The following is a 55286-nucleotide window of genomic DNA, read 5'->3' as shown; positions in this document are numbered from 1 at the left end:
TCGCAGCCTTGTTCGCGGTGCTGACGCTGCTCTTGTTCTACGCGCATCGCGAGAACATCAAGCGATTGCAAGCTGGCAAAGAAAGCCGGATCGGCGAGAAGGCGTAGTCGCTTCGAGGTCCGCGTCTAAAGCCGGGGCATCTACGGATACCGAAGCCCCCTCTCTGCATTATATGGCAAATCCTGTTCGCAACTGCCGGCGCTTTCGCGGCAGGCAGTAGCGAATGTGTTCCATGCCTGTCATCCTGACAGTCGAGATGGCGTTACGCGGTTGCTCAGAATGAGCGAGAAGATGGTCGGCGCGCATGACGGGGTTGGTTCGCGAGGTGCGTTGCGCACCGCGGCAAGCCGGCTGCTCTCGACCACCGACATCTGGTCCGATGCGCCCTCGCCGCCTCCCGCGCCTCCTCCCGTCTTGCCGCCAGCGCCGCAGCCTGATCCGATCGCGCAAGCGCCAGTGACGGCCGAGGTAGTGACCGCGACCGCGCCCGTTGCGCCCGCGCAGCTACCCCCCGGCCAATGGCCGCCGAGAAAGCTCTCGCTGGCGCTGCAGGGCGGTGGCACCTTTGCCGCCTTCACCTGGGGCGTGCTGGAGCGGCTGCTGGAAGAGCCGATCGAGATCGACACCATCAGCGGCGCCAGTGCCGGCGCCATCAATGCGCTCCTGCTCGCCTCCGGCCTTGCCGAGGGCGGCCGCGAAGCGGCACGTAGCCGGCTGAGCCGGTTCTGGATCCGCCTGATGCACGAGGCCTCGTTCCGCTCGCTGATGCTGGTCGGCGGCTTTTCGCCGGCGGGAAGCTCGGTCGCGTTCGGACCGACGCTGCGCTCCGGCCAGTTCGATCCGTTCGATCTCGATCCGCTGCGGCAGGCGCTATCGCGCGACATCGATTTCGCCGCGCTGCTCAATCCGGACTGCCCGAAGCTCCTGATCGCGGCGACACGGATCCGCGACGGGCAGCAGCAGATCTTCCGCAACGATGCCATCACCGCCGACGTCGCGCTGGCCTCGACTTGTCCGCCGTTGGTTCACTGCGCCGTCGAGATCGAGGGCGAAGCCTATTGGGACGGCGGCTTTGGCGGCAACCCGCCGCTGCTGCGGCTGACGCAGGACACGACGACGTCCGACGTCCTGCTCGTCCAGGTCACGCCGGCGCGCGACAGCTACGTGCCGATCACGCTCGCCGGGATTGATCGCCGGCTGGACCAGATCGCGGCCAACGCCGCCCTCAATGCCGAGATCGCGGCGATCGAATGGGCGCAGGCTCATGCCGCGCCGTCGCTGCGCCTCACCAGGATCGCGGCGGAAGATTCCGTTGACGGCCTGGCGCAACGTTCGTCCACCGATCTCGGCCGTGGCTTCATTCGCCTGCTGCACCGGAGTGGTCGCGCAGCCGCCGAGCGCTGGCTCGGGCAAGGCACCGCCGTCAGTGCAGCTTCACCTGCATCCGATCAGCACATCGCGAGCAACGAGCCCGCGCTAGCCTGATTTCGCCAGCGCATCCTCGAGGAACCACGCCGTTGCCAGCGCGCGCGCGTCGTTGCCGAAGCGTGCGATCACCTGCACGCCGATCGGCAGGCCACCCGCCTTCAGCACCGGCACGTTGACGCAAGGATTGCCCATCAGCGTCCAGAGCCGGTTGTAGCGGGGGTCGCCTGTCGTCGCGAGCTCCTTGGCCGGAGCCGTGCCGGGCGCCGAATAGGTCAGGAGCACGTCGACGCCCTCGAACAATTCGCCGAGCTCGCGGCGGCCGCGACGGCTGATCCGGCGCGCCTCGTCATAGTCCTTCGGCGTCAGATTGGCGGTGGCATCGAGGCTTGCCCGCAGCATCGGCGCGATCTCGTCGTGACGCTCCGAAAACTCCCAGGCCAGCGCGCGATGCGCTTCGAAGTCCTGGACGATGGGATGGATGCGCCAGGCCTCCTGCACCGCCTCGGGCAGATCGATCGTCTGCACGCTGGCACCGGCGCGCTCCGCCGCCTTCACCGCGGCCAACAGGCCCTCTTCGGCCGCCGGCTCCACGGCGCCGGCGAACTCCTGCCTGACCACGCCGATGCGCGGCGCCTTCGCCGGGACGATGCCGGAAAATTCGCTGCGGCCGGTCATCGCGAGCAATCCGCACGCGAGATCCTCGGCGCGGGCGCCGAACAGGCCGACCGTGTCGAGCGCCCATGAATAGCATTTCACGCCGACCGTCGGCAGCATCCGGAACGAGGGCTTGATCGCGGCAGTCCCGCAATAGGCCGCGGGCCGGATCACCGAGCCGCCGGTCTGGGTGCCGAGCGCAAGCGGGATCATGCCGGCGCCGACGGCCGCCGCCGAACCCGCCGACGAGCCGCCCGGCGAGTGGCCGAACTTATGCGGATTGAGCGTCGGGGTCGGATCGCGCGAGGCGAACGCGGTCGTGGTGGTCTTGCCGATGATGGTGGCGCCTGCCCGCTTCAGCATCATGACAACAGGCGCATCGGCGCGCGGCTGCCAGCCGCGATAGATTTCCGAGCCCATCTCGGTCGGCATGTTGGCGGTGTCGATGATGTCCTTGATGCCGACCGCGATGCCGCGCAGCGGACCGGAGGCTTGCGCCTTCGCGGATTTGTCGTGGCGGACGAAGGCGCGAACGTCCTTCTCCCTGGCCTCTATCGCCGCATGCGACTGGGCGATGGCGGCCTCGGGCGAAAGCTCCCCCGCTTCGATGCGGCGCTGGAGGTCGGCGAGTGAAATCATGGCAAAACCCTTCTTATTGGCATCGCTTTTAGCATCGGGGCGGGACCAGGCAAGCGCAGGTCGCTGTTGCGCAACGCCCTCAGGTTGTTCCATGCTGTGACTACAAGGAGACGCCGTGGACGCCATCAATCCGAGCGTGGAGCTGACCGAGGCTGACAGGATCGACCGCCTGCGGCTGATCCGCTCCGACAATGTCGGGCCGCGCACTTTTCGTTCGCTGGTGGATCATTTCGGCAGCCCGCGTGCTGCGCTGGAGCGGCTGCCTGATCTGGCGCGCCGCGGCGGCGCCCAGCGATCGGGGCGCATCTGCAGCGCCGACGAGGCCAAGGCCGAGCTCGCCGCGAGCCGCAAATTCGGCATCGCCTGGCGCGCACCCGGCGAGGACGGCTATCCGGCCCGGCTGGCGATGATCGACGATGCGCCGCCGCTGCTCGCGGTGCGCGGCGATACCCAAACCCTGATGCGGCCGATGATCGCCATCGTCGGCTCGCGCAACGCATCCGGCGCCGGGCTGAAATTCGCAGGCCTGCTGGCGCGCGAGCTTGGCGAAGCCGGTTTTATCGTCATCTCCGGGCTCGCCCGCGGCGTCGATCAGGCCGCGCATCGCGCCAGTGTCGCAAGCGGGACGATCGCGGTGCTCGCCGGCGGACATGATTGCATCTATCCGCCCGAGCATGGCGACCTGCTCGCAGGGATCCTCGACCACGCGGGGGCTGCGATCTCCGAGATGCCGCTCGGCCACGAGCCGCGCGCCCGCGACTTTCCTCGCCGCAACCGGCTGATCTCGGGCGCCTCGCTCGGCGTCGTCGTGGTGGAAGCGGCGCACCGCTCGGGCTCCCTGATCACCGCGCGGATGGCGGCCGAACAGGGCCGCGAGGTGTTCGCGGTCCCGGGCTCGCCGCTCGATCCGCGTGCCGCCGGCGCCAATGATCTGATCAAGCAGGGCGCGACCCTCGTCACCGAAGCTGCCGACATCATCAATGCTGTCGCACCAATCATGGAGCGGCCGCTGATGATTCCTGCGAGCGAGCCCGACAGCGAGCCGTTCGAGAGCGAGCCGCAAGGCCACGACCGCGACCAGATCACCGGCCTGCTCGGCCCCACCCCCATCTCGATCGACGATCTCGTGCGGATGTCCGGCGCCTCGCCCGCGATCGTCCGCACCGTGCTGCTGGAGCTCGAGCTTGCCGGAAAGCTCGAACGTCACGGCGGCGGCTTGGTGTCGCTGCTTTAGCCGTCGTTGCGCTGGTCGAACTGCGTGCGCGCCGCCTCGATCTGCATCAGATGGTCGATCGCCCACTGCCCGAGCGCTTTCACCGGCTGTTGCAGCCCGCGGCCGAGATCGGTCAGCTCGTAATCGACGCGTGGCGGAATGGTCGGAAAGATCGTGCGCGTGACCAGGCCATCGCGCTCCAGCCCGCGCAGCGTCAAGGTCAGCATGCGCTGCGAGATGCCGTTGATCATGCGCTTCAGCTCGTTGAAGCGCTTAGGCCCGTCGCTCAGCATCATGATGACGAACACGCTCCATTTGTCACCGACGCGAGACAGCACGGAGGCGACCCCACGGCAGTCCGCATGGTCGGGATGCGGCATTGGATCGGGCCTCGGCGTCGCAGGAAAACCAGTGTTCTCAAGTTTCAAAGATGTGCCCATGGCTCAAAAAAGTGCGTTCTTGCGGGGTTTTCGCTAGTCACTCATGTAGCTCTGGTTACAAACTTATACCAGGGTGACCCCAAATGAAACTCCTCCATCTCGACTCCAGCGTGCTCGGCCCCCACTCCGTGTCCCGGCAGGTCTCCGCCGCCATCGTCGACCGGCTCCGGCAGGCGACGCCCTCACTGGACATCATTTATCGCGATCTGACCCAGACCCCGCTGGCCCACCTCTCCGGCTCGCACCTTGCCGCCGCGCAAGGCGCGCCCGCACCGGCGGAACTCGGACCCGACCTTGCCGCAAGCGCAGCCGCGCTGGACGAGTTCCTGGCCGCCGACATCGTCGTGATCGGGGCGCCCATGTACAATTTCACGATTCCGAGCCAGCTCAAGGCCTGGATCGATCGCATCCTGGTGGTGGGGAAGACTTTCAAATACGGCGCAGCCGGGCCCGAGGGGCTCGCCGGCGGCAAGCGCGTGATCGTGGCGATCTCACGCGGCGGCTATTACGGCGTCGAAACGCCCTACGCAGCCGGCGAGCATCTCGAAACCTATCTGCGCTGGGTGTTCGGGTTCATCGGTATCACGAACGTCGAGTTCATCCCCGCCGACGGCATCCAGGTCGGACCGGATCACCGCGAGAAGGCGCTGGCGGGTGCGCTCCAGGCGGCAACAAGTCTTCGCGCGGCCTGAGATCATGCCGACATCATCAGTCGCCGGGGCCTTGCCTGCGGCGGCTGATGCACGGCGGCCGGTCTGCGAGGCTAGAACCAGGCGCCTTGCATGCCCAGGATGACGGCGACGAGCGAGACGAACAGGCCGATGCCGGCGAACAGAACCACTCCGATGAATTCGGACGTATCGGAGCGTTTGGCCGGAACCGCGGAATTCTCGGTGTAGATGCGCGGTGCTGAAATCGATGAAAAAATGCGGGCTGCTTTTGGCATATCGGGCTCCCTTGAAATGAGTCTTGTGACCCCCTGCCCGTAAAAATGTCTTGGCAGCTGGCGCGAAGGTTCAACGGGCCTCACGCAAGGTTCAGGAATATGCAGCTCGGCAGGTGCAGGAATCTGCCGGCGCAATCGCAATGATCGCGCCGACTGATTCAATTTTTACTTCACTTGATCAACCGCGATAGATCGGCGCGCCGCTCGGCGAGGCCACCGCGCCGCCGTCGACGAAGATCTCCTGGCCCTGCACATGCGCGGAATCATCGGAGGCAAGGAATAGCACCGTCTTCGCAACGTGATCGGTTTCGCCGATGCGCCCCAGAGGCGTCGACAGCGCGATCCGCTTCTCGAACGCCTTCTCGGCTTCCGGTGTTGCCGTCGCAGGTCCCCAGATCGGCGTGCGGGTCGCGCCGGGCGCGACCACGTTGACGCGGATGCCGCGCGGCGACAGCTCCGAGGCCATGATCCGCGCCATCGCGCGCACGCCGGCTTTCGCCGCGCCATAGGCCGAGTAGCCGGGAATGCCGAGCACGGAGATCACCGAGCCGTTGAGGATGATCGAGGCATTGTCGCTGAGATAAGGCAGTGCCGCCTGCACCGTGAAGAATACACTTGTCAGGTTCGTGCTGATGACCTTCTCGAAGACCTCGAGCGTGGCAGAGCCGAGCGGCGTGCCGCCGGCGATGCCGGCGTTGGCGAACACGATGTCGAACTTGCCGAACTTTTCGGCGCCCTGCTTGATCGCAGCTTCCGTCGCCGCGATGTCGGTGGCGTCGGCAGCGAGCGCGAGCGCGTTCGGCCCGAGCTCCTTGGCCGCCGCCTCCAGAGTCTGTTTGTTGCGTCCGGTGACCACCACCTTGGCGCCTTCGGCCACGAACAGCTTGGCCGTTGCCAGCCCGATGCCGCTGTTGCCGCCGGTGATCAGGGCCGTCTTGTTCTTCAGTCTCACGTTCGCCTCCAGTGGTTGCATCATAAAACTATGTTGCCATCTAGGGCATATGGTTTTATGATGCAACCACACAAGCGCGTGATCGGCACGCCGATCGTGCGAACGCGACAGGAATCGGAACGATGGTGAAACGAACCAGCTTCGAGGGCGATGCCTGCCCGATCGCGAGGTCGCTGGACGCGCTTGGCGATTGGTGGTCGCTGCTGATCATCCGCGAGGCGCTGTTCGGCCTGCGCCGCTTCGGCGAATTCCAGAGCAAGCTCGGCATGGCCAAGAATATCCTGGCGGCGCGGCTGCGCTCGCTGGTCGACCACGGCATCCTGTCAACCGCCCCCGCCTCCGACGGCAGCGCCTATCAGGAATATGTGCTGACCCCGAAGGGCCGCGGCACCTTCCCGATCCTGGTGGCGCTCAGACAATGGAGCGAGGAGTTCGACGATCACCCTAAGGAGATCGCGACCGTGTTGGTGGATCGCGCCAAGCACCGCCCGGTGAAGAAGCTCGAAATGCGTGCGGAGGACGGACGGCTGCTTACGCCCGCCGACACCATGTTGAAGCCGCGGCCGCCGCGGCGGCGGTCGGCGTGATGACGCACGGTTGCCACCGTCATTGAGCGCAGCGAAACAATCCAGATTGCCACTGCGGAAAGGCTCTGGATTGCTTCGCTGCGCTCGCAATGACGGGGATGGAGCAGCGCTCTCAACTCTTTGACCGTCAACCTGAGGGGCTCGTCCTGCAAAGCAGGACGAGCCTCAGGATGACGGGTTGGGCAGTGCCCTCACGACAGCTTGCGCTTGCTCCGCAGCCTCACATGCTCGTCGGCCTCGAGCTTGGTCATGCCTAGGAGATAATGCAGCACGTCGAGCTTGTGGCGCTCGGCGAGCTTGCGCAATGCCCCGACCTGCTCGGCGATGAAGGCGACGGCTTCGTCCACGCCGCCCTCCCCCGGTTCCTCGTGACGCGAGCCTCCCGGCGCGCCTGATGCGGCGCGCGCCCGTTTCTTTCCTGGCTTAGTCACCAGACCCCACCCGAATCCATGCCCCGCAGAAACATTACGCCGATAGCGATCGCAACTCCAAGGTGGTATTTTACAACTTTCTCGATATGAAACTTTTCCCTTCCGGGCGACCTTCAACAGCCCTCGATTTGACAGGACCCGCCTCACCACCCATGTTCGGGGCGAAACGGCCGACCCGAGTCCTTTCGTTTTCGGCCTCAGATTTTCCCGTAAGTTACTGGAACTACATGAATATCGTCATTGTGGAGTCGCCGGCGAAAGCCAAGACGATCAACAAATATTTGGGCTCGTCCTATGAGGTTCTGGCCTCGTTCGGCCATGTCCGCGACCTGCCCGCGAAGAACGGCTCCGTCGATCCCGACGCCAATTTCAAGATGATCTGGGAGGTCGACCCCAAGGCGGCCGGCCGGCTCAACGACATCGCCAAGTCCCTGAAGAACGCCGACCGCCTGATTCTCGCCACCGACCCTGATCGCGAGGGCGAGGCCATCTCCTGGCACGTGCTGGAGGTGCTGAAGGAAAAGCGCGCGCTGAAGGACCAGAAGATCGAGCGGGTGGTGTTCAACGCCATCACCAAGCAGGCGGTCTCGGACGCCATGAAGCATCCGCGCCAGATCGACGGCGCGCTGGTCGACGCCTATATGGCGCGCCGCGCGCTGGACTATCTGGTCGGCTTCACCCTCTCCCCGGTGCTGTGGCGCAAGCTGCCGGGCGCCCGCTCCGCCGGCCGCGTGCAGTCGGTGGCGCTGCGCCTCGTCTGCGACCGCGAGCTCGAGATCGAGAAATTCGTCGCGCGTGAATATTGGTCGCTGATCGCGACCCTGCTCACCCCGCGCGGCGATGCGTTCGAGGCCCGTCTCGTCGGCGCCGACGGCAAGAAGATCCAGCGCCTCGACATCGGAACCGGCGCGGAAGCCGAAGACTTCAAGAAGGCGCTGGAGACGGCCGCCTACGCCGTGACCTCGGTAGACGCGAAGCCCGCCCGGCGCAATCCGCAGGCGCCCTTCACCACCTCGACGCTGCAGCAGGAAGCCAGCCGCAAATACGGCTTTGCGCCGGCGCACACGATGCGCATCGCCCAGCGCCTCTATGAAGGCATCGACATCGGCGGCGAGACCACCGGACTCATTACTTATATGCGTACCGACGGCGTGCAGATCGCCCCCGAGGCGATCACCCAGGCGCGCAAGGTGATCGGCGAGGATTACGGCAACGCCTACGTGCCGGACGCGCCGCGCCAGTACCAGGCCAAGGCCAAGAACGCCCAGGAAGCGCACGAAGCGATCCGTCCGACCGACATGTCCCGCCGCCCCGACAGCATGAGCCGCAAGCTCGACGCCGATCAGGCGCGACTTTATGAGCTGATCTGGAAGCGCACCATCGCGAGCCAGATGGAATCGGCCGAGCTCGAGCGCACCACCGTCGACATCACGGCGAAGGCAGGCTCCCGCACGCTGGAGCTGCGCGCCACCGGCCAGGTGGTCAAGTTCGACGGCTTCCTCGCGCTCTACCAGGAAGGCCGCGACGACGAGGAGGACGAGGACTCCCGCCGCCTGCCCGCGATGAGCCCGAACGACGCGCTCAAGCGGCAGAGCCTGTCCGTCACCCAGCATTTTACCGAGCCGCCGCCGCGCTTCTCCGAGGCCTCGCTGGTCAAGCGCATGGAAGAGCTCGGCATCGGCCGGCCCTCGACCTATGCCTCGATCCTGCAGGTCCTGAAGGACCGCGGCTACGTCAAGCTGGAGAAGAAGCGCCTGCACGGCGAGGACAAGGGCCGCGTCGTGATCGCGTTCCTGGAAAGCTTCTTCAGCCGCTACGTCGAATACGATTTTACGGCGGGTCTCGAGGAGCAGCTCGACCGCATCTCCAACAACGAGATCTCCTGGCAGCAGGTGCTGAAGGATTTCTGGACCGGTTTCATCGGCGCCGTCGACGACATCAAGGATCTGCGCGTCGCGCAGGTGCTCGACGTGCTCGACGAGATGCTCGGGCCGCACATCTATCCGCCCCGTGCCGACGGCGGCGACGTCAGGCAGTGCCCGAACTGCGGCACCGGCCGGCTCAACCTGAAGGCCGGCAAGTTCGGCGCCTTCGTCGGCTGCTCAAATTATCCGGAGTGCCGCTACACCCGCCAGCTCGCCGCCGATGGCGAGGCCAGCGCCGACCGTTCGCTCGGCCAGGATCCCGACACCGGCTTCGATGTCTGGGTCAAGGCCGGCCGGTTTGGTCCCTATATCCAGCTCGGCGAGCAGAAGGATTATGCGGAAGGCGAGAAGCCGAAGCGCGCCGGCATTCCGAAGGGCACGTCGCCCGGCGATGTCGAGCTCGAGCTTGCGCTGAAGCTGCTGTCGCTGCCGCGCGAGATCGGCAAGCATCCGGAGACCGGTCAGCCGATCACCGCCGGGCTCGGCCGCTTCGGGCCGTTCGTCAAGCATGAGAAGACCTATGCCAGCCTGGAGGCCGGCGACGAGGTGTTCGACATCGGCCTCAACCGCGCGGTGACGCTGATCGCGGAAAAGGTCGCCAAGGGCCCGAGCCGCCGCTTCGGCGCCGATCCCGGCAAGGCGATCGGCGATCATCCCTCGCTCGGCACCGTCACCGTGAAGAGCGGCCGCTACGGCGCCTATGTCACCGCCGGCGGTGTCAACGCGACGATCCCCGCCGAGTTCGAAAAGGACACCGTCACGCTGGCACAGGCGATCGCGCTGATCGACGAGCGGGCTGCCAAGGGCGGCGGCAAGAAGCCGAAGAAGGCAGCGAAACCGGCCAAGGCCAAGAAGACTGCAGAGAAGGCTGCGGACGGCGATGACGCCGCGCCGAAGAAGAAACCGGCCGCGAAGAAGGCGGCCAAATCGAAAACTGAATCCACCAGCAAGGCGCGCGCAGCCGTGTCGTCGACCGCAAAAACGTCGCCGACCAAGGCAGCCGCCCCCAAGGCCCCGGCCAAGAAGAGTGCCGGCAAGACTTGAGATCAAGAATTAGAGGTTAAGTGAAACGCAAGAATGACCGTGGCTTTCCCGACAGGCAAGCCATCGTCGCCTTCATCAAGGCAAATCAAGGAAACGTCGGCACCCGCGAAATTGCGCGCGAGTTCGGCCTGAAGAACGCCGATCGCGTCGAGCTCAAGCGCATATTGCGCGAGCTCGCCGACGACGGAACCATCAAGAAGAAGCGCCACAAGGTGTCCGAGCCGGACGCGCTGCCGCCGACGCTGGTCGCCGACATTACCGGCCGCGACCAGGACGGCGAATTGATCGCCTCCCCCACCGAATGGGACGAGGTCGAGAGTGGCGAGCCCCCCAAAATTCGCATCCAGACGCCGCGCCGGCCAAAGCCAGGCACCGTCGCCGGCGTCCGCGATCGCGTGCTGCTACGCGTCGAGCCGACGTCCGAGACCGAAGGCCCCGCCTATCGCGGCCACATCATCAAGGTCTTCGACAAGGCCAAGAGCCGCATCCTCGGCGTGTTTCGCAGCCTGCCCGAAGGCGGCGGACGGCTCGTGCCCGTCGACAAGAAGTCCGCGGACCGCGAGCTGAACATCGCCGCGGCCGACACACACGGCGCGCAGGACGGCGATCTCGTCAGCGTCGACATCGTCCGCACGCGCAGCTTTGGGCTGGCGTCCGGCCGGGTGAAAGAGAAGCTCGGCTCGGTCAAGTCGGAGAAGGCGATCAGCCTGATCGCGATCTACGCCCACGACATCCCGCTGCAATTCTCGCCCGCCGCGATGCGCGATGCGGAAGCGGCGGAGCCGGCCAATTTGAAGGGCCGCGAGGATTGGCGCGACGTGCCGCTTCTCACCATCGATCCGCCCGACGCCAAGGATCACGACGACGCGGTGCACGCGCAGCCCGATGAAGATCCCAACAACAAGGGCGGCTTCATCGTCAACGTCGCCATTGCCGATGTCAGCTTCTACGTCCGGCCGGGCAGCGCGCTCGACCGCGACGCGCTCGACCGCGGCAATTCCGTCTATTTCCCCGACCGCGTCGTGCCGATGCTGCCCGAGCGCATCTCGAACGATCTCTGCTCGCTGGTGCCGGGCGAGCCGCGTGGCGCGCTCGCGGTGCGCATGGTGCTCGGCCCCGACGGCCGCAAGCGCTCGCACAGCTTCCACCGCATCCTGATGCGCTCGGCGGCCAAGCTGAGCTACGCGCAGGCGCAGGCCGCGATCGACGGCCGGCCTGATGACACCACCGGCCCCCTGCTCGATCCGATATTGAGGCCGCTCTATGCCGCCTATGCCTGCGCCAAGCGCGCCCGCGACGAGCGCGATCCGCTCAATCTCGATCTGCCCGAGCGCAAGATCCTCCTGAAGAGCGACGGCACGGTCGACCGGGTCGTCGTGCCCGAGCGCCTCGACGCGCACAAGCTGATCGAGGAGTTCATGATCCTCGCCAACGTCGCAGCCGCCGAGATGCTGGAGAAGAAGTCGCTCCCGCTGATCTACCGCGTGCATGACGAGCCGACCCTGGAAAAGGTCCACGCACTCGCGGAATTTCTGGAGACGCTCGACGTTCCCTTCGCCAAATCAGGCGCTCTGCGTCCCACCACATTCAACCGCGTGCTGGCCCAGCTCGAAGGCCATGATTATTACCCGCTGGTGAGCGAGGTCGTGCTGCGCGCCCAGGCGCAGGCCGAATACTCTTCGGAGAATTACGGGCACTTCGGCCTGAATTTGCGCCGCTACGCGCATTTCACTTCGCCGATCCGCCGCTATGCCGACCTCGTCGTGCACCGCGCGCTGGTCCGAGCGCTCGGTCTCGGCGAAGGCGCCCTGCCCGACAGCGAGACGCCGGAAAGCCTCGGCGAGGTCGCAGCCCACATCTCGGTGACCGAGCGCCGCGCGATGAAGGCGGAGCGCGAGACCGTCGACCGGCTGATTGCCCATCACCTGGCTAATCGCATCGGCGCGAGTTTCCAGGGCCGGGTCTCCGGCGTCACCCGCGCCGGCCTGTTCGTCAAGCTCGCCGAGACCGGCGCCGACGGCCTGATCCCGATCCGATCCCTCGGCACGGAATATTTCAACTATGACGAGAGCCGACACGCCCTCGTCGGCACGCGCAGCCGCACCATGTATCAGCTGGGGGACGTGGTCGACGTCCGCCTGATCGAGGCAGCGCCGATCGCGGGCGCGCTGCGCTTCGAGCTGCTGTCGTCTTCCGGTGAGACCGCGCCGCGCGAACGCAGACCATCCGGTCCGCAGCGCCGCCCCTCGTTCAAGGCGCAGCCCGGACGCAGCCCGGATAGAAAACGCAAGCCGGCGAAGCCAAAATCCGGCAAGGGGAAGAAGGGCCAGGGAAAGAATAAAGGAAAGAACAAGGGCAAAGGCGGCGGTAAAAAGGGCAAAGCATGGTGACGATGAGCACGGCCCCAAAAATCTGGACGCGCGAGACGGGCCTCGTCGAGAAGCGCGATCTCTGGGCGGCGATGAAGCGCGGCTTTCGCGGCCGCTGCCCGCGCTGTGGCGAGGGCAAACTGTTCCGCGCCTTCCTGAAGACCGCAGACGATTGCGCCAAATGCGGCCTCGATTTCACGCCGCACCGCGCCGACGATCTGCCCGCCTATCTCGTGATCGTCATCGTCGGTCACATCGTGGTGCCCACGATCCTCTGGATCGAGACCAATTACACGACGCCGGTCTGGCTCAGCTTCGCGGCCTATCTGCCCTTCACCTTCGTCGCCTCGCTCGCGCTGCTGCAGCCGGTGAAGGGAGCTGTGGTCGGCCTGCAATGGGCTCTGCGCATGCACGGGTTTGACGAGAACCCTCCGGATGGTATTCCGCCGGTGTAAGCAAGAAGTAAAAAGCGTTGGGTGAGGACATGACGGATATTGCGCAAGTCGCGGAGAAGGCCAAGGTCCACGAGGAGAAGGAAGCCGATCATCATCCCTATTTCCGTCCGAGGGATGCGGCAACGCTGATCCTGGTCGACCGCAGCGGCGCCATTCCGAAAGTGCTGGTCGGCAAGCGCCACGACAAGGTGGTGTTCATGCCCGGCAAGTTCGTCTTCCCCGGCGGACGCGTCGACAAGGCCGACTATCGCGTGCCCTGTGCTGCGCCCATCACCGCCGAACTGGAGGCCAATCTCGCCAAGGGCAGCCCAAAGACGCCGGCCTCGCGCGCGAAGTCGCTCGCCATTGCCGCGATCCGCGAGGCCTGCGAAGAAACCGGCCTCTGCCTCGGGCGGACGGCCGAGGGCAAAGTGTCAAAACTCGACGGCCCCTGGAAGCCGTTTGCCGATGCGGGCCTGCTGCCCGATCCCTCCAGCCTGTTCCTGATCGCGCGCGCGATCACCCCGCCCGGCCGCGTCAAGCGGTTCGACACGCGCTTCTTCACCGCGGACGCCTCCGCGATCGCCCACCGCGTCGACGGCGTGATCCATGCCGATGCCGAACTGGTCGAGCTGGTCTGGGTCGAGCTCGGCTCCAAGCCGCTGGCCGATTTGCATCCGATGACTCGCAACGTGCTCAACGAGCTCCACACCCGCCTTGCCACCGGCCCGCTGCGCCACGATGCGCCGGTGCCGTTCTTCCATTTCTACGGCGGCAAGATGCAGAAGGATATTTTGGGCTAAAGCATGATCCGGAAAAGTGCGCAGCGGTTTTCCGAAAAGATCATGCTTAAAACAACAACCTAAAGTGCGATGACGATTCATCCTCATCGCATCGCGCTTTAGTCAGTCCGCGTCCGGCTCGGTGCCGACATAATCGCGCGTCGGCAGCTTGAGGACGCGGCCGATCTCGCTTGCGAGCTGATCCGCCTCCTCTCGACGCGTGAAGCTCTGAAGTGTGATCGGCTCGACGCCCTTGTTGCCGCAGAGATTGACGTCGTACGTCCTCAGATCCGTATCGTAGTCGTCGATGACGCTGATGAAGTGATAGTCGGCGAGATTGCGCGACGAGCGAATGTTCAGCGGGCCGAACTGCCTGGTGATCACGATCTGGCGCAGCGTCTCGTTGAGCACGACGAAGTAGCGGAACGTCAGCAGGATGATGCCGGGGATGCCGACGAGCAGCCCGAACCCCGTGAACACCAGCACCGGCACGAGATCGTCGGCGAGCCTTCCGAAGCCGAAGAAATCCTGGCGCAGGCCGAGCGCGACATTCCACAGCAGATAGCCGCTTGCCGCCAGCAGCGGCAGCGACAGCAGCCGGCCGACCCATGGCATGGGCCGGTCGATGCGGACGATGCCGCCGTCCAAGGTCATTGCGACGGCCATGAAGGGTCTCCTCGCGGGGTCATGGCTTGGTCGGCGCAAGCAGCGGATTGGTTCGAAGAGACGCCTCGATGCGGGGCTGGACAAGCCGCTCTGGGTCGGGCTCGGCTCAAAACCGCTCGCCAATCTGCATCCGATGACGCGCAACCTGCTCAACGCGACAGCCCGCTCCGCCGCGATGCGCCGGTGCCGTTCTTCCATTTCTATGGCGGAAAGATGCGACGAGATGTGCTAGGTGAATAAATGAGCGCTTAAAAACAACCGGAGGATCGGATGATGCGCTTCGTAAGGCCTCTGCTCGCTTCCGTGGCGTTGTACAGCCTGCTCTCGCCGTCCGCCCATGCGGAGCTCGACGTCGCCAGGTTGAAGCAAACCATCGAGACCGCCTTCGAGAGCGAATATCCGAAGCTCGACGCGCTCAATAAGGACATCCACGCCCATCCCGAGATTGCCTTCCAGGAGGAGAAGACTGCGGCGAAACTCGCCGGCGAGATGCGTGCGATTGGTTTTGAAGTCACCGAGCACGTCGGCAAGACGGGCCTTGTTGCCATCTACAGGAACGGTGACGGTCCCACCATCATGGTTCGCACCGAGCTTGATGCGCTACCCATGGAGGAGAAGACCGGCCTGCCCTATGCCAGCCGCGACAAGCAGATCTGGCAGGGCCGCGAGACATTCGTCGCCCATAGCTGCGGCCATGACATCCACATGGCGAGCTGGGTCGGCACGGCGAAGACCCTGGTCGGCATCAAGGACCAGTGGCACGGTACGCTGATGTTCATCGCGCAGCCCGCCGAGGAAGAGGTCGCGGGCGCAAGGGCGATGATCGCCGATGGCCTGTTCACCCGCTTTCCGAAGCCCGATGCGGGATTTGCCCTGCACGACGGCAGTGGGGCCTACGGCTCCGTGACCTACAGGGTCGGGGTCGGATCGTCGAATGTCGACGGTCTCTTCATCAGATTCGTCGGCCGCGGCGGTCATGGCGCGATACCGCAGGCGACCATCGATCCCGTGATGATGGCATCGCGCTTTGTCGTCGATGTCCAGAGCGTGATCAGCCGCGAGAAGGACCCGACCGAATTCGGCCTTGTCACCATCGGCGCGATCCACGCCGGCACCGCCGGCAACGTCATCCCCGACGAGGCCAGGATGATCGGCACGATCCGCAGCTTCAAGCCGCAGGTGCGCGCGAGGATGCTGGCCGGGATCGAGCGAACGGCGAAAGCGGTGGCGGCGATGGCGGATGCGCCTGCGCCCGAAATCCACCTCGACGAAGGCACCAAGGCGGTAGTGAATGATGCCGCGGTGGTCGGCCAGGCCGAGCGGGTGCTGAAAGCGGCCTTCGGCGACAAGCTCAACGTCAGCCCTGCGAACACGACCAGCGAAGACTATTCGGAATATGTCAACGCCGGCGTGCCGTCGATGTTCTTCAACATCGGCGTTTATGAGCCCGACCGCGTCGCCGCCGCGCGCAACGGCAGCGGCCCGCCGCTTCCCGGCAATCACTCGCCGCAATTCGCCCCGGTGCCGAAACCGACCATCCAGACCGGCGTCACCGCGATGACGCTCGCCGTGCTGAGCGCCTTCGATCAAAGGGCCCGGGGGCAGTAGCCCTCTCGCCTCGGTGTCCGCGGATTGATGGATTCTCAGATGCGCAATTGCGCATCGTGGCTCGCGCGAAGGTGCGCGCCCCGGAATGACGCGATTGTGCTGAGCGGGCATCGAAAAACGAAAAAATCTTCCCGCCTCCCCCAATGGCGCTGCTCCCCGGCGTCCCTATGTCTTTCCCCAGCGTCACCAAGAACGGACACCGGGCGATGGCACAACGGCAACTCAAGCTTGGCGCGTTCATGCGCCCGATCAGCATCCACACCGGGGCCTGGCGCTATCCCGGGGCCTGGCCTGACGCCAATTTCAACTTCTCGCACATCAAGCAGCTGATCCAGAAGCTCGAGGCCGGCAAGTTCGACGCCTTCTTCATGGCCGATCACCTCGCCGTGCTGAACATGCCGGTCAATGCGCTCAAGCGCAGCCACACCGTGACCTCGTTCGAGCCGTTCACGCTGCTGTCGGCGCTCTCCGCAGTCACCGAGCGCATCGGCCTGATCGCGACAGGCTCGACCACCTTCGACGAGCCCTATCACGTCGCGCGGCGCTTCGCCTCGCTCGACCATCTCAGCGGCGGCCGCGCCGGCTGGAATATCGTCACGACATCGAACCCGGACGCGGCCCTGAATTTCGGCCTCGACGATCACATGGAGCATGCCGAGCGCTACAAGCGCGCCCGCGAGTTCTACGATGTCGTCACGGGCCTGTGGGATTCCTTCGCCGACGATGCCTTCGTGCGCGATGTCGAGAGCGGGCTATTCTTCGATCCTTCGAAAATGCACACGCTCGATCACAACGGCAAATATCTGAAGGTGCGCGGGCCGCTCAACATCGCGCGCCCCGTGCAGGGCTGGCCGGTGATCGTGCAGGCGGGCGCGTCGGAAGACGGCAAGCAGCTCGCCGCCGAGACGGCGGAAGCCGTGTTCACCGGCGGCGGCAGCCTCGCCGACGGACAGAAGCTCTATGCCGACATCAAGGGCCGCATGGAGACCATCGGCCGCGATCCCGAGCATCTGAAGATCCTCCCCGGCGCCTTCGTCGTGGTCGGCGACAGCGTCGATGAGGCCAAGGAGAAACGCGCGCTGCTCGACAGCCGCGTGCATTACGATAGCGCCATCGCCTCGCTCTCGGTCATCCTCGGCACCGATGCCTCGGGCTTCGATCCGGACGGCCAATTGCCTGACATCCCCGAGACCAACGCCAGCAAAAGCGGCCGGCAGCGCATGGTCGACCTCGCCAAGCGCGACAAGCTCACCGTGCGCCAGCTCGCCCAGCGCGTCGGCGGCTATGGCGGGCTGTCCTTCGTCGGCACCGCCAAAACCATCGCCGACCAGATGGAGGAATGGCTGGTCGGGCGCGGCTCCGACGGCTTCAACATCATGTTCCCGTTCCTGCCGGCCGGGCTCGACGATTTCGTCGACAAGGTGGTCCCGGAGCTGCAGCGGCGCGGGATTTTCCGCAAAGAGTATGAAGGGCCCACTTTGAGGGAGAATCTGGGCCTGCCGCGCCCCAAAAATCGGTTCTTCGAGGGATAATCGGGCCGTTTTGGGTGGTTTCTGCCCCCTAAAACCTTGACATCAGGCGGTTTCTGGCTAGGTTGCCGGCCAACGCGGGCCGTTTGGCCGGCTCCAGATTCCCCAATTTTCTGAGGTTCAGAACATGGCCAAAGCGGTCACCATCAAGGTCAAGCTCGTGTCCTCGGCCGACACCGGCTTCTACTACACCGCCAAGAAGAATTCGCGCACCATGACCGACAAGCTGGTCAAGAAGAAGTACGACCCGGTCGCGCGCAAGCACGTCGAATTCCGCGAAGCCAAGATCAAGTAAAAGATCAAGTCAGATCGCGGACAAGCATTGAAGCGTTTTGCGGGGCCCTTTCGGGCCCCGTTTCATTTTGGCCCTCTCGTGTGTCCCGGACGCGCTGCAGCGTGCAACGCTGCTCCGCTGAGCCCGGATCCAGAACGCGACACGACACCATGCGAGACATGGGCCCCGGCTCTGCAGCGCACCGCACCGGACGATGCTTCGCATCGCCGGGAGCGCTGCGCCGCGGCCGGGGCACGAGAACGAATTGACGTGCTCCACTTTCTGACCACCATGGCCCATCATTACGCAAACGGCTCTTCAACCTTCAGTTGCTCGACCCGTAATGTCTGTTACCGTGCACTTCCCGGCACGGAATTTCCGCCCGGATTTGGGAAGGACATGGTCATGAGATTGTCATCGAGCCTTGTCGTGCCTTCAACGATCGCTGTCTTGTCAACCGCCTTGCTGTGCGCCCCGGCAGCGTCGCAAATCCCGACAGGCCCCGCCGCCACGCTTCCCCCCGTCACTGTCGATGCGCCGAAGCAGGTGGCAAAGCCGCACGTGTCGGAGCGGGGAGCGAACACAACGGCGCCGCGTCGGACTGCGTCAACCACTCGAACGGCAACCGCGCGCACGCCTTCCTATGCACCGGGTTCTGTGATGGGGAGGATAGCCAGCCTGGAGAAAGTCGCCAGCAGCTGCAACGGTGGCTGTGCATCAAGCTTCCGGCACGGCAAGGAGCCCTGGATCGGATGCAGCGAGTCGGGCGGCAATGTGAACTATGGACCTTTCTCGCCGACGTGCCGAGACACCATCACCCACACATCCTACGAGAATTGCGTCGAGACGAAGGTGTTCCTGGGCGAGTTTCGAAACAGAGCCCACTGGTTTTGCAGCAGCCTGCAGGCCGGCAACAGGTTCAAGGTCGCCGATCTCAAGCGGTCGGGACATCGCTAGTCCATACCGCTCGCCGATTGCTGCAAGCGCTTATCCCAATCCGCCATCCCGGCGCGACGGCGAAGCCGTCGTCGCCTGAGTGGCGCGATGCAAAAGCATCGCGCGGGGAGCCTCGAAGGATGCACGGCTGAGATGCAGCCGGGCCGTCGCCCTTCGAGGGCCGCTGAAGAAGCGAGCACCTCGGAGTGACGGTGAGAGATCCTAAGCCCGAACGCCTCACACCGGCTCCAACACCGGCGACGGAGGTTGCGACGGCCGGAGCAGCGCAAACGCGACCTGCACGATGCCGCCGGCCAAGCCCAGCGCCACGCCGATGCGCCAGGCCATGGTGTAGGAGCCGAGCGCGTCGTAGAGCACCCCTCCTCCGTAGGCGCCGAGGAAGCTGCCGATCTGGTGGCTCATGAAGGCGAGGCCCTGGATCATCGCCTGCCAGCGCAGGCCGAACATCTCGGCGACCGCGCCCGCGACCAGCGGCCCTACGCCCATCCAGAGGAAGCCCATGATAGCGCCGAACAGCAGCGTCGAGAACGGCGTTGCCGGCAGCATGAAGTACCAGGCGAGCGCCAGCGAGCGCAGGATGTAGATCGCACCCAGCAGCGCCAGCTTGTTCCAGCGCTCGCCGGCCCAGCCGAAGAACAGCGAGCCGAGCACGTTGAAGCCGCCGATCATGCCGAGCGTCTGCGCGCTCAGCATCGGATCGAGGCCGCAGATCGCAAGGTATGACGGCAGATGCGTGGTGAGGAAGACCAGCTGCATGCCGCAGACGAGATAGGCGCAGGTCATCACCACGAAGGAGGCATTGCCGAACGCGGTCCTCGCCGCGGTCGCAGCCGTGGCATCGTCGATCTCGTCGGCAGCCGGCTTCGGCAGCGGGACCTGGTCGACGCGCCCCGCGTACCACGCGGCCGGAATCATCAGCACCGACATGACGACGAAGCCGGCGAGCCCGACGCGCCAGCCAAACCCCTCATTGAGCATCTGCCCGATCGGCGCCGACAGCAGCGCGCCCAGCGAGCCCGCGCCGGAGACGATGCCGAGCACGGTCGAGCGCACGGTCGCAGGGACCGCGCGTGCCGCCACCGACATCGCGATCGCGGCCGCGGTGCAGGCGAGCGATGTGCCGATCAACACGCCGGCGCCGATCATGATGCTGACGAGGCCGTTCGCGGTCGCCATCAGAACGAGGCCTGCGATGTACATCAGCGCGCCGACGATCATGATCGGGCGGAAGCCGTAGCGCACCGTCATCGCGCCGGCGAGCGGCTGGAGAAAGCCCCAGGCGAGGTTCTGCACTGCCAGCGCCAGCGTGAAATCCGAGATCGAAATGTGGATGTCGTGCGTCAGCGGCTGCATGAAGATGCCGAGGCTCTGCCGCAGCCCCATGCTGAGCGTCAGCATGATCGAGGCGCCGATCAGGATGGGCAATGTCGGACGCAGGACCTGCAGCAGGGGCATATTCTTCTCCCTCGTGGGCACGGCGCAAATGCCGTCGTCTGAAATATCGGTTGATTTTGGTTACACAGACCTGTGTACTTAGGCTATGTAGGACCCCAGCTGTCAAGCCAAGAGGATGCGCGTCGCCGCATGGCTCCCCCGCCCGCCCCACAGACGATGAAAGAGCGGATCCTTCAGACCGCCGACAAGCTGTTCTATCTGCAGGGCATTCGCGCCATCGGCGTCGACACCATCGCGGCCGAGATCGGCATATCCAAGCGCACGCTCTACAACCACTTCCCGTCCAAGGACGCGCTGATCACCGCCTATCTGGAACGCCGCTTCGTGAGCGCGCGCCCCTCCGACAAGCCGCCGGCCGAGCAGATCCTCGCGACGTTTGATTCGCTGGAGCGGCGGTTTGCGGCCAAGGACTTTCGCGGCTGCCCGTTCGTGAACGCGGTTGCCGAGCTGGGCCCTCAGGACCGCGCCGTGAAGAAGATCGCGGTCGCCTTCAAGGAGAGCCGCCGCCTCTGGTTTCGCGACCGCCTGAACGAGCTCGGTGTGACCGATGCGGATGGGCTCGCAACGCAGCTGGTGCTGCTGGTCGACGGCTCGATCGCGCAGGACCTCGTCCGCGACGATCCGGCGATGGCGCGTGCGGCGAAGGAAGCGGCGAAGGTGCTGTTGCGGAATGCGGGGGTGGATGTGGGTGGCGGCGCGCAGAAGCCGATGAAGAAACGGGGCAAGGGAGTGGTCCAGCATCCCTGAGGGAGTGGACGAAGGCTGTATCCGCCAGTAGGTTGCAGCTTTTGGTTTAGGGGCGGCTATTTTCAGACTTGTCTTATGTGGGGCCTGATCGGAATTGGATCTGCATTTGCCTTATACTGGGGCGAGTTGTTCTGTAACTTCATCCTGCGCCCCAAGCGCTCCTGAGAGGAGTGGACTGCACAGGTCAGTCCCGTAACCCCACGCGCCCGGTCGCGCCGGAGCTGTTTTGCCCGGGCCGTATTCCGGAAAATTTGTCGGTTTGTTGTCCTTGCCCAGGGTTGCGGGTTCCGACTCTGATAGCTACCGTCCGCCACATTCAACTTGGGGGTGTAAGATGAAATTGATGACTTTCGCTTCTGTGCTGATCGTTGTGTTCGCTGGACTACCGCTGGCTCATGCCCAACGCATCAACTGCAATCATGACCCGGTGTGCCAGGCTAAGCGTGACGGCACGAGTGTTGACGAGGCCCGCAAAAAAGACCAAGGGCTGACCTCCTGCCTTAGCGCCGTCGGCTATACCCAAGCGGATTGGCGTGCCTACAAGGTGCCCGCTGGTCCGGCCACGAAGGTCCGCGCCTGCCTCGCAAAGAAAGGGCTGCCGACGAACTAATCAACGGCGAAGAAGCAGATTGCTCTCCATCTTACTTGAGGTTTGATTCTTGATCAGAGAGGCAAATTTGAAATGATCCGAGTCTTCACGGCGTTTGCCTTCGTTCTCGTCTGCTCTCAGTTGCTTCCATCCGAAGCATTCGCTCAAGACCTATCGATGTGCACGGCGAGCTTCCCAGTGGCCTGCTGCAAGCAGTCGTATGCAAAATATGGCCCGTTCGGCACCCTGACCGGAGCGGCGCGGGAGGCTAGAAATAACGATATGCGGGTATGTGTGGATCGGCTGGCGAAAAAGAAGAGCCGCTAGCCGAGTCTCCGGCCGACCAAGCAGCTGCCCTCGCCTAACCTATTGATCGAGCTAACGCCGGCTACTGTGCATGGGGTTGTTTTCGCGATTTTGCACAGTCGGCCCTCACGCCGCCTGCGACACCACGCGGTTGCGGCCGTCGTGCTTGGCGCGATACAGCGCGGTGTCGGCGCGCTTGAGCACGTCGGCGACCGCCTCGCCCTTCTGCTCCAGCGTGGTCAAGCCGATCGAGATCGTGACCTCGATGCGCTTGGCGCCTTTGTGGATCGCGAACGGCTCGCCCGCGATCGAGCGGCGCAGGCGCTCGGCGACCATGCCGGCGACGTGGAGATCGGTCTCCGGCATGACGATGACGAACTCCTCGCCGCCGTAGCGACAGGCCAGATCAATGCCGCGGATCGACTTGCGCACCCGCACCGCGAATTCGCGCAGCACGTCGTCGCCGGCGTCGTGGCCGTAATTGTCGTTGATGGACTTGAAGAAGTCGATGTCCAGGATCATCAGCGCCAGCGGCTTGCCGCGGGTCGCGGCCTGCTCGGCGAGGGTCGCCAGATGGCTCTCCATGTAGCGGCGATTGTGCAGGCCGGTGAGCGCGTCCGTGATCGCCATCTCGATCGAGTTCTGCACGTTGTCGCGCAAGTGGTCGGTATAGCGGCGGCGGCGGATCTGGGTGCGGGCCCGCGCCAAGAGCTCGATCTTGTCGATGGGACGCAGCAGATAGTCGTTGACCCCGATCTCGAGGCCGCGGAGCAGCCGCGTCGAGTTCTCGGGGTCGGCGATCGCCAGGATCGGCACATGGCGCGTGCGCTCCAGCGAGCGCGCCTGGCTGCACAGGCGGAGGCCGTCGAAATTGTTGAGGTCGAGCGAGACGATCAGCAAATCGTAATTGCCCTCGGCGGCGTGGAACAGCGCCTCCGTCGGGTTCGGCTCGACGTCGATGGTGTGCTCGGCGGCGAGGATCGTCGCCAGCCGCTCGTAGGAGGACGGACGGTCGTCGACCAGCAGGATGCGGCCGCCCTTGCCGGTGTCGGCCACGGCGCTGCGCTCGGGCGCCTGCATGCCGATCTCGAGCGAGGTGATGGCGCGCATGCGCAGCTCATCGGTCATCATCTTCAGCCGCGTCAGCGAGCGCACCCGCGCGATCAGTACGACGTCGGAAACGGGTTTGGTCAGGAAATCATCCGCGCCCGCTTCCAGCCCGCGATTGCGGTCGGACGGACTGTCGAGCGCCGTCACCATGACGACAGGAATGTGGTGCGTCGACGGATCGGTCTTGAGGCGGCGGCAGACTTCAAAGCCGTCGATGTCGGGCATCATCACGTCGAGCAGGATGATGTCGCATTCGGCGCGTTGACAGATCGCCAGCGCCTCGGTGCCGTTCGAGGCGGTCATCACGTCGAAATATTCGGCAGAGAGGCGGGCCTCGAGCAGCTTGACGTTGGCAGGGACGTCATCGACGACCAGGATACGCGCGGACACTGTGAACTCACTTCCTATCCGATGAAACGCCGGACCGTCTCAATGAATTTGCCGACCGAGATCGGCTTGGACAAATAGGCCTCGCAGCCGCCCTCGCGGATGCGCTCTTCGTCGCCCTTCATCGCGAACGCCGTGACCGCGACGACGGGAATGGAACGCAGCTCCGGATCGTCCTTGATCCAGCGCGTCACCTCGAGCCCGGAGACCTGCGGCAATTGGATATCCATCAGCACGAGGTCGGGCCGCATCTTGCGAACGAGGTCGAGCGCCTCGTAGCCGTTGCTGGTGCCGGAGGTCTGGTAGCCGTGCGCCTCCAACAGGTCGCGGAAGAGCTTCATGTTGAGCTCGTTGTCTTCCACGATCAGGACGGTCTTAGCCATCCCGCCCTCCTGATTGGTCCGCAGACCCATACATGTAACGCCTCAGGCGCCGCTCGCCGGCGCTTCGAAAACTGGATTCAAACTAGCCTCAGATTCGCTTGAGTTTCGTTAAACCCGAGGGTCGACTTTCTGCGATGTGGTTTCCAGTTGCTTGCCTGGGGTCGGAAGACTCAGGGCCGAGACTCGGGCATGATGATTCCAAATTAGAGACCGAAAGTTAACGGAAAGGCAAACCGTCCCCTTGAAAAAGCCTGTTCACAACCCCCGCGAAGTCGCTGAAATCGTTGCGATTCAGGGGCTCTCTTTCGTTGCGAGCGATCCCGAGCGGCTGGGCCTGTTTCTGGCCGAGACGGGGGTCGGTCCGGAGACCCTGCGCAATGCCGCCGCGGACCCCAATTTTCTGCTCAGCGTGCTCGATTTCGTGCTGCGCGATGACGCCACCGTGAAGGCCTTTGCCTCGACCGCGGAACTGCATCCGACCAACGTCGCAGCGGCGCGGCAGGTCCTCGGCGACGCGCTCGGCGACCCCTCCTGGGAGCGCGACGTGCCGTGACCGCCCCTGATACGGCCGGGCCCCGCTGCTTCTGCCGGGACTGTCTGGCCGATCTGGACATGGGCGTGAGGCGCTGTTCCGCCTGCGGTTCCCCTCGCCTCGTCCGTCACCGCGCGCTCGCAGGCCTGACCATCGCCCACATCGACTGCGACGCCTTCTATGCGACGGTCGAGAAGCGCGACAATCCTGACATTGCCGACAAGCCGGTCATCATTGGCGGAGGAAAACGCGGCGTGGTGTCGGCCGCCTGCTACATCGCTCGCACCTACGGCGTGCGATCCGCCATGCCGATGTTCAAGGCGTTGGAGGCCTGCCCGCACGCGACCGTGATCCCGCCGGATATGGCCAAATATGTCCGCGTCGGCCGCGAGGTGCGCCAGGCCATGCAGGCGCTGACGCCGCTGGTCGAACCGCTGTCGATCGACGAGGCGTTCCTCGATCTCTCCGGCACCGAACGGGTGCACGGCATGATCCCGGCAAAAGTGCTGGCGCGCTTTGCCCGCAACGTCGAGCGGGACATCGGCATCTCCGTCTCGGTCGGCCTGTCCTGCAACAAGTTTTTGGCCAAGATCGCCTCCGACCTCGACAAGCCCCGGGGCTTCGCCGCGCTCGACCAGGAGGAAGCGCGATCGATGCTTGCCGACAAGCCCGTCGGCTTCATCTTCGGCGTCGGACCGGCCACTCAGGAGCGGCTGGTGCAGCGCGGTTTCCGCATCATCGCCGATCTGCAAAAGGCCGACGAGATCGAGATGATGCGGCAGTTTCCGAGCGACGGCCGCAGGCTATGGCGGCTCGCGCGCGGCATCGACGACCGCCGCGTCGAGCCTGATCGGGGCGCCAAGACGATTTCAAGCGAAACCACCTTCGAGACCGACATCCGCGATTTCGCGACGCTGGAGAAGATCCTGTGGCGGCTGTGCGAGAAGACATCGTCACGGCTCAAGAGCAGCGAACTCGCCGGCTCGACCGTCACGCTGAAGCTGAAGACCGCCGATTTCCGCCAGCGCACGCGCTCGCAATCGATCGCGGCCCCGACCCAGCTCGCCGCAAAGATCTTCTCGATCTGCCGCGAGATGCTGGCCAAGGAGATCGACGGCACCGCCTTCCGCCTGATGGGCGCCGGCGTCAGCGCGCTGCGCGAGGGCTCGCCCGCCGACGACACCGACATGCTCGACCGCCGCGCCGCCCACGCCGAGCGCGCCGTGGACAGCCTGCGCAAGAAATTCGGCAGCGCGGCGGTGATCCGCGGGATCGCGTATGAGGGTCCCGAAACAGGACAGCCCGAGTGATCGAGACCTGCTCAACTCAATCGCGTTCGAATATCCGCGCACCCGGATAGACGCGCCGGGCATATTGAACGACCAGCTGCCGATCCTGCGTTTCCAGGAACGGAGTTCGGATCTGACAAGACCCGACAATGAGGTGCCACAAACCGTTGAGCTTTCGAATGACGACATTCATTGAGCTTCCTCGTAGTGACCCGAGTGGACTCAAATTGTAAGAATCCGCCGCCGTTACTCAATTGTACGAGCGTAAGATCGGGGCATGAGAAGGATTCGGGGAGATATACGAACGTATGCCCGTCATGGCTTCAACAGCCGCCGGCGCCGATAGCTGCGCAAGGGCTCAAACGATTCTGCAGGAGCTGGCACCATGACGGGCGAGCACAATCTCGGCGCGCTGCTGAGACACATGAGGCCGAAGATGCTGGACGGCACCTTCGTATTTTGCACGATCCCGACCAGCGAGGCCATTCCCGAAGCACTCAAACCGCAGCTGACGTTCCGCGAACAGGAAGGCACGACGCTCGTGATCTCTCGCGAAGAGGCCGAAGCGGCGGGGCTGCGCTACGCGTTCCCCTCGCGCCTGATCACCCTGACGGTTCACTCGGCACTCGACGCGGTGGGCTTCTTGGCCGCGATCACGGCCCGTCTCGCTGAAGCCGGCATCAGCGTGAACGCGGTGTCGGCCTTCCACCACGACCATCTGCTTGTACCCGACGACAGGGCCGACGAAGCGATGGCTGTTCTTCACGGGATTTCGAGCGAGAGGCACTTGTAGCCCGGCGGCAGGCTTCCCGGATTGCGCTGCACTCCATCGGGCTACGAAAATCAATCCGCGACGGCGATCGCCTCGATCTCGATCAGCCATTCCGGCGCGGCGAGCGCGGAGACGCCGACCAGGGTCGAGGCCGGCGGCTCCATGCCTTCGAAGAAGGCCGAGCGGGCCTTGCCGATGATGGGGCGCAGCTCCGGCTTGTAGTTCACGACGAAGGTCGTGATCTTCACGATGTTGGAATAGCTCGCGCCGGCTGCCTTCAGCGCGTGTCCGAGATTCTGCATCACCTGCGTGGTCTGCGCGGCGATATCGCCCTCGCCGACGATCCGCCCCTCCTCGTCGGTCGAGACCTGTCCCGAAATGTAGATGGTGCGCGCGCCGGTCGCGGTGACGACGTGGGAATAGGCGGGATTGTGATGCAGGCCGCTGGGACGGAGATGATCGAGCTTGGGCATGGGTTGCCTCCCTGGGGTTTTTGGTTGGGAGGGAGCGTAGCTGGTGAGGGACGGGAGAGCCAGCCCCGTCATTGCGAGGAGCTCTTGCGACGAAGCAATCCAGACTGCCAGCCGCAGAGGGATTCTGGATTGCTTCGCTACACTCGCAATGACGGAGGAGAGAGCATGACCCCCTCAATTACAGGGCTTGCTGTCCTTGACGTCGAACTTGCCCATCGCGCCGGAAATGACAAAGTCGTTGTAATCGAGCACGAGCTGGCGCGAGACGCCGTTTTCGTAGAGCTCGAACGCCATCGCGTAGACCGGCGTCTGCTCGCCCTCTTTCTGCTGGGCCTCGCGGTCGAAATAGCTGACCGTGACGGGCCAGCGCTTGAGCGATTTCATGTGCTCGTCGGAGGTCGACGGATCCGGCGCGGCGGCGCGGTCGGCGGGGATCGGCTGGCCGATCACGGTCAGCGTGTTGTAGACCTTCTGGCCGTCGTCGGAGCCGTCATAGACGGAGAGCTCGAGCAGCGGCTTGCCGTCCTTGGCGGCGGCGATGATGCGCTGGATCTGCTCGGTCGGGAATACGATCTTGCCGTCGAGGGTGAAATTCTTCGGCGCCGGCAGCTTCAGCTTGACGTTGATGTGGTCCCCGTCGCGCTCGGCCGAGCCATCGACGCGGCCGGCATCGGCCTCGTTCATGCGAGTCTCGATCTTGAAGCGATAGCTTTTGCCCGCGGCGTCTTCCCAGGAGTTGGAGCGGAGGTCGCTCAGCGTGACCTTGCCCTCCCCGCTGTCGAGCTCGGACACCTGGCGGAATTCAGACGTGTAGCCCTCGCACGAGCTTCCGGTGAAGTTGTAGAGGATGCGCCCGCGCGCGCTATTGACCGAATTGGAGCGCGATTTCACCAGGCTGAGATCGTAAAGCGCCTGGTGCGCGAGGAACGGACCGTTGGCGGCCTGCGCGCCGTCGGCGAGGCCTAAACCGGCCGCCGCGAGCGCCATTACACCGAGCGAAGTCCGGAAAAGGTGCACCATGTCTGTTCCTTGGGGACGCGTCCTTGGGATGCGCAGATTCGACATTTTAATGACCGTTCCATTGCGTCGCAACTGAGGCCGTTTCACGTAAAGTTGCGGCCCCACCGTTGAACCTGCGGCCTCGCCTCGGCAAAAGGCAGCCTGCTGCGGGTTGCTTGCATGTGGCGGCACGATGGGCGAAACAGGGCGCGGCCGGCCTCCCACGGATGCCGGGGCGAATGGAATTTCTGGACAACGAGGTCGAACATGGCGGGCACGGTCGAGCAAAAGCTGGCGGAACAGGGCATCAAGCTGCATGAGGCCCCCACGCCCGTGGCCAATTACGTCCCGTTCGTGCGCACCGGTAATTTGCTGTTCGTCTCCGGCCAGGTCTGCTTCGACCCCGCCGGCAAGCTGATCGCCAAGGGCAAGCTAGGCGCCGGCGTCTCGATCGAAGACGGCGCGGCGGCGGCCCGCGGCTGCGCGGTCAATTTGCTGGCCCAGGTCAAGGCGGCGCTCGGCGACCTCGACAAGGTCGTGCGCGTGGTGCGCCTTGGCGGCTTCATCAACTCGGCCCCGGACTTCCTGGACGGGCCGAAGGTGCTGAACGGCGCCTCCGACCTGATGGTCGCCGCCTTCGGTGACAAGGGCCGCCATGCCCGCACCACCGTCGGCGTCGCGTCGTTGCCGGCGGACGCGGCGGTCGAGGTCGAAGGCGTGTTCGAGGTCGCCTGACGGACAATGCGCGCTCCTGATTGGCTGACAGCCCGGCCGGTCGCCCATCGCGGCCTGCATGACATTTCCCGTGGCATCGTCGAGAACATGCCGGGCGCGGTGCAGGCTGCGATCGCAGGCAATTTTTCGATCGAGGTCGACATCCAACTCTCGGCCGACGGCGAGGCCATGGTGCATCACGACCATGCGCTGGGCCGCCTCACCGAGGCCACCGGCGAGGTCGTGTCGAAGACCGCCGCGGAGCTGAAGTCCGTCAAATTCAAGGACACCGACGAGCGGATGATGTCGCTGTCCGACCTCTGCGCCATGGTCGCTGGCCGCGTGCCCCTGGTGATCGAGGTGAAGAGCCATTTTGGCGGCGACCGCAAGCTGGTGAAGCGGATGGCCGAGGTGCTGGCGTCCTATGACGGCCCCGCCGTCGGCATGTCGTTCGATCCCGACCAGGTGCTGGCACTGCGCGAGCTGCTGCCCTCCCGCCCGCGCGGCATCGTCGCGCAGCGGACCTATGAGGACGACTATTGGGCCAAGCTCACGCAGCCGCAGCGCGATAGCATGTTGTACCTGCGCCACGGCTTTCAGACCCAGCCCCATTTCGTCGCCTTCAGGGTCGACGACCTCCCGGCCCCCGCCCCCTGGATCGCCCGCAATCTGTTCGGCTGCGCCCTGCTCGGCTGGACCGTCCGCACCCCGGAGCAGCGGACGCGGGTCGGGCAATATGCCGACCAGATGATCTTTGAGGGGTTCGTGCCGTAGGGCACGCTCGTGTCTCGGACAAGCTGCAACGCTTCGGCTCAGCAGCGCACCACTGCGTGCTGCGCTGCGTCCAGGGCACGAGAGCCGTGCTCCCGCACCCTCTTGAAGTCACTGCTGCAATGCACGATCTTGGGCAACGATGGCATCATCCGAAATCACGCTCGAGGCCGTACCTTCGATTGGCGAGGTATCCCGGGAGGACTGGGACGCCTGTGCCAATCCCGGCAAGGTTCTTAACGAAAAGGCCTGCAACGGGCTTGGCGCGGGAACCTCATCCGGACTTCCAGGCGATTCCCTCGGCCTCTCAAAACCTGCCTATAACCCGTTCGTCTCACACGCCTTTCTCTCGGCCGTTGAGAAATCGGGTTCGGCGACAATCCGCACCGGCTGGGGACCGCGGCATCTCGTGGCCAAGGTCGACGGCCGCGTCGCCGGTGTCGTGCCCTGCTATCTGAAATCGCATTCGCAAGGCGAGTACGTCTTTGATCGCGGTTGGGCGGACGCCTATGAGCGCGCCGGCGGGCGCTACTATCCGAAGCTCCAGGTCTCGGTTCCCTTCACGCCGGCCACAGGCCCGCGCCTGCTGGTCCGTGACGGCGTCGATCGCGAGCGCATCATGGACGCACTGGCGAGCGGGCTGGTAGCGCTCTGCGGCGTCAGCAAGGCCTCCTCCGTCCACGTCACCTTCGCGCGCGAGGCCGAGTGGAAGCTGCTCGCCGAGCACGGCTTCCTGCAGCGTACCGACCAGCAGTTCCACTGGCACAATGAGGGCTTTGCGAGCTTCGACGACTTCCTCAGCACGCTTAACTCGCGTCACCGCAAATCGATCAAGCGCGAGCGGCGCGATGCGCTCCCCGCCGGGATCACCATCCACTGGCTGACGGGAAAAGACATCACCGAGGATGCCTGGGACGCCTTCTTCGCATTCTACATGGAGACCGGCTCGCGCAAATGGGGCCGTCCCTATCTGACGCGGGAGTTCTTCTCGCTGATCGGCGAGACCATGGCAGAGGACGTGCTGCTGGTGATGGTCCGCCGCAACAATCGCTGGATCGCGGGCGCGATCAACTTCATCGGCTCGGACACGCTGTTCGGCCGCAACTGGGGCGCGGTCGAGCATCATCCGTTCCTGCATTTCGAGGTCTGCTATTACCAGGCGATCGACTTCGCCATCAAACGCGGCCTCACCCATGTCGAGGCCGGCGCGCAAGGCGAGCACAAGATCGCGCGCGGCTACCTGCCGCGCACAACCCATTCCGCGCACTTCATCGCCGATCCCGGCCTGCGCCGCGCGATTGATGATTACCTCAAGCGCGAGCGCGCCTATGTCGCCGAAGCCGGACGCGAGCTCGCCGAGCTCGGCCCGTTCCGGAAAGGCGCCGACGAGGCGCCTTGACGCCTCGCCGTCGCTGGTGACAGTAAGCGCAAAATTCCAAGCGCAAGTTTCTCGGGAAGCCGCCATGACCGCCTACGACACCAACAACATCTTCGCGAAGATCCTGCGCGGCGAGCTGCCCTGCGCCAAGGTCTATGAGGACGAGCACGTCTTCGCGTTCCTCGACATCATGCCGCGCGTCCCTGGCCACACGCTGGTGATCCCGAAGGCCCCTGCCCGCAACATCCTCGACATCAAGCCGGACGACTACGCCCATGTCGCCCGCGGCGCGCACAGGATCGCCGCAGCCGCGATGCAGGCATTCAAGGCCGACGGCATCACCATCCAGCAGTTCAACGAGCCCGCCGGTGGACAAGTGGTGTTTCACCTGCACATGCACGTGATGCCGCGTCACGACGGCGTGGCGATGCTGCCGCCCGCCAGCCGCAAGGAAGATGCCAAGGTGCTGGAAGAGCACGCGGCGAAGCTGATCGCGGCGTTAAAGGGTTGATGTCATTCCGGGGCGCGCCCCCTTGGCGCGAGCTATGGTGCGCAATTGCGCACCTGAGAATCCATTTCACCACCGACTCTGACGCCTGATGGATTCCGGGCTCGCGCCTTCGGCGCGCCCCGGAATGACAGATCACTCCGTCTCGAAATCCCCTGGCTGGGGCGCCGCCAATGGCGTGAACTCGCATCGATCTGGCTTGATGTCGATCAGCGGCGTGTTGTCGAGGCAATCGAGCCCGCGCACCAGGATCGCATGGCCCTCGATGCCGACCAGCTTCACGATCGACGTGCCGATCGGATTTGGCCGCACCGGCGAGCGCAGCGAAAAGGTGCCGCGGGTTTTCTCGTTGTTCTTGGGGCTCTGCAGGATGATGTCGCGGCGCGACTGGTCGAGCCAATAGAGCACTTCGAGATTGCTGTAGAAATCGACGCCCTTGATGGCCGGCACGAACGGCTCGAAGATCTCGAGGCGGCAGATCGGGCCGTCCTGACGTCCCTGCCGCGGCGTCTCCAGCCGCGAGGTCCAGGGCGTGCGGATGCGGCCGATGAAAACGAGACCGGCGTCCTGTGTCGGTGGCAGCTCGATGGCGACCTCGCCCTCGCGGAGCTCCTGTTCGCGAACCATATTTCCTGTTCCTTGGCTGTTCGCCGGCGGTTTTAGCCCAACCACCACTTGCCGGCCAGCATGAAGACTTCGCCGGTCACGACGCCCGCAAAGATCGAGCGGCGGGTCAGCAGGAACACGACGAGGCCGGCGGCCACCGCGCCATAACGCAAGGTATCAGGCACGCTCGCCAGCGCACCCGGCGGCTCGACCACGATCTGGGCGATGACGCCGGCGAGGATGGCGGTGGCGACCGCCCTCACCCAAACCAGCAGTTCGGAGCCTTCGTCGATGCCGCCGCCAAACCACAGGCCCAGCATGCGCCAGATCTGGTTGGGCACGACCCCGGCGACGAACAGCACCGCCAGCGCATGCCAGTCGCCGATCGCTTGCGCAAAACTCACGCGCGCACCTCCCGCCACCAATGCACGCCATAGGCGATCGTGCCGGCCGCCACCCCGCTGACCAGGATATCGACACCGGAGTTCATCTTCGCGGCCAGCGGATAAAGCAAGATGCCCAGCACGAGCGCGACGACATCGGCGACCTCGCGGCTGTTGCGCGCAGTCGAGAACAGGAACGACAGCGGCGTCAGCAGCAGGATCGCCGCTCCAAGCGTCTGCGTCAGGTTGGCGGCGAGGAAATAGCCGACGGTGTTGGCGACGAGGCACACCGAGACGAGGCCACAGCCGAGCCCGTGAACGAAGGCGATGCGCCGTTCACGCGGCACCTGCGGCAGGAATCGGTGACACTCGACCCACAGCGTCACCGCGGTGAGATGCGCGGCAAAGACCAGCTCGCGCCGTTTGGTCGTCGGCGTGCGCATCAAGGGTAGCACCGAGACCACCATCGGGAACAGCCTGATGGCGCTGACGGTGACTGCAATCGCCGACTGGATGACGGTGGCGCCGGAGCCGAGCGTGGTGATCAGGATGATCTGCGCCGGCCCCGCCCAGACGAACAGCGTCGAGGCGAGCGCCCAGGCCAGACTGAAATGGGTGTCATGGGCCAGCGCGCCGATGCCGAGATAGGTCACGAACAGCACGATGGTGAGGATCGTCTGCGTGATCGAGCGCAGGCCCCAGCCGAAGGCAAGCCACCGGCTATTCCATTGTGGTGAATCGAGCGGAGGAAGCGCCACGGGAGTCTTGGCCGGGTTGCGGAATCGTGCCCGCATAACGGGCAATGCGGCGCCTCGCGTCAAGGAAGCGCGCGGCGGGGCTGGCATGCGTGACGCACCCAGCGCCGTCATTCCGGGGCGCGCCAAGCGCGAGCCCGGAATCCATCGGGCCGCAGAGACAGCCTCGCGATGGATTCCGGGTTCGCGACTTCGTCGCGCCCCGGAATGACAGCCTACCCCGCGACACCCTTGTTCTTCAGTACGAAGCACGCCCCGCCGGCCTTGCGGATGCGGTTGCACAGATCATCCGCCTCGCCGCGTGTGTCGGCGCCGATGCGCACCTGGTAGAACGCACGGGTGCCGCGGCTGCGCATCACCGAACTCAGCAGGCTCGGATCACGCTCGCCGATCGCGGCACCGAGCCGCGTGACCGCGCGGGAGTACATCGCCAGCGCCCTGTTACGGTCGAAGCCGGCGGCGAGCTGCACGCCCCAGGCCTTTGCGGCCGCGAGCTCCACATGCTGCTCGAGCTCGGCGACGAAAGCATTCGGCGCGCGCTTGAGCAGCGCCATCAGGTCGCGACAGCTCGTCGGCGGCGCGCTCGGCGGGCCCTTGCCGGTCGCGCCTGCCTTGGCCCAGGCATCGACGCTGGTGCCGGTGATGGCCAAGACATAGTTGCGGGTCTGCTCCGGCATGCCGCCGGTGCCGGCGAGCCATTCCTGCACGCGCCGCGGACCTGCGTTGTAGGCAGCGGCCGCGAGGCCGAGATTGCCGAACTGGTTGCGTAGCTCGTTCAAGAATTCTGCCGACTTCGGCAATGCCTGCACCGGATTGAACGGATTGAGCAGCCCGCGCTCGCTCGCGGTGCCCGGCATGAACTGCGCGATCCCCTGTGCGTGCTCGCCGCTGCGTGTCGTGGGACCTACCGCATCGGCCTGGAAGCGGCTTTCCTGCCAGATCACCCGGGCGAAGAATTCCAGCGGGAGATTGGCATCGCGCGCGGCGGCCTCGATGATCAGGCAGATCGACTCCCGCGTGTCGCTCTCGCGCGCCGATTCGGGCGATGGCGACGGTTTTGCGGGGGCTTCGGGGCCGAGCTGCGTGGGAGGAACCGGTGCGTCCTCGGCCAGCGCCGACGTGCAGACGAACGCTGCCACGAGCAGCTGCCAGATCAGCCTCTGGACCCCACCAAGCTGCATTTCGCTCCAAGCCCTTGAACTCGGGCCCCAAGGCAACTAGCAACGGCCGGAATAATCAACGCTGAGCTCGGCCAAAATGCGGACAATCTATTTTGATCTCGACGGCACACTCACCGATCCAAAGCCCGGGATCACCGGTTCGATCCAGTATGCCCTGAAAAAACTCGACCAGCCGGTCCCGAGCCAGGACGAGCTGACCTGGTGCATTGGGCCGCCGCTGCATGCCAGCCTGAAGAGGCTCGTCGGAACCGACGAACTTGCTGACCGGGCGCTGCTACTCTACCGCGAGCGGTTTTCCGAGGTCGGCCTGTTCGAGAATGCGCTCTATCAGGGCATCCACGACACGCTCGCCGCGGTGGCCGCGACGACGCCGCGCATGTTCGTGGCGACCAGCAAGCCCGCGGTCTACGCTACCCGCATCGTCGATCATTTCGGCCTGAAGCCGTATTTCGAGCGCGTGTTCGGGTCCGAGCTCGACGGCACCCGCGTCGACAAGCGCGATCTGCTGCGCTACGCGCTCGACGAGACCAAGGTCGACGCGAGCAGCGCCATCATGATCGGCGACCGCAGCCACGATGTGATCGGCGCCCGCACCAACGGCATGACCGCGATCGGCGTGCTCTATGGCTATGGCAGTGAGACCGAGCTCAGGGACGCTGGCGCGCATCACATCTGCGCCGCGCATCCCGAGCTGCTTGGTCATTGCGTGGGCTAGGCGCTGACGGCCTCCACCGCCGTCAACATGCCGGTCTTGGCGTGGCAGTTCAGATATTCGAAGAACTGCTCGTCCGCAGCTGCCACCGTGACCTCGTGATAAAGTCGCAGCTTGGCTGACGGGCCGAGCGTGGACAGATACTTCATCGCGGCACCAAAAATCCTGACATGGGTTGGATGCGACTCCGCCCAGCGTTCGAGCGCCGCCAGGCTCTTCCACCAGCTCTGGCCGTAGGACTTTTCGCTCACGCTGCCCTCGGGCCGGAGCACCTGCATGTAGCGGTTGGCATAGCAGCCGATCGCAAGACCCTCGTCGCGCAGGAAATCCATGCCCTCGCGCAGCACCGGCTCGACATCATCGAGATAGAGCTTTCGCTCGGATGCCTCGGTATCGCTCCAATCCTGCCCGGACCTGATCAGACAGAGATTGTCGTGCGCCGTCACGCGTAGCCGCGCACCGTCCCGGATCAGCTCCGGCGCGCCACCGGGCGCCATCGCGTCGGTTTGCGACAGCGGGATACGGTCGCGCATGCCGCCCCAGTAAGCGTGCTCCTGCACCTCGCCGCTCATGCCGCCGGCGATCGAGGCGACGCCCTCAGTCCGGTCGGGCGAGGAGAACAGCGTCTCGTGCCGCGCTACAATGGGACGCAGCACTTCGATGAAGGTGCCGATGCCTTCGCGCTGCCGTCCGGTCCAGGCCTCGCGCGCCGGTTCGAACCAGGCATCGAAGCGTGCGATGTCGTCCCAATAGCCCACCGAGACGACGGTCTCGTATTCGGCTTGATCGACATAGTGCGCGCGATCCCAATGCGTAGGCCCGCCTGCCGCAGCGAAATAGCGCGCGATGTCGGCGAGCGCCTCCGTCGCGGCCAGCGGCGCCGTGCCGCGATGCTGCACGCCGAAATAGGCCATCACGACACGGCTCACGCCGGGCCTGTAGCGCGCCACAAAGGACGGATATGGCGGCTGGTAATCATCAGGCACGCGCTTGTGTCGCGTGCGCGGGGTTTCGAGATGCCGAGGAATTGCAGATTCCACGATCGTACCCTCCCCTCGATCTCGGTGATCAGCTCGCCGCCGCGGCGATGTCCGTGGGCTCGACGGTATCCACCGGCAAGGCAAATTGCTCGACGCGCTGGTACCGCTTCTTGTTCAGGAGCAGCCGCGTCACGTCGGGCCGTGAATAATGCCCGGCCGGATCTGCCGCGTTCTTGGCAACACCGATGGCGCCGAGGTCGATCTCGGCGATCAATAACCCCTCCTGATCCGGCGCCAGCTTCTCGCCGATCTGGCTGCCGTCGGGACCGTAGATCGCGGCAAAGCCGCCGCCGGCATGCAGCAGCGCGTGCTTGTCCGGCCGGTCGCAAAGTTCGTCGATCATCGCTTGCGAGACCGTCGCGCAAGGCGCGAGCACGAAGCAAGAGCCCTCCACTGCATAGACGCGCGAAGCGGCGTTGTTGACCTCGGCGCCGAGCGCCGGCGCGAAGGGATCATAAAGCGAGAAGCTCGGCCAGGCCGCGACATGCACCTGCTCGTTCTGGGCGTACATCGCGTATTTGGACAGCGGCTGGAGATGCTCCCAGCAGCACAGCGCGCCGAGACGGCCGATGTCGGCCCTCGCATGCACGGCGAGATCGCTGCCGTCGCCCTCGCCGTAGACGGTACGCTCGGCATGGGTCGGCCGCAGCTTGCGGCGTTTGGCGATGGTCTCGCCATCGGGCCCGATCAGCCATTGCGCCAGATAGAGGCTGCCGCCGTCGCGTTCGGACAGGCCGATCACGGCGGTGAGCCTGGCCTTGCGTACGGCATCGCGCAAGCGCTCGGCCTGCGGGCTGTCATAGGACAGCGAGTTGTCGAAATAGCGCTGCACGAAGCCGCGGCCGATCGCCCAGGCCGGCGAGTCCATCCAGATATGCCAGGGGTAACCGGGGATGAAGGCCTCGGGAAAGGCGATCAGCCTGGCGCCCTTCTCCGCGGCCTCCCTGATCAGCGCGATCGACTTGTCGATGGAGGCGTCGAGATCGAGCCAGGCCGGCGCCGCCTGCACCACCGCCACCTTGTATTTCGGATGTTCGATGCCCATTGCCGCCTCCATTGCCGGTTGATCGGAAGCCATCTCCGATGCAGTCTATTGGGCCAAAGCGGGCAACCGGCCGCTCGACCGCGGCGGAACAAAAACTCGACCGGCCGGGATTTCGGCCCGGTACGGGATTTGCCTCGGATCGGGCTGGATCTGCGCCAACATGCGATTTCGCTGGATGTGAAAGGGAGGCTTGCCGATGCCAATCCAGTTCACGACGGACGGCAGCCCGGGCTACCGGCGGCTCGCCCTCTGGCAGGACATCGTCTGCGACGTCTTCGTCGGGCTCGACTGCAAATCCGATCTCGGCAGCGCCTTTCGCGGCTCGGTCACGCAAATCCCGCTCGGCAAGGCCGTATGCTCCGAGGTCTGCTCCGATCGCCAGCACGTATTCCGTACGCCCTCCCGCATCGCGCGCTCGGATCAGGATTTCGTCCTGGTCGCGCTCGGCCATCGCGGCGACGGCGGCGTGGTGCAGGACGGCCGCGAGACTGTAGTTCATCCCGGCGAGTTCGCGCTCTACGACACCACGCGCCCCTATGAGCTGAAGTTCAACGACGCCTTCACGCAGACCATCTTCAAGGTGCCGCGCGAGATGTTGCAGCGCCGGCTCGGCGGCACGGAGACGCTGACCGCGATGTCGTTTGGCACTGAGGCACCGCTCGAGCGGCTCGCCTATGATTTCATCTTCCGGCTTTGCCAGAGTGCCGACCGGCTCGCCCCTGGCAACGCCGCTGTTCTGTCCGAACAGGCCGTCGATCTGCTCGCCATGGCGTTGAGCGAGCGGCTCGGCAAGACGTCGCTGCCATCCTCGACCCACCGCTCCGCGCTGATCTACCGGCTCAAGGCGCATGTCCGCGCCCATCTCGCCGACCCCGACCTTTCATTGCCGGAGACCGCGGCCGCGCTCGGCATCTCGCCGCGCTACGTGAACGACCTTCTCGCCGACGAGGAGACCTCGTTCCAACGTTACGTCCTCGCCGAACGCCTTGCGCGGTGCCGTCGCGACCTCGCCTCGCCCATGCTCGTCCATCGCCACATCAGCGAGATCGCCTTTGCCTGGGGTTTCAACGACCTCTCGCATTTCGGCCGCGTCTTCCGCGAGCATTTTGGCATGTCGCCGCGCGATTTCAGGCAGAGCCAGCTGCGGCACTGAGCAGCCATCTTCGCAAGCCTTCGTCCTGGACGAAGGCAACGCTCGCCAATTCCAGATTGTCTTGCGTTGCGGCGTGGATCAGGCTGCCACGCATGAGGACTCAGACGACGATAAGCGGAAGCGAGCTGTTGCTGAGCGTCATCGCGATCCGTCTCGCCGTGCTGGTCGTGGTGGGATGGGGTTTGACTCTGCTGCCGCAGCAGACGCGCAATCGAGAGCTCGGCTGCGCTCCCCCATCCCAGGCAAGGGACGAGGCGAAACTTTCGGCGAAGCTTGTCGGCCCGCGCATCGTTGACGCCGCGTTCGACGATATGCTTCGGCACGATTAGGGCGTCCGAGCAAGGCCGGTATGTGAGCGCGTGATAGGACAAGGCACCCGCTTGCGCTAACCTCGATGCCGAGGCCGCAACGATCAATCAGCGGCAGCCGAGGAGCATTTCGATGGAATACCGACGCTTGGGCCGGTCAGGCCTCATGGTGCCCGCTTTGAGCCTTGGCACCGGCACCTTCGGCGGCGTCGGCCGCCTTGCCGCGTGGGGCACGACGGACGCGACCGAGGCGCGGCGCCTGCTGGATATCTGCCTCGAGGCCGGCGTGTCGATGTTCGACACCGCGGACGTCTATTCGCTCGGCGAGTCCGAACGCGTTCTCGGCGAGGCCATCAAGGGCCGCCGCGACAAGGTGCTGGTCTCGACCAAGGCCACGTTTCGCTTCGGCGACGGCCCGAACGACATCGGCTCGTCACGGCAGCATCTGCTCGCAGCCATCGACGGTTCGCTGAGCCGGCTCGGCACCGACTACATCGACTTGTTCCAGCTCCACGGCTTCGACGCCTTCACCCCGCCCGAGGAGGTGCTCGCGACCCTCGATACGCTCGTGCGCGCCGGCAAGATCCGCTATGTCGGCGTTTCGAATTTTTCCGGCTGGCACCTGATGAAGTCGCTCTCTGTTGCCGACAAGCACGGTTTTCCGCGCTACGTCGCCAACCAGACCTATTATTCGCTGATCGGGCGCGATTACGAATGGGAGTTGATGCCGCTCGGCCTCGACCAGGGGTTAGGTGCCGTGGTCTGGTCGCCGCTCGGATGGGGACGCCTCACGGGCAAGCTTCGCCGAGGTCAGCCGAAGCCCGAGGTGAGCCGCCTGCCCAAGACCGCCGAGTTCGGCCCGCCGGTGCCGGACGAGCATGTCTATCGTGTCGTCGATGCCATCGACGAGGTCGCGAAGGAAACCGGCAAGAGCGTGTCGCAGATCGCGCTGAACTGGCTGCTGCAGCGCCCGACCGTATCGACGCTGATCATCGGCGCGCGCAACGAGACGCAGCTGCGCGAAAATCTCGGCGCCGTCGGCTGGTCCTTGACCAAGGACCAGGTCGCAAAACTCGACGCGGCGAGCAAGGTGACGCTGCCCTATCCCTACTGGCACCAGCGCACGACCTTCACCGACCGGAACCCGCCGGCAGTGTAGGCCTCGTTGAGCTGCATCAAGCCCGCTCGCGCCGGCCGTGGCACCATGCGGCCGTCGCGAGGCCGCCGATGCGCCGATCTGCCATGAAGGCTCTGTTCACGGTCCTCAATCTCACCCGCACCGAGCGGACGCGGATCGACCGGGACCGCGCCGTCCTGGTCGTCTCGACGGTGGTGACGCTCGGTCTCATTGCGCTCTACGTGTTCGGGAAATCGACAGCACGCTGGTAGAGTCCGCGGCCGTTCCGGTCGATGCCGACCGCCTGCGGCACAGGAACCGTCCGTGTCCTGCCGGGTTGCGATCCATCCTGCAATTTCCTAATCGGGAGACGGAACACGGCTCGAATCAAGCGCGCCTCCATCATGTCGTCCGCCCCCATCGAGCACGCCGACGGCCTGCCGCAGCCACAGCGCAACCAGGCCGTGCTGACCATTGCGCTGGGCATCATCATGGCGGTGGTCGACAGCGCCATCGCCAATGTCGCGCTGCCGACGATCGCGGCCGACCTCGACGCCAGTCCGGCCTTCTCGATCTGGATCGTCAACGGCTACCAGCTTGCGATCACGATCTCGCTGCTGCCGCTGGCTTCGCTCGGCGAGATCGTCGGCTATCGCCGCGTCTATCTGGTCGGGCTGGTGCTGTTCACGCTGGCATCCGCCTTCTGCGCGCTGGCGCATACGCTGCCGCTGCTCACGATCGCGCGCATCATCCAGGGCTTTGGCGCGGCCGGCATCATGAGCGTCAACGCGGCGCTGGTGCGCTTCACTTACCCGCGCAGCCAGCTCGGCCGCGGCATCGGGCTCAACGCGCTCGTCGTCGCCTTCTCGGCCGCCATCGGCCCGACGCTCGCCGCAGGCATCCTGGCGGTCGGAAGCTGGCCGTGGCTGTTCGCCATCAACGTGCCGCTCGGCGCGGTGACGCTGGTGCTGGGCCTGCGCAGCCTGCCGCACACAAAGCCCGCCAGCCATTCGTTCGATTGGCAGAGTGCGGGGCTTTCAGCGATCACCTTCGGCGTCGGGATCGCAGCCGTCGACAGCGTCGGTCATGGCGAGGCCGCCATCACCTGCCTGATCCAGTTCGCCATTGCTCTGGTCGCAGGCGCGCTGCTGATCTGGCGCGAAACCCACATGACCTCGCCGCTGCTGCCGGTCGACCTGTTGCGCATCCCCGTGTTCGCGCTGTCGATCGCGACCTCGATCGCCTCGTTCTGCGGGCAGATGCTGGCCTTCGTCGCGATCCCCTTCTACCTCCAGAGCCGCTTCGGCTATTCGGCGGTGCATATGGGCCTCCTGATCACGCCATGGCCGATCGCGGTGGCGTTCGCGGCGCCGCTGGCCGGCCGCCTGGTCGAGCGTTATCCGGCCGGCCTGCTCGGCGGCATCGGGCTCACGCTGTTCGCCTGCGGCCTCGCCGCGCTCGCCTTCCTGCCCGCGGACCCCACACCGTTCGACGTGATCTGGCGCATGGCGCTGGCAGGTGCCGGGTTCGGTCTGTTCCAGACCCCCAACAACCGCACCATGATCGCAGCCGCCCCGCGCGAGCGCGCCGGCGGCGCCAGCGGCATGCTGGGCACGGCGCGTCTGCTCGGCCAGACCACTGGCGCTGCACTGGTGGCGTTGTTGCTCGGACGGTATCCGGTTGAGGGGACCAGGCTGGCACTGCTCGCAGGCGTCGGGTTTGCACTCTGCGGCGCGGTGCTGAGCATGTTGCGGCTGTCTCCGGCTGGCGCGCGCGGCGCCGAACACGTCCGCGTGCAGGACGATCAGCGCCTGCGGGGCGACTGACAGAGCCCACCTTCCGGTGCCTGCTATTCCCGTGCACAACCCCTGCGTGGCTTAACTATCAGGACCAATGACCTATTGCCCTCGCGCTCCGGTTGCGCTTGATTGGCGCGGGGAATAAGGGGCACTTCATGCGTTCATTGGGAATTGTGGCGCTCAGCGTCATGCTGGGCGGTTGCGCGTCTGTGACGCGCGGCACGACCGAAAACATCAGCATCTCATCGACACCGTCAGGCGTGGAGGCTGTGGTCAGCGGGCTTGAGGTGCCGACAACCTGCACAACACCTTGCGCCATCGTCGCCAAGCGTAGCGCCGACATCACGATCACCTTCGAAAAGGAAGGCTATCAACCCCAGACGGTGCAACTCACCAAGGAAGTGTCGGGCACGGGCGCCGCCGGCTTCGCCGGCAATCTCCTCGCCGGCGGCGTCATCGGCATGGGCGTTGATGCCGCGACCGGGGCGGCCACCGATCACAAGCCCAATCCGGTCATCGTGACGATGCAGCCGACCGCCCCCGCCCGCAGCGCGCGGCCGGCCGCGCCGCGTAAGCCGCGTCCGCCAGCGGCCGCGCCCGAAGCCGGGACGTAAGGGTCACACACAGCCTCGGAAACAAAAAAGGCCGGCTTCGCAGCCGGCCTCTTTCTGTTCATGATGAGCGCTGGATCAAGCCTTGACCAGCGGGCCCTTGGAGGTCGGCCCCTTCGAGCCGCCGGGACCGCCCGGCTTGGACTTGCCCGGCGGCCGCTTGCGGGCCCCCGGCAGCTTCTCCTGCTTCGGCGTGACCGGGCCCTCGACGAATTCGAACCCGATCTTCTCCTTGGTCTCGTCAGCCTCGTCCTTGACCAGGACGACGCGGACGTGGCCGCCGCCCTTCAGCTTGCCGAACAGCACCTCGTCGGCGAGCGGCTTCTTGATGTGCTCCTGGATCACGCGGGCCATGGGACGTGCGCCCATCTGCTCGTCGTAACCATGCTGGACCAGCCAGGCCTTGGCGGGCTCGGACAGCTCGATGGTGACGTCGCGGTCGCCGAGTTGGGCTTCGAGCTGAAGCACGAACTTCTCGACCACGGTGCCGATCACCTCGACGCTGAGATGGCCGAACGAGACGATGGCATCGAGACGGTTGCGGAATTCCGGCGCGAACTGCCGGTTAATCGCCTCGTGGTCGTCGCCTTCCCGCTTGGAGCGCGTGAAGCCGAACGCCTGCTTGGCGAGATCGGAAGCCCCCGCGTTCGTGGTCATGATCAGGATCACGTTGCGGAAATTGACCTGCTTGCCGTTGTGGTCGGTGAGCCGGCCGTGATCCATGATCTGCAGCAGCACGTTGTAGAGATCAGGATGCGCCTTCTCGATTTCGTCGAGCAGCACCACGCAATGCGGATGCTGGTCGACGCCGTCGGTGAGCAGGCCGCCCTGGTCGAAGCCGACATAGCCGGGAGGCGCACCGATCAGGCGAGATACGGTGTGCCGCTCCATGTATTCGGACATGTCGAAGCGCAACAGCTCGACGCCGAGGCTTGCCGCGAGCTGCTTTGCAACCTCGGTCTTGCCGACGCCGGTCGGACCCGAGAACAGGTAGCAACCGATCGGCTTCTCCGGCTCACGCAAGCCGGCGCGCGCCAGCTTGATCGATGCCGCAAGCGACTCGATCGCCTTGTCCTGACCGAACACGGTGCGCTTCAGTGTCTGCTCGAGATGCTTGAGCACCTCGGCATCGTCCTTCGACACGCTCTTCGGCGGAATCCGCGCCATCGAGGCGATCGTGGTCTCGATCTCCTTAATGCCGATGGTCTTCTTGCGCTTGTTCTCGGCGACCAGCATCTGCGCCGCACCGGACTCGTCGATCACGTCGATCGCCTTGTCCGGCAGCTTGCGGTCGTGGATGTAGCGCGAGGAGAGCTGCACCGCTGCCTCGATCGCCTCGTTGGTGTACTTCAGCCGGTGGTAGTCCTCGAAGTACGGCTTCAGTCCCTTGAGGATCGCAATGGCGTCCTCGACCGTCGGCTCGTTGATGTCGATCTTCTGGAAGCGCCGCACCAGCGCGCGGTCCTTCTCGAAGTGCTGGCGGTATTCCTTGTAGGTGGTCGAGCCCATGCAGCGGATGGTGCCCGAGGCCAGCGCGGGCTTGAGCAGGTTCGAGGCATCCATCGCCCCGCCCGACGTCGCGCCCGCACCGATCACGGTGTGGATCTCGTCGATGAACAGGATGGCGTTGGGATGCGCCTCGAGTTCCTTCAGCACTTGCTTCAGGCGCTCTTCGAAGTCGCCGCGATAGCGCGTGCCCGCGAGCAGTGTGCCCATGTCGAGCGAGAACACCGTGGCAGCCGCCAGAACTTCCGGCACCTCGCTGTCGACGATGCGCTTGGCGAGGCCCTCCGCGATCGCGGTCTTGCCGACGCCGGCTTCGCCGACGAACAACGGGTTGTTCTTCTGCCGGCGGCACAGCACCTGGATCGCACGGTTGATTTCGGAGTTGCGTCCGATCACCGGATCGATCTTGCCGTCGCGCGCCTTCTTGTTGAGGTTGACGCAATAGGTCTCGAGCGCCTCGCCCTTCTTCTTGGCGTCCTCAGCGCCCTTGGTCTCGGTCTCCTCGTCGACGCCGCGCACCGGCCGCGCCTCGGAGACGCCAGGCCGCTTGGCGATGCCGTGGCTGATGTAGTTGACCGCGTCATAGCGCGTCATGTCCTGCTCCTGCAGGAAATACGCGGCATGGCTCTCGCGCTCGGCGAAGATCGCGATCAGCACGTTGGCGCCGGTCACCTCTTCACGACCGGAGGATTGCACGTGGATCACGGCACGCTGGATCACCCGCTGGAAGCCGGCTGTCGGCTTGGCGTCGTCCGCGCCGTCGGTGACCAGATTCTCGAACTCGGTCTCTAGATAATTAACCAGGCTCGTACGGAGCTTGTCGAGATCGACACTACAGGCGCGCATGACGGCGGCTGCATCGGAGTCGTCGATCAGGGAGAGCAACAGATGCTCGAGCGTCGCGTATTGGTGATGACGCTCGTTTGCGATCGCCAGCGCACGATGCAGGGATTGTTCAAGGCTTTGGGAAAAAGTCGGCATTCGCGTCCTCTATGGCCCCCACCATCATGATCGTCATCGCCCGGTCAGGCAACAACAACCTTTGTCACATATAGTTATACAAGACCGCGGCGAAAGACCGGTTCCGCGACTCTGGCAGCGACACACCCGCGGTATTTTCGATGCAAAACCCGTTCCGATTTGGGCGGACTACCCATTTGGGCAGGGTTGACGCCGGCGCCGAAGTTCACCGGATCATGCAGCAGGATGCGCTGCCGTCACACACCACACGAGCAGAACCACTCTAAGGAACGGGACCGGCGACTACTTCTTTTCCATCACGCATTGCAGCGGATGCTGGTGCTTGCGGGCGAAATCCATCACCTGTGTCACCTTGGTCTCGGCGATCTCGTAAGTGAACACGCCGCACTCCCCGATACCATGATGATGGACGTGCAGCATGATCTTGGTCGCGGCCTCGATGTCCTTGTTGAAGAACTTCTCCAGCACGTGGACGACGAACTCCATCGGCGTGTAGTCGTCGTTCAGGATCAGCACGCGGTAGAGGTTCGGCCGTTTGGTCTTCGGCTTGACCTTGGTAATGACCGAAGTGTTCGGACCCGAGGGGTTGCCCGAACGGTTCTCGTCATTGCTCATGCGAGGAGCGTAGGCAGCGGCTGGCGCGGACAGGTCGAGTCTGGAAGTCAATTGCGGCATGGCTCAGGCGTTCAAATTCCCCATGGAAGCGAATGGCGGTCGCCGCGCGACCCCGCCCTTCGGAGCCTGGCGCAGGCGCGCCGCCTTGTTGGATCGCCGCTCCCGACAATCCGGTCCAAACCGGATCGTTCGCCAGCAATATGGGCCTGCCCCCGGCCCGCCGCAAGCGTGCAGAGGTCCGGCCGATGCGGCCACGGCAGTCCCGATTCCCGGTCCGGGCGATCAGGAGCGAGGTTAAACAATCCGGACCGATTTGACAAAAATTTCGCCCCCGCGCGTTTAGAACATGTTGACCAGGAACCCCGGCTATTAACCCGGCTGCGGCGGTTTCACGCGGGTCGCTCCGGTTTTCTACGGTCCAATTTACCTGCCGTTCAATGAAATGGCGCGAAATCGGGCAAAACACAGATTTCGGGGATTGTCATGTCTCGCCCGCCGCTCGTCAGCCGCCTTGGTCGACTATGCGCCCGCTTTACAACGGCCGAGCAAGGCAATATCGCCGTGATCTTCGCCATCGCGCTGGTCCCGGTGCTGAGCTTCGTCGGTGCCGCGATCGATTATAGCCGCGCCGCCCAGGCCCGCGCCTCCATGCAGTCGGCCCTCGACTCCACCGCGCTGATGCTCTCCAGGGACCTGTCGTCCGGCACGATCACGACGTCCCAGATCAGCAGCAAGGCGCAAACCTATTTCAATGCCCTGTTCACCAACACCACGACCCTGCCATCGGTCACCGTTGGGGCCACTTATACCGCGAGCACCAGCATCGGCTCGACGATCCAGCTCACCGGAACCGGCACCTACACGACCAGCTTCATGAAGATCGCCGGCTTCCCGACACTCGGCATCGACACCACCTCCACCAGCGCCTGGGGCCTGACGCGCATGCGCGTGGCCCTGGTGCTCGACGTCACGGGATCGATGGCCGACGACGGTAAGATGCCGGCCATGCAGACGGCCGCGAAGAACCTGGTCGACCAGCTCAGCACGCTCGCCAAGACCAACGGCGACGTCTACATCTCGGTCGTTCCGTTTTCCAAGGACGTCAACGTCGGCAGCAGCAACTATGACAAGTCCTGGATCGACTGGAGCGACTGGGAAGCGGTGAATGGCAGCTGCAGCGACAATTGGTACAAGCAACAGTCGAGCTGCGTCAGCGCGGGCAAGACGTGGACGCCGAAAAACCACAACAAATGGACGGGATGCGTCACCGACCGCGATCAGGACTACGACACCAAGAATACTGCTCCGGTGAGCAGCAACTCGTCGACGCTGTTCCCGGCGGAGCAGTATTCGTACTGCAATTCCAGCAATTCGGCCTACATCCAACCGATCATGCCGCTGAGCTACGACTGGTCGGCGCTCAAGACGCTGATCGGCAATCTGGTCCCGACCGGCAACACCAACCAGGGCATCGGCCTCGCCTGGGGCTGGATGACGCTCTCGACCGGCGATCCCATGAACGCGCCGGCCAAGGACACCAACTACACCTACAAGGACGCAATCGTCCTGCTCTCCGACGGCATGAACACGCAGAACCGCTGGTACAGCGACTCCTCGCAGATCGACGCGCGGGAGAAGAAGCTGTGCGACAATGCCAAGGCCCAACCCAACAACATCACGATCTACACCGTGCAGGTGAACACCGGCAGCGATCCGACCTCGAGCGTGCTGCAATATTGCGCCAGCAGCTCCGACAAGTTCTATCTCGTCACGTCGGCCAGCCAGACCGTTTCGGTGTTCAAGGACATCGGCACCTCGCTGTCGAAGCTGCGCGTGGCGCGCTGACGGATCGACCGCGTGCCAACAAAAAGCCCGGCTGGTTCAGCCGGGCTTTTCGATTCCAGGACGTCCTGAAAAATTTACTGAGCAGCCGGGGTGAACTTCGACACGATGGTCTCGACCGGCTTGAACGCCTGCTTGGCGAGGTCGCTGTAGAGGCCGGCGATCTTCTGCGATTCCGCAACGAAGGTCTCGTAGGAGGAACGGGCGAAATCGGTCTGCGCTTCCATGGCCTTGTCCAGCGACTTCACGCCGGAAAGCTTCTCGACGAAGGACTTGGTGTCTTCGAACGACTTCTTCGTATAGTCGCCATAGGCGCTGGCGATCGCCTGAAGGCCGTGCTGCACCGAGGTCGCGGAGGCGACGTACTGCTCGAAGTGCTCTTTCCCGTAGTTCTGAAAGTCTTCAACCTTGAACATTTCGGAATCCTTTTCCCTGGCTCTCGTCGGGAAGCCCCGGCTCCCTGACTCTGCCCACAATTAGTGCAACGCACAAAAAAGTCAAGAATTTTGTGCGACGCACAAAATTGGACTCATTTCGCGAAGATTCCCGGGGTTTCCCGCAAGGGTTCTTTAAGCATTTGGAAACCGCGGGCCCCTACCCTGATTCCCTGGACGTGTTCAACTTCCGCAGACGGTCAAAAGCCGTTTGAGACCATCACCTTAGCCAGAATAGCGGTTCAGGTCCAACGTCCCCCGCGGCGAGCACCAGCGGAGGGACAGCCTGAGCAGGTAATGATCCCGGGTCCATTGGGCACAATTTCGCCTCACGAGCCGGTGATCAAGTCAGAAACGGGGACGGGGTTCCATGCTTCGTAAAAACTTGTCTTCCTCGCGCTTGGCGCGGGTTGGCGTTTTCGGGCTTCTTACGGTCACCACCGCGGTCATCTTCACCACCGATGCCGCCGAGGCGCGGCGTCATCGCCGCCATTACGCGCACCACCGGGTGCAGCGCGACGTGTCCGAGAGCTCCAGCCCGAAATTCGCGTCCATCATCGTCGACGGCAATTCCGGCGCAGTGCTCCAGGCGACCAGCCCCGACGGGATCCGCCACCCCGCCTCGCTCACCAAGATCATGACGCTCTACCTGCTGTTCGAGCGTCTCGAGTCCGGGAAGATGAAGCTCGACACCGAGATGCCGGTGTCCCAGCACGCCGCCGATCAGGATCCGACCAAGCTGAATTTGCGCGCCGGCCAGACCATCCGCGTCGAGGACGCGATCAAGGGTCTCGTCACCCGCTCCGCCAACGACGCAGCCGTGGTGATCGCCGAAGCGATCGGCGGCGACGAGGACGACTTCGCCCAGATGATGACGCGCAAGGCGCGCTCGCTCGGCATGTCCAAGACGGTGTACCGCAACGCCAACGGCCTTCCCAACGACGAGCAGGTCACGACCGCGCGCGACCAGGCCACGCTCGGCCGCGCCATCCAGGAGCGCTTCCCGCGCTACTATCGCTATTTCGCGACCGCGACCTTCAACTGGCGCGGACAGTCGATCCGCAACCACAATCACCTGCTCGGCAATGTCGAGGGCGTGGACGGCATCAAGACCGGCTACACCCGCGCCTCCGGCTTCAATCTCGTGACCTCGATGCGCCGCGGCAACCGTCATCTGATCGGTGTCGTGCTCGGGGGCCGCAGCGGCGGCTCGCGCGATGCCATCATGCGCAACCTGCTCGCGGAGAATCTCGAGAAGGGTGCGACCACCCACACCGTCGCCGCGGTCACGGAGCGCAACGGCGCGGACGCCGGCACCGAGGTCGCCGACGCGTCGCCTACCCCGGCCCGCGCCGTTCCGCAGGTTCAGGCCGCTTCTGCCCCTGCTCCCGAAGCAGCGCCGTCGCGTCTGGCCGCACGCCTGTCGACGCTCGCGGCTGCGACTGCCGCGGTGCCGCCGGCCCAGCCCAGATCCGAAGCCAAGCCTGAAGTTCGGCCGACGGAATCCAAGATCGAGCCGGCGCCGCTCACCAATGGCGTGATCTCGAGCCAGCCGCTCTCCATCATCCCCGGCTCGTCCGAGCCGATGAAGCCGGTCCGGGTCAAGACGGTTCAGGTCAAGGCCGGCGCCGTGAAGGTCGCTTCCGCCGCCCCCGCTCAGGTCGCACCGCCGGTCACCAACGCCATTTCGTCCCGTTCCGACGTCGCGGAAACCTCCACCGCCGTCGTCGCCCGGGCCGATCTCGTCAACAAGCCCGAGGTCGTCAGCCAGCCGGAAGCGCCGAAGGCCGAGATCGCCCGCGCCGAGCTGCCGCGGCAGCCGGCGGGCTTCGGCACCGGCAACGGCATCCTCGGGGTGCTGCCGGCCGCAACGGCTGCTGCGCCCGCCCCGGCCGCTCCGAAGCTGGCCTCCGCCGACCCGATGCCGATCCAGATGAGCACCACCACCAAGCCGGTCGCCACCCACAGCGGCTGGATCGTCCAGGTCGGCGCGCTCGAGAGCGAGAACGAAGCCCAGCAGCGCATCGATGCCGCGCGCAGCTCGGCCCGCGGCCTGCTCAGCAAGGCCGATCCGTTCACCGAGGTCGTCGCCAAGGACAATCGCAAGCTCTATCGCGCCCGCTTCGCCGGGCTCGAGCGCGACCAGGCCGAAGCCGTCTGCCGTACCCTGAAGCGCGCCGACATCTCCTGCATCACCGTCCGCAACTGATCTTTCGCAACGCTCCGCTCAAAATGCCCGCGCCTTGCGCGGGCATTTTTGTTTTTGGCGGATCTCGATGCCAGTTCCGCGACAACTTCTCGTCAAGGATTTACGGTTAAAACTTTACTCAAGAGATCAACCACGCCGACAATGGCGGGTGTCAGGGCGACGGCAAACAGAGCAAGCGGAGCTCACGCGGTACGGGCGTTTGTAGCGTAGTGCCGGAGTTAGCCGTTATGCGTACGAAGCAGAGTATCCTTGGCCTCGTTTACACGGGCAGCGAGATAGTTCGACCCCCCTTGGTCGGGATGGAGTTTCTTCATCAGGGTCTTGTGGGCCCGGCTGATGTCGTCACGCCCCGCCCCCGGCTGCAAGCCAAGGATCTGATAGGCCTCCTCCGCCGTCATTTTGCCGCTCGCCGCCGTGCGGCGCTGCCCCCCTGCCGCATCGCTCTGCGCGTTCTGACGCCAGGCGGGAAACCGGCGGTCCAGATAGCTTTCAAGTAAGGCCACGCTCTCGGCGTCGAATGTCGGAACCATGGCCAGCAGGCTAGCGAGATCGAACTCGCCGAGATCGCGCCCGGCGTGAGGCCCGGCGACGATCTGCCCGCCGAGCTGGCCAGAGCCGTGGTCGAGCCGCATATCCAGGAATTGCGAACGCACGCGTGAAGACTGCCCTGACGCGGGCGCAGCAGCACCGCCGCCGAACAGCCCGCCGACATTGCCGAAGCCGGCGTTTGCCAGCGGTGTCCAGCCCAGCAGCCCGGCGCCGAAAATCCCGAGCGGGATCGCCACCACCAGCTCGCCCCGCAAGCCCGTGAAGGCTGCGACCGCCAGCGCCACCACGCCGCCACCGAACCTGATGGCCCTCGCCAGCACCGCCGGATTGGCAGCGCGAAACATCTGGAGCAGCAGATAAAGCGTGATAATTGCGACAGCGCCGGCGATCAGGGTCATGACCGGAATATAGTCGCCCTCGCGGCAAAATGCATGGCATACGCCTCGCCGCGACGCCTGAGCGCTACTTCATTTGGCCGATCAGCCTGGCCGCGCCGCTCGCGGTCTTCGCCAGCTTCAATAGCGCCTCGCGACCGCCGGCGGCATAGGCCGCAGCCGCCCGCAGCAGCTCGCGCAACTGCGCCGCCGCACCCGGATCGAACCGGCACCAGGCGCCACCCGTCAGGCGCGCGATCTCGCGAAAGGCCTGCTCGGCGACGGCGTCATGACCTTCCTGAAACAGGAACACGGGCACTTTGAGCATGCCGAGCTCGCCGGCCTTGGCGCAGAGCTCGTCGACCTTCTCCTCCATGGCATCGCCGACGAAGACGACGGCACGCACGCCCGATGCGACCGCTTCGCGCCGCGCCTCGGTCAGCACCTTGCCGATCTGGGTGTCGCCGCCGCGGCAATCGATCTTGGTCATCAACGCCGCAAGCCTGTTGCTGTCGGAGATCCATCCCGTGGCGCGGCACTCGTTGAAGCCGCGATAATAGACCAGCCGGATGTCGAGACTGCCGAGCGCGGCGGTCTCGCGAAACATGTCGGCCTGCAGCGCGCAGGCCATGTCCCAGGTCGGCTGCCGGCTCATCGTCGCGTCCAGCGCGAAGATCAGCCGCCCCTTCGCGCCCGGCGCATGCGGTGACATCGCCTGCGCCTTGGCGACGAAGGCGGCGATGTCTTCCGCAGTCGACGTTCCGGCCTGCGGCACCGCACCGCCTGCTTGCGCCGAGACGGCATCGCCGCTGCGGGGTTTGATGGGTTCGCCCGACATGCCTTGACCCTGCGTGGGCGGCTAATGTGGTTAGCGCAAGCAGCCCGGTCAATGTGCAAAGCCCCGCCGGCAGAGGCTGGCGGGGGCTTTGCAGATCGTGACTGACGATGTGGGCGCCGTCAGGGCGAAGAGGTCAGCTCTTGGCAGGCCCCATCAAGGCGACCGGACCGGGCTCGAGGATATTGGGCGAGGATTGCGTGTCGACCGGCGCGATCTCGCTGTCGGCGGCGCTCAGGAATTTGTCGAGCATGCCCTGGATCGAGTTCTTGGCGACATCCGGACCGGTGTCGCGCATGTCGTTGTGCTGGAATTCAGTCTTCACGACCTGGATACCCGCCTTCTCGCATTCCTCGTCCGTCGGGATCACGCCCGCATCGGCCTTGAACTGCGGATCGGTGGAGCGGAACGACAGGATCTTGAACTTGCCGGCGGTGACGAAGGGCACGCGCAAATTGTCGAGCGTGACGACCTTTTTGACTTCATCCGGATACTGTTTGGCGAAATACATCGTGATGTCGCCGCCCATGGAATGGCCGACCATGGTGACCTTGTCGTAGTCGGCGTTCGGCTGAAGCTTCCTCATTTCCTGCACGGCGAGATGGATGTTGGCGACACCGCGCAGGATCTGCGGCAGGCGGCCGACATAGAGCTCGCCGGGCTTGGTCACCATCGGAGGATCGGTCGGCAAGTCGTGCTGCGGGCTCAGGACCATGTAGCCGCGCGCAGCGAAGATGTTGGCGAGGAAGCCGTACTCGGTGTTCTTGACGGTGTTGCCGTGATTGATCACTGCGACCGGCAGCGTGATCATGCCGGCGTTGGCCTGCATTTCCTTGTCACGACGCACCGCGATGTCGACGGGCACCGGGCGATTGTCGCGCGAGGCGTCGTAGAAGGTAATGGTCTCGTGCTTGATCGCCCACTTGCTCGCCGTGAAATAGGCGATGCCGCAGAGAGCACTGACCGAAACCAGAACGGCAATTCCACGCTTCATTTTCGTCCTCAGGCTCTTGCGGCCTGAATCCCTGTTGAAAATCGTGTTCTTCCGGGGCTCTTCGACCCCTTGTCGCCTATTCGCTAATATATGTCACAGGCGCGTGACAGGAAGGCCAAATATTGTGAACCGGCAGCCCTTTCATTGTGCGCCGCACACGTTTTGTAGGCATCCCGTCCTCGCCAAGCTAACGTCAGCGTGCACGTCACCATCCGACGCAACCGGTCTCGCTTGGGTTCAATTTCACGGTCAACGTAAGGTGAAAACGGCGGAGCGCGGCCACAGTTCCCGCGGAACCGGCCCCTCAGATCGATCGGAAGTAGCGATATACCGCCGCTCAGGCGCCGAGGATGTCGTGAACCTCGAGCGGCTTGTCGACCTGGTTGAACCACTCGGCCCGGTTGGCGGCGCGGCGGCGGCCGCGCTCGTCGAGCGGCAGCTTGAGCTGCCGGAGCAGGCTCGTCACCTCCTCTCGTGCGGTCAGATGGCCGAGATTGGGCCGCATGCCGAGCGTGGCCTCGTCGATCTCGTCGAGGGCGGTCAGGCCGCGCGGGAAAAATTCGCGATAGACGACGCGTTCGGCGAAGCCGTCGACGTAGCGGAAGCCGAGCCGCAGCGACAGATCCTTCAGCCCCTCGGCGACGAGCTGCTTGTTGCGCGAGCCGAGCATCGACAGGCGGTTGCGCACGACGATCCAGTCGGTGGTCGAGCCGTCGAGCTGGCGGCGCTTGCGCCTAACGTCGCGCACCATCTCGGCGTAATGGCTCTCGCCCGTCACCGCGTAGTTGGCGGGATCGACGGTGCCGAGCACGTCGAAATCGAGGAAGCTGTCGTTGATCGGCGTGACCAGGGTGTCGGCCATCGAGTGCGCCAGCCGCATCAGATAGCTGTCGGTGCCCGGCGTATCGATGACGATGAAGTCGAAGCTGCTCTCGACCGCCGAGACCGCCTCCATGAACTGCTGGAACTCGGAATTCTCGTTCTCGGCGATCTGCATGGTCTCGCCGAGCTTGATGCAGCGATGCACCGGCAGTTCGAGGTCGAGCTTGGTGCGGCGCGCCCAGGCGGCACGGTTGCCAATGTAGCGCGTGAAGCTCTGCTGACGGCAGTCGAGGTCGATGGTGGCGACGCGCTGGCCGGCCTTCAGGAGCGCAACCGCGATGTGCAGGGCGGTGGTCGACTTGCCGGAGCCGCCCTTCTCGTTGCCGAGCACGACCACATGCGCCGAGCCGGATTGGCCTTGGCTAGCCTGCACAAGCATGGCGATCCTCAACACCCCTGATGAATATCTTCGAGTTGGCCGCGTCTGCGGTCAAGTGAAATGCGTGACAGGTAATGCAAATCGTATTGCGCCGTTCTTCATGAATCGCGGCGTCGTCTTTCGTCTGTGATCCAGCCACAATGTCGCGACATCGCGCGCACCTTGCGCGGGATGCTGTGCCGCATCCGGATGCATGGCGTCCACGATCGCCGCTTGTTAAGGTTAGTCGCCCCTGGCGCCAGGTCATGCCGCGCCGATTCCCAACCCTGTCGAGTCCTGATGTCAGCAAGCCCTTTGATCGCCCGCACGGTCCCAACCTTGCGCCGCGCCGTCGACAATCTCCGCAAGCGAAAGGCCACGATCGCGCTGGTCCCGACCATGGGGGCCCTCCATGACGGGCATGTGTCTCTCGTCCGCCTCGCCAAGCGGCGCGCCAGCCGCGTCGTGGTCTCGATCTTCGTCAACCCGACCCAGTTCGCCCCCACCGAGGATTTCGGCGCCTATCCGCGCACCTGGAAGGCCGACATCGCCAAGCTCGCAGCCGAGGATGTCGATATCGTCTGGCATCCCGGCGTCGATGCCATGTATCCGGACGGCTTTGCCACCCGCATCGTGCCGGAGGGACCGGCGATCGCCGGCCTCGAGGACCGCTTCCGCCCGCATTTCTTCGGCGGCGTCGCCACCGTCGTCGGCAAGCTGTTCACGCAGTGCCGGCCGGACTTCGCGATCTTCGGCGAAAAGGATTTTCAGCAGTTGCGGGTGGTGTCGCAGATGACGCGCGACCTCGACCTCGGCGTCAAGGTCGTCGGCTCCCGCACCGTGCGCGAGCGCGACGGCCTCGCGATGTCCTCGCGCAACGTCTATCTGTCGCCGGAGGAGCGGCGGACCGCCCCCATCCTCTACCGTGCCATGAAGGACAGCGCCGGCCGCATCCGTGCCGGCGAAGCCGTTGCGTCGGCCATGAAGCGTGGCGCCGCAACGATCGAGGCGGCCGGCTTTGCGCTCGATTATTACGAAGCGCGCCATGCCGAGACGCTGGCGCCCCTCGCCTCGCGCAAGGACGGACCGTTGCGGATCCTGGTCGCGGCCAAGCTCGGCACGACTCGGCTGATCGACAATATCGCGGTTTAGAGCAGCCCGAGATCGCGCAATTCGCGCCGCATCGGCTCCGGCATCGCCGCGATCGAGCCGGCGGCGGACTTGCCGAGATCGGGCGGCACGGAATCGTCGGCGAGATAGCGCCAGCCCTGGAATGGGCGCATCGGCCGTGGCGACACCGAGACCACTTTCGGCTGCATCACGATCCGGCAGCGGCCGATACCGTCCTTGTCGCGGAACGGCTCGATGCCGATGATCTTTTCCCGTGCGGCGATCTCGCCCTTGATCACCCAGTAGAGCGACCCGCCCGAGAGGATCTCGGCATCGCGCTTGGGGACCATGCGAGTGATGTGGATGTGATGTTGCGGCAGACCCTTCTTCTTGGCGGTCTGCATCCGTTCGGCGATCCACTCCTTCAATTCCTTGACGGAGTCGCAACCGACGGCGAGCTTGATCAGATGTAGCGGCATGCCCAAGCATTAGCCGGGCGGCACCGCATTTGGAATGCCGATCTATTCGTTATCCGCAGCCGCGGGCGCGGCCGCCGAGGTTGGCGGCGGAGCGAGCGGAACCGGCGCTGCAGGAGC

At 64.9% G+C, this 55286-nt stretch carries 57 protein-coding genes and 1 pseudogene (1 of these 58 running past the window's edge); 32 read left to right on the top strand and 26 right to left on the bottom strand.

The window, feature by feature from the left end:
- Together plsY and XI03_RS01005 are read left to right on the top strand one after the other, a co-directional pair.
- A protein-coding gene (plsY, locus tag XI03_RS01010; protein WP_028143933.1) for a glycerol-3-phosphate 1-O-acyltransferase PlsY crosses the window boundary here: on the top strand, positions 1-107 show its 3' end. 490 nt of this gene lie to the left of the window's left edge; only the last 107 of its 597 coding nucleotides appear in the window; its start codon lies off the left edge, out of view; the stop codon is at positions 105-107.
- A gap of 172 nt (positions 108-279) precedes the next feature.
- Complete coding sequence (locus XI03_RS01005; protein ID WP_271591045.1) at positions 280-1485, top strand: patatin-like phospholipase family protein; 1206 nt, start codon at positions 280-282, stop codon at positions 1483-1485.
- On the opposite strand, the gene XI03_RS01000 is transcribed toward XI03_RS01005, so the two are convergent.
- Complete coding sequence (locus XI03_RS01000; RefSeq protein ID WP_271591044.1) at positions 1477-2721, bottom strand: amidase; 1245 nt, start codon at positions 2719-2721, stop codon at positions 1477-1479. The genes XI03_RS01005 and XI03_RS01000 overlap by 9 nt on opposite strands.
- Before the next feature lie 115 nt (positions 2722-2836).
- On the opposite strand from XI03_RS01000, the gene dprA reads away from it, so the two are divergent.
- A complete protein-coding gene (dprA, locus tag XI03_RS00995; RefSeq protein WP_271591043.1) occupies positions 2837-3955 on the top strand; it encodes a DNA-processing protein DprA in 1119 nt (372 codons plus the stop codon).
- Here dprA and XI03_RS00990 read toward each other — a convergent pair.
- Positions 3952-4374, bottom strand: coding sequence for a winged helix-turn-helix transcriptional regulator (locus tag XI03_RS00990; RefSeq protein WP_028143937.1), 423 nt, complete (start codon positions 4372-4374; stop codon positions 3952-3954). The two genes, dprA and XI03_RS00990, sit on opposite strands and share 4 nt — an antisense overlap.
- A gap of 83 nt (positions 4375-4457) precedes the next feature.
- Between XI03_RS00990 and XI03_RS00985 the strand changes: the two genes are divergently transcribed.
- The gene (locus XI03_RS00985; protein ID WP_271591042.1) at positions 4458-5066 is read left to right on the top strand and encodes an FMN-dependent NADH-azoreductase; all 609 of its coding nucleotides are present in this window, start codon (positions 4458-4460) and stop codon (positions 5064-5066) included.
- 71 nt (positions 5067-5137) lie between these two features.
- Here the strand turns inward: XI03_RS00985 and XI03_RS00980 are convergent, their stop codons facing one another.
- On the bottom strand, positions 5138-5320 hold the full coding sequence (locus XI03_RS00980; RefSeq protein ID WP_271591041.1) for a hypothetical protein: 183 nt from the start codon (positions 5318-5320) through the stop codon (positions 5138-5140).
- Between the two features lie 178 nt (positions 5321-5498).
- Entirely contained in the window at positions 5499-6272 is a 774-nt protein-coding gene (locus tag XI03_RS00975) for an SDR family oxidoreductase (RefSeq protein WP_271591040.1), read from the bottom strand.
- Positions 6273-6394: 122 nt separating this feature from the next.
- Here XI03_RS00975 and XI03_RS00970 point away from each other — a divergent pair, with 122 nt between their 5' ends.
- Positions 6395-6859, top strand: a complete 465-nt coding sequence (locus tag XI03_RS00970; protein WP_271591039.1) for a winged helix-turn-helix transcriptional regulator — start codon at positions 6395-6397, stop codon at positions 6857-6859.
- Positions 6860-7050: 191 nt separating this feature from the next.
- Here XI03_RS00970 and XI03_RS00965 read toward each other — a convergent pair whose 3' ends face one another.
- Positions 7051-7206, bottom strand: a complete 156-nt coding sequence (locus tag XI03_RS00965; protein WP_240536454.1) for a hypothetical protein — start codon at positions 7204-7206, stop codon at positions 7051-7053.
- Positions 7207-7517: 311 nt separating this feature from the next.
- Between XI03_RS00965 and topA the strand changes: the two genes are divergently transcribed.
- From topA to XI03_RS00945, 4 genes are read left to right on the top strand one after another with little or no spacing between them, the layout of a single operon-like run.
- On the top strand, positions 7518-10259 hold the full coding sequence (gene topA, locus XI03_RS00960) for a type I DNA topoisomerase (protein WP_038950308.1): 2742 nt from the start codon (positions 7518-7520) through the stop codon (positions 10257-10259).
- A gap of 20 nt (positions 10260-10279) precedes the next feature.
- Positions 10280-12649: a ribonuclease R gene (rnr, locus tag XI03_RS00955; protein WP_271591038.1), complete on the top strand. Its 2370-nt coding sequence runs from the start codon at positions 10280-10282 to the stop codon at positions 12647-12649.
- The gene (locus XI03_RS00950; RefSeq protein ID WP_271591037.1) at positions 12643-13083 is read left to right on the top strand and encodes a DUF983 domain-containing protein; all 441 of its coding nucleotides are present in this window, start codon (positions 12643-12645) and stop codon (positions 13081-13083) included. Before rnr ends, XI03_RS00950 begins: the two co-directional genes overlap by 7 nt.
- 29 nt (positions 13084-13112) lie before the next feature.
- Complete coding sequence (locus XI03_RS00945; protein ID WP_028143946.1) at positions 13113-13865, top strand: NUDIX hydrolase; 753 nt, start codon at positions 13113-13115, stop codon at positions 13863-13865.
- 102 nt (positions 13866-13967) lie between these two features.
- On the opposite strand, the gene XI03_RS00940 is transcribed toward XI03_RS00945, so the two are convergent.
- Positions 13968-14510 (bottom strand): hypothetical protein, encoded by a 543-nt coding sequence (locus XI03_RS00940; protein WP_271591036.1) that lies wholly within the window; start codon positions 14508-14510, stop codon positions 13968-13970.
- Between the two features lie 67 nt (positions 14511-14577).
- Here XI03_RS00940 and XI03_RS00935 point away from each other — a divergent pair.
- The 4 genes and pseudogenes from XI03_RS00935 to rpmG all read left to right on the top strand — a co-directional run.
- A pseudogene (locus XI03_RS00935) lies at positions 14578-14750 on the top strand (NUDIX hydrolase); the annotation flags it as partial.
- A 30-nt stretch (positions 14751-14780) separates the two neighbouring features.
- Complete coding sequence (locus XI03_RS00930; protein ID WP_271591035.1) at positions 14781-16118, top strand: amidohydrolase; 1338 nt, start codon at positions 14781-14783, stop codon at positions 16116-16118.
- Between the two features lie 206 nt (positions 16119-16324).
- Positions 16325-17650 carry an LLM class flavin-dependent oxidoreductase gene (locus XI03_RS00925; RefSeq protein ID WP_271591034.1) on the top strand — a complete coding sequence of 442 codons (1326 nt, stop codon included), beginning with the start codon at positions 16325-16327 and terminating at the stop codon, positions 17648-17650.
- 124 nt (positions 17651-17774) lie between these two features.
- A complete protein-coding gene (gene rpmG, locus XI03_RS00920; protein WP_008139339.1) occupies positions 17775-17942 on the top strand; it encodes a 50S ribosomal protein L33 in 168 nt (55 codons plus the stop codon).
- A 1152-nt stretch (positions 17943-19094) separates the two neighbouring features.
- Here rpmG and XI03_RS00915 read toward each other — a convergent pair.
- Complete coding sequence (locus XI03_RS00915; protein WP_271591033.1) at positions 19095-20333, bottom strand: MFS transporter; 1239 nt, start codon at positions 20331-20333, stop codon at positions 19095-19097.
- A 129-nt stretch (positions 20334-20462) separates the two neighbouring features.
- On the opposite strand from XI03_RS00915, the gene XI03_RS00910 reads away from it, so the two are divergent.
- Together XI03_RS00910 and XI03_RS00905 are read left to right on the top strand one after the other, a co-directional pair.
- Entirely contained in the window at positions 20463-21080 is a 618-nt protein-coding gene (locus XI03_RS00910; RefSeq protein ID WP_271591032.1) for a TetR/AcrR family transcriptional regulator, read from the top strand.
- Positions 21081-21414: 334 nt separating this feature from the next.
- Complete coding sequence (locus tag XI03_RS00905; protein ID WP_271591031.1) at positions 21415-21690, top strand: hypothetical protein; 276 nt, start codon at positions 21415-21417, stop codon at positions 21688-21690.
- A 411-nt stretch (positions 21691-22101) separates the two neighbouring features.
- On the opposite strand, the gene XI03_RS00900 is transcribed toward XI03_RS00905, so the two are convergent.
- Positions 22102-23475: a PleD family two-component system response regulator gene (locus XI03_RS00900; protein WP_212428724.1), complete on the bottom strand. Its 1374-nt coding sequence runs from the start codon at positions 23473-23475 to the stop codon at positions 22102-22104.
- A gap of 14 nt (positions 23476-23489) precedes the next feature.
- On the bottom strand, positions 23490-23855 hold the full coding sequence (locus XI03_RS00895; protein ID WP_008130064.1) for a response regulator: 366 nt from the start codon (positions 23853-23855) through the stop codon (positions 23490-23492).
- Between the two features lie 241 nt (positions 23856-24096).
- Here XI03_RS00895 and XI03_RS00890 point away from each other — a divergent pair, with 241 nt between their 5' ends.
- Together XI03_RS00890 and XI03_RS00885 are read left to right on the top strand one after the other, a co-directional pair.
- On the top strand, positions 24097-24408 hold the full coding sequence (locus XI03_RS00890; protein ID WP_271591030.1) for a DUF3572 domain-containing protein: 312 nt from the start codon (positions 24097-24099) through the stop codon (positions 24406-24408).
- Positions 24405-25697: a DNA polymerase IV gene (locus XI03_RS00885; RefSeq protein WP_095426299.1), complete on the top strand. Its 1293-nt coding sequence runs from the start codon at positions 24405-24407 to the stop codon at positions 25695-25697. Before XI03_RS00890 ends, XI03_RS00885 begins: the two co-directional genes overlap by 4 nt.
- 16 nt (positions 25698-25713) lie before the next feature.
- Here XI03_RS00885 and XI03_RS00880 read toward each other — a convergent pair whose 3' ends face one another.
- The gene (locus XI03_RS00880; protein WP_162832276.1) at positions 25714-25869 is read right to left on the bottom strand and encodes a hypothetical protein; all 156 of its coding nucleotides are present in this window, start codon (positions 25867-25869) and stop codon (positions 25714-25716) included.
- A gap of 192 nt (positions 25870-26061) precedes the next feature.
- Here XI03_RS00880 and XI03_RS00875 point away from each other — a divergent pair, with 192 nt between their 5' ends.
- Positions 26062-26469, top strand: a complete 408-nt coding sequence (locus tag XI03_RS00875) for an ACT domain-containing protein (protein WP_038972439.1) — start codon at positions 26062-26064, stop codon at positions 26467-26469.
- Positions 26470-26519: 50 nt separating this feature from the next.
- Here XI03_RS00875 and XI03_RS00870 read toward each other — a convergent pair whose 3' ends face one another.
- Complete coding sequence (locus tag XI03_RS00870; RefSeq protein WP_028143958.1) at positions 26520-26921, bottom strand: RidA family protein; 402 nt, start codon at positions 26919-26921, stop codon at positions 26520-26522.
- A 174-nt stretch (positions 26922-27095) separates the two neighbouring features.
- The gene (locus XI03_RS00865; protein ID WP_028143959.1) at positions 27096-27941 is read right to left on the bottom strand and encodes a cell envelope integrity EipB family protein; all 846 of its coding nucleotides are present in this window, start codon (positions 27939-27941) and stop codon (positions 27096-27098) included.
- A 246-nt stretch (positions 27942-28187) separates the two neighbouring features.
- Between XI03_RS00865 and XI03_RS00860 the strand changes: the two genes are divergently transcribed.
- From XI03_RS00860 to XI03_RS00845, 4 genes are all read left to right on the top strand, one after another.
- Complete coding sequence (locus XI03_RS00860; RefSeq protein WP_014494672.1) at positions 28188-28655, top strand: RidA family protein; 468 nt, start codon at positions 28188-28190, stop codon at positions 28653-28655.
- A gap of 6 nt (positions 28656-28661) precedes the next feature.
- Positions 28662-29408 (top strand): glycerophosphodiester phosphodiesterase, encoded by a 747-nt coding sequence (locus tag XI03_RS00855; protein ID WP_271591029.1) that lies wholly within the window; start codon positions 28662-28664, stop codon positions 29406-29408.
- Positions 29409-29547: 139 nt separating this feature from the next.
- Positions 29548-30804: a GNAT family N-acetyltransferase gene (locus XI03_RS00850; RefSeq protein ID WP_271591028.1), complete on the top strand. Its 1257-nt coding sequence runs from the start codon at positions 29548-29550 to the stop codon at positions 30802-30804.
- A 64-nt stretch (positions 30805-30868) separates the two neighbouring features.
- Positions 30869-31294: an HIT family protein gene (locus XI03_RS00845; protein WP_038972436.1), complete on the top strand. Its 426-nt coding sequence runs from the start codon at positions 30869-30871 to the stop codon at positions 31292-31294.
- 132 nt (positions 31295-31426) lie between these two features.
- On the opposite strand, the gene tsaA is transcribed toward XI03_RS00845, so the two are convergent.
- The 4 genes from tsaA to XI03_RS00825 form a co-directional block, all read right to left on the bottom strand.
- Positions 31427-31918, bottom strand: a complete 492-nt coding sequence (gene tsaA / locus XI03_RS00840; RefSeq protein WP_271591027.1) for a tRNA (N6-threonylcarbamoyladenosine(37)-N6)-methyltransferase TrmO — start codon at positions 31916-31918, stop codon at positions 31427-31429.
- A 32-nt stretch (positions 31919-31950) separates the two neighbouring features.
- Entirely contained in the window at positions 31951-32301 is a 351-nt protein-coding gene (locus tag XI03_RS00835) for an AzlD domain-containing protein (RefSeq protein WP_028143964.1), read from the bottom strand.
- Positions 32298-33038, bottom strand: coding sequence for an AzlC family ABC transporter permease (locus XI03_RS00830; RefSeq protein ID WP_038950330.1), 741 nt, complete (start codon positions 33036-33038; stop codon positions 32298-32300). The genes XI03_RS00835 and XI03_RS00830 overlap by 4 nt, the downstream gene beginning before the upstream one ends.
- 212 nt (positions 33039-33250) lie before the next feature.
- Complete coding sequence (locus XI03_RS00825) at positions 33251-34216, bottom strand: lytic transglycosylase domain-containing protein (RefSeq protein ID WP_038950331.1); 966 nt, start codon at positions 34214-34216, stop codon at positions 33251-33253.
- Positions 34217-34292: 76 nt separating this feature from the next.
- Between XI03_RS00825 and XI03_RS00820 the strand changes: the two genes are divergently transcribed.
- A complete protein-coding gene (locus tag XI03_RS00820) occupies positions 34293-34931 on the top strand; it encodes an HAD family hydrolase (protein ID WP_038972434.1) in 639 nt (212 codons plus the stop codon).
- Here the strand turns inward: XI03_RS00820 and XI03_RS00815 are convergent.
- Positions 34928-35968, bottom strand: a complete 1041-nt coding sequence (locus XI03_RS00815) for a phenylacetaldoxime dehydratase family protein (protein WP_271591026.1) — start codon at positions 35966-35968, stop codon at positions 34928-34930. The genes XI03_RS00820 and XI03_RS00815 overlap by 4 nt on opposite strands.
- Positions 35969-35996: 28 nt before the next feature.
- On the bottom strand, positions 35997-37013 hold the full coding sequence (locus tag XI03_RS00810; protein ID WP_028143968.1) for a carbon-nitrogen hydrolase family protein: 1017 nt from the start codon (positions 37011-37013) through the stop codon (positions 35997-35999).
- 196 nt (positions 37014-37209) lie between these two features.
- Between XI03_RS00810 and XI03_RS00805 the strand changes: the two genes are divergently transcribed.
- The 6 genes from XI03_RS00805 (at position 37210) to XI03_RS00780 (ending at position 42004) form a co-directional block, all read left to right on the top strand.
- Positions 37210-38166 carry a helix-turn-helix domain-containing protein gene (locus XI03_RS00805; RefSeq protein WP_028143969.1) on the top strand — a complete coding sequence of 319 codons (957 nt, stop codon included), beginning with the start codon at positions 37210-37212 and terminating at the stop codon, positions 38164-38166.
- A gap of 128 nt (positions 38167-38294) precedes the next feature.
- A complete protein-coding gene (locus XI03_RS00800) occupies positions 38295-38495 on the top strand; it encodes a hypothetical protein (RefSeq protein WP_271591025.1) in 201 nt (66 codons plus the stop codon).
- Between the two features lie 112 nt (positions 38496-38607).
- Positions 38608-39633 carry an aldo/keto reductase gene (locus tag XI03_RS00795; protein WP_038972432.1) on the top strand — a complete coding sequence of 342 codons (1026 nt, stop codon included), beginning with the start codon at positions 38608-38610 and terminating at the stop codon, positions 39631-39633.
- A gap of 68 nt (positions 39634-39701) precedes the next feature.
- Positions 39702-39863, top strand: coding sequence for a hypothetical protein (locus XI03_RS00790; protein ID WP_162832277.1), 162 nt, complete (start codon positions 39702-39704; stop codon positions 39861-39863).
- Between the two features lie 132 nt (positions 39864-39995).
- A complete protein-coding gene (locus XI03_RS00785) occupies positions 39996-41417 on the top strand; it encodes an MFS transporter (protein WP_049806683.1) in 1422 nt (473 codons plus the stop codon).
- A 128-nt stretch (positions 41418-41545) separates the two neighbouring features.
- The gene (locus XI03_RS00780; protein WP_028143972.1) at positions 41546-42004 is read left to right on the top strand and encodes a hypothetical protein; all 459 of its coding nucleotides are present in this window, start codon (positions 41546-41548) and stop codon (positions 42002-42004) included.
- A 75-nt stretch (positions 42005-42079) separates the two neighbouring features.
- Here XI03_RS00780 and clpA read toward each other — a convergent pair whose 3' ends face one another.
- Positions 42080-44488, bottom strand: a complete 2409-nt coding sequence (clpA, locus tag XI03_RS00775) for an ATP-dependent Clp protease ATP-binding subunit ClpA (RefSeq protein ID WP_028143973.1) — start codon at positions 44486-44488, stop codon at positions 42080-42082.
- 282 nt (positions 44489-44770) lie between these two features.
- A complete protein-coding gene (gene clpS / locus XI03_RS00770) occupies positions 44771-45103 on the bottom strand; it encodes an ATP-dependent Clp protease adapter ClpS (RefSeq protein WP_026202494.1) in 333 nt (110 codons plus the stop codon).
- A gap of 483 nt (positions 45104-45586) precedes the next feature.
- Between clpS and XI03_RS00765 the strand changes: the two genes are divergently transcribed.
- Entirely contained in the window at positions 45587-46948 is a 1362-nt protein-coding gene (locus XI03_RS00765; RefSeq protein WP_271591024.1) for a TadE/TadG family type IV pilus assembly protein, read from the top strand.
- 74 nt (positions 46949-47022) lie between these two features.
- On the opposite strand, the gene XI03_RS00760 is transcribed toward XI03_RS00765, so the two are convergent.
- Positions 47023-47361, bottom strand: coding sequence for a phasin family protein (locus tag XI03_RS00760; RefSeq protein WP_028143975.1), 339 nt, complete (start codon positions 47359-47361; stop codon positions 47023-47025).
- 388 nt (positions 47362-47749) lie between these two features.
- Here XI03_RS00760 and XI03_RS00755 point away from each other — a divergent pair, with 388 nt between their 5' ends.
- A complete protein-coding gene (locus XI03_RS00755) occupies positions 47750-49588 on the top strand; it encodes a D-alanyl-D-alanine carboxypeptidase (protein WP_212475226.1) in 1839 nt (612 codons plus the stop codon).
- A 218-nt stretch (positions 49589-49806) separates the two neighbouring features.
- On the opposite strand, the gene XI03_RS00750 is transcribed toward XI03_RS00755, so the two are convergent.
- From XI03_RS00750 to XI03_RS00735, 4 genes are all read right to left on the bottom strand, one after another.
- Complete coding sequence (locus tag XI03_RS00750; RefSeq protein WP_271591023.1) at positions 49807-50535, bottom strand: DnaJ domain-containing protein; 729 nt, start codon at positions 50533-50535, stop codon at positions 49807-49809.
- A 64-nt stretch (positions 50536-50599) separates the two neighbouring features.
- Complete coding sequence (locus XI03_RS00745) at positions 50600-51349, bottom strand: hypothetical protein (protein ID WP_038950342.1); 750 nt, start codon at positions 51347-51349, stop codon at positions 50600-50602.
- 133 nt (positions 51350-51482) lie between these two features.
- Positions 51483-52340 carry an alpha/beta fold hydrolase gene (locus XI03_RS00740; protein WP_271591022.1) on the bottom strand — a complete coding sequence of 286 codons (858 nt, stop codon included), beginning with the start codon at positions 52338-52340 and terminating at the stop codon, positions 51483-51485.
- A gap of 337 nt (positions 52341-52677) precedes the next feature.
- Positions 52678-53601 carry a division plane positioning ATPase MipZ gene (locus XI03_RS00735; RefSeq protein WP_038950343.1) on the bottom strand — a complete coding sequence of 308 codons (924 nt, stop codon included), beginning with the start codon at positions 53599-53601 and terminating at the stop codon, positions 52678-52680.
- Positions 53602-53880: 279 nt separating this feature from the next.
- Here XI03_RS00735 and panC point away from each other — a divergent pair, with 279 nt between their 5' ends.
- Positions 53881-54732 carry a pantoate--beta-alanine ligase gene (gene panC / locus XI03_RS00730; RefSeq protein ID WP_028143981.1) on the top strand — a complete coding sequence of 284 codons (852 nt, stop codon included), beginning with the start codon at positions 53881-53883 and terminating at the stop codon, positions 54730-54732.
- Here panC and XI03_RS00725 read toward each other — a convergent pair.
- The gene (locus tag XI03_RS00725; protein WP_028143982.1) at positions 54729-55169 is read right to left on the bottom strand and encodes a DUF1489 family protein; all 441 of its coding nucleotides are present in this window, start codon (positions 55167-55169) and stop codon (positions 54729-54731) included. The genes panC and XI03_RS00725 overlap by 4 nt on opposite strands.
- Between the last annotated feature and the right edge of the window lie 117 nt (positions 55170-55286).

The organism is Bradyrhizobium sp. CCBAU 65884 (assembly GCF_028128835.1).
Taxonomy (GTDB): Bacteria; Pseudomonadota; Alphaproteobacteria; order Rhizobiales; family Xanthobacteraceae; genus Bradyrhizobium; species Bradyrhizobium ottawaense.
This window is presented reverse-complemented; position numbering and strand designations above follow the sequence as displayed.

What these genes read in the sequence shown, in the direction of transcription:
- XI03_RS00825 (WP_038950331.1), bottom strand. Translation starts at nt 34,216, where the DNA reads ATGCAGCTTGGTGGGGTCCAGAGGCTGATCTGGCAGCTGCTCGTGGCA.
- XI03_RS00880 (WP_162832276.1), bottom strand. Translation starts at nt 25,869, where the DNA reads ATGAATGTCGTCATTCGAAAGCTCAACGGTTTGTGGCACCTCATTGTC.
- XI03_RS00925 (WP_271591034.1), top strand. Translation starts at nt 16,325, where the DNA reads ATGGCACAACGGCAACTCAAGCTTGGCGCGTTCATGCGCCCGATCAGC.
- XI03_RS00870 (WP_028143958.1), bottom strand. Translation starts at nt 26,921, where the DNA reads ATGCCCAAGCTCGATCATCTCCGTCCCAGCGGCCTGCATCACAATCCC.
- XI03_RS00795 (WP_038972432.1), top strand. Translation starts at nt 38,608, where the DNA reads ATGGAATACCGACGCTTGGGCCGGTCAGGCCTCATGGTGCCCGCTTTG.
- XI03_RS00930 (WP_271591035.1), top strand. Translation starts at nt 14,781, where the DNA reads ATGATGCGCTTCGTAAGGCCTCTGCTCGCTTCCGTGGCGTTGTACAGC.
- topA (WP_038950308.1), top strand. Translation starts at nt 7,518, where the DNA reads ATGAATATCGTCATTGTGGAGTCGCCGGCGAAAGCCAAGACGATCAAC.
- XI03_RS00910 (WP_271591032.1), top strand. Translation starts at nt 20,463, where the DNA reads ATGGCTCCCCCGCCCGCCCCACAGACGATGAAAGAGCGGATCCTTCAG.
- XI03_RS00985 (WP_271591042.1), top strand. Translation starts at nt 4,458, where the DNA reads ATGAAACTCCTCCATCTCGACTCCAGCGTGCTCGGCCCCCACTCCGTG.
- XI03_RS00740 (WP_271591022.1), bottom strand. Translation starts at nt 52,340, where the DNA reads ATGAAGCGTGGAATTGCCGTTCTGGTTTCGGTCAGTGCTCTCTGCGGC.
- XI03_RS00745 (WP_038950342.1), bottom strand. Translation starts at nt 51,349, where the DNA reads ATGTCGGGCGAACCCATCAAACCCCGCAGCGGCGATGCCGTCTCGGCG.
- XI03_RS00865 (WP_028143959.1), bottom strand. Translation starts at nt 27,941, where the DNA reads ATGGTGCACCTTTTCCGGACTTCGCTCGGTGTAATGGCGCTCGCGGCG.
- XI03_RS00855 (WP_271591029.1), top strand. Translation starts at nt 28,662, where the DNA reads ATGCGCGCTCCTGATTGGCTGACAGCCCGGCCGGTCGCCCATCGCGGC.
- XI03_RS00785 (WP_049806683.1), top strand. Translation starts at nt 39,996, where the DNA reads ATGTCGTCCGCCCCCATCGAGCACGCCGACGGCCTGCCGCAGCCACAG.
- XI03_RS00845 (WP_038972436.1), top strand. Translation starts at nt 30,869, where the DNA reads ATGACCGCCTACGACACCAACAACATCTTCGCGAAGATCCTGCGCGGC.
- XI03_RS00950 (WP_271591037.1), top strand. Translation starts at nt 12,643, where the DNA reads ATGGTGACGATGAGCACGGCCCCAAAAATCTGGACGCGCGAGACGGGC.
- XI03_RS00805 (WP_028143969.1), top strand. Translation starts at nt 37,210, where the DNA reads ATGCCAATCCAGTTCACGACGGACGGCAGCCCGGGCTACCGGCGGCTC.
- XI03_RS00810 (WP_028143968.1), bottom strand. Translation starts at nt 37,013, where the DNA reads ATGGGCATCGAACATCCGAAATACAAGGTGGCGGTGGTGCAGGCGGCG.
- XI03_RS00765 (WP_271591024.1), top strand. Translation starts at nt 45,587, where the DNA reads ATGTCTCGCCCGCCGCTCGTCAGCCGCCTTGGTCGACTATGCGCCCGC.
- XI03_RS00725 (WP_028143982.1), bottom strand. Translation starts at nt 55,169, where the DNA reads ATGCCGCTACATCTGATCAAGCTCGCCGTCGGTTGCGACTCCGTCAAG.
- XI03_RS00980 (WP_271591041.1), bottom strand. Translation starts at nt 5,320, where the DNA reads ATGCCAAAAGCAGCCCGCATTTTTTCATCGATTTCAGCACCGCGCATC.
- XI03_RS01000 (WP_271591044.1), bottom strand. Translation starts at nt 2,721, where the DNA reads ATGATTTCACTCGCCGACCTCCAGCGCCGCATCGAAGCGGGGGAGCTT.
- XI03_RS00750 (WP_271591023.1), bottom strand. Translation starts at nt 50,535, where the DNA reads ATGACCCTGATCGCCGGCGCTGTCGCAATTATCACGCTTTATCTGCTG.
- XI03_RS00780 (WP_028143972.1), top strand. Translation starts at nt 41,546, where the DNA reads ATGCGTTCATTGGGAATTGTGGCGCTCAGCGTCATGCTGGGCGGTTGC.
- XI03_RS00970 (WP_271591039.1), top strand. Translation starts at nt 6,395, where the DNA reads ATGGTGAAACGAACCAGCTTCGAGGGCGATGCCTGCCCGATCGCGAGG.
- XI03_RS00790 (WP_162832277.1), top strand. Translation starts at nt 39,702, where the DNA reads ATGCGCCGATCTGCCATGAAGGCTCTGTTCACGGTCCTCAATCTCACC.
- XI03_RS00755 (WP_212475226.1), top strand. Translation starts at nt 47,750, where the DNA reads ATGCTTCGTAAAAACTTGTCTTCCTCGCGCTTGGCGCGGGTTGGCGTT.
- rpmG (WP_008139339.1), top strand. Translation starts at nt 17,775, where the DNA reads ATGGCCAAAGCGGTCACCATCAAGGTCAAGCTCGTGTCCTCGGCCGAC.
- XI03_RS00760 (WP_028143975.1), bottom strand. Translation starts at nt 47,361, where the DNA reads ATGTTCAAGGTTGAAGACTTTCAGAACTACGGGAAAGAGCACTTCGAG.
- XI03_RS00915 (WP_271591033.1), bottom strand. Translation starts at nt 20,333, where the DNA reads ATGCCCCTGCTGCAGGTCCTGCGTCCGACATTGCCCATCCTGATCGGC.
- XI03_RS00860 (WP_014494672.1), top strand. Translation starts at nt 28,188, where the DNA reads ATGGCGGGCACGGTCGAGCAAAAGCTGGCGGAACAGGGCATCAAGCTG.
- clpA (WP_028143973.1), bottom strand. Translation starts at nt 44,488, where the DNA reads ATGCCGACTTTTTCCCAAAGCCTTGAACAATCCCTGCATCGTGCGCTG.
- XI03_RS00940 (WP_271591036.1), bottom strand. Translation starts at nt 14,510, where the DNA reads ATGGCCGTCGCAATGACCTTGGACGGCGGCATCGTCCGCATCGACCGG.
- XI03_RS00990 (WP_028143937.1), bottom strand. Translation starts at nt 4,374, where the DNA reads ATGGGCACATCTTTGAAACTTGAGAACACTGGTTTTCCTGCGACGCCG.
- XI03_RS00875 (WP_038972439.1), top strand. Translation starts at nt 26,062, where the DNA reads ATGACGGGCGAGCACAATCTCGGCGCGCTGCTGAGACACATGAGGCCG.
- XI03_RS00850 (WP_271591028.1), top strand. Translation starts at nt 29,548, where the DNA reads ATGGCATCATCCGAAATCACGCTCGAGGCCGTACCTTCGATTGGCGAG.
- XI03_RS00945 (WP_028143946.1), top strand. Translation starts at nt 13,113, where the DNA reads ATGACGGATATTGCGCAAGTCGCGGAGAAGGCCAAGGTCCACGAGGAG.
- clpS (WP_026202494.1), bottom strand. Translation starts at nt 45,103, where the DNA reads ATGAGCAATGACGAGAACCGTTCGGGCAACCCCTCGGGTCCGAACACT.
- XI03_RS00905 (WP_271591031.1), top strand. Translation starts at nt 21,415, where the DNA reads ATGAAATTGATGACTTTCGCTTCTGTGCTGATCGTTGTGTTCGCTGGA.
- XI03_RS00895 (WP_008130064.1), bottom strand. Translation starts at nt 23,855, where the DNA reads ATGGCTAAGACCGTCCTGATCGTGGAAGACAACGAGCTCAACATGAAG.
- XI03_RS01005 (WP_271591045.1), top strand. Translation starts at nt 280, where the DNA reads ATGAGCGAGAAGATGGTCGGCGCGCATGACGGGGTTGGTTCGCGAGGT.
- XI03_RS00735 (WP_038950343.1), bottom strand. Translation starts at nt 53,601, where the DNA reads ATGCTTGTGCAGGCTAGCCAAGGCCAATCCGGCTCGGCGCATGTGGTC.
- XI03_RS00820 (WP_038972434.1), top strand. Translation starts at nt 34,293, where the DNA reads ATGCGGACAATCTATTTTGATCTCGACGGCACACTCACCGATCCAAAG.
- panC (WP_028143981.1), top strand. Translation starts at nt 53,881, where the DNA reads ATGTCAGCAAGCCCTTTGATCGCCCGCACGGTCCCAACCTTGCGCCGC.
- tsaA (WP_271591027.1), bottom strand. Translation starts at nt 31,918, where the DNA reads ATGGTTCGCGAACAGGAGCTCCGCGAGGGCGAGGTCGCCATCGAGCTG.